Here is a 57671-nt window from a genome sequence, read left to right as displayed (position 1 = left end):
CCTTTACTTTGGCGCCTTTGGCGATGCGGCGCTGTAGGGCCGCTTCATCGAGACCCATCTCAGGCACGAGACGCTGGTAAATCACCCCGCCGGTCATACCGGCGCAGATCCATGGACCGGGATCGCCGAGGACGACGGCACGGCCGTTGGTCATATATTCGAAGGCAAAGCCCTTCAGATTGGCACGGGCCGCCAGGCCGCCCAGCTCATCCTGGAGCGGAGAAGCAATCTCACCGCCGAATACGACATCGGCGCCGGAGAACCGGATGCATGCGCGGGTGTCGGCATTGCCCTGGATCAGGAACAGCCCCTTCTGCGCTCCGTAGCCGAAAGATTTGCCGACGGAGCCGTTGATGAACTGCTTGTGCTTCCCAGGCGCCTTCAGAATCGCCACTTTACCGCCGAGCGACATTTTGCCTACTCCGTCCTCTGCGCCGCCGTGTACGGTGATGTCGACGCCGCGGGCGTTAAAGGCCGCAAGGCCGTTGCCCGGTACGGAGCCTTCCGTTATGTTGATGCTGATCTTCGGCAATTGATCGTAGCTGCCATCGAAGCGGTCCCTGACCCGGTGGCTGGAGTAGCGGCTGCCGAGAATACGAGATTCGGCATCGATCTTAGTCCAGTTGCGTTCCACGGGGGCGTCGAAGGAGACGGACGCAGGGAACAGGTCGAGCTCTTCCGCACCGGCTGCGATCCGGATGTCGGAGGAAACGGGCGTGGCTGCGGCCACCTGCTCGGCAGCTTCCCGTGCCATCTGCTGGGCGGCAGCGAAGGATAGCGGGGCTGGACGGAGCAGATCAGACAGATCGATGCGGTCCAGGTGGCTGACTTGCTTCAGCAGATCGGAACGGCCGACCAGCTCCTGCGCATCCTTGAAGCCGAGCTGGGCGACCACCTCCCGAATCTCCTGACCGATGCCGCCAAACAGGCGGACAAGGGATTCGACGGCCAGGTCGTAGACCCGCGGCACGAAGCGGCGCAAACCTTTCTCTTCGGCTTCCTCCAAGGAGTCGATCTGGGTGGCGATCCCGACATGGCAAGTATCCAGATGACAGCCGCGACAGGTCGTGCAGCCGATCGACTGCATGGCCAAGGACCCGAACCCGACGCGGTTGGCGCCGAGCATGAACATTTTGACAACGTCAGCGCCGGACTTCATCCCGCCGTCGGACCACAGTTCTACCTGATGCCGCAGACCGGATTCGAGCAGAGCCAGGTGAGCAAGCTTGGTGCCGATCTCGGTAGGCAAGCCTACGTGTGTAATCGAATGAATCCGGGCCGCGCCGGTACCGCCGTCGAAGCCGGACAGGGTGATGACATCCGCGCCTGCTTTGGCGACCCCGACTGCGATCGTGCCAACGCCCGGCACAACCGGAATTTTAACGATGATCTTCGCCTGGCGCCCGCTTGCTTCCTTCAGCTCGGAGATGATCTGAGCCAAATCTTCGATCGAATAAATATCGTGATTGTTCGAAGGGGAGATCAGGTCGGAGCCGACCGTGGCGTTACGGGCTAGCGCGATCTTAGCCGTCACCTTGGAACCGGGCAAATGCCCGCCTTCTCCCGGCTTTGCGCCCTGGCCGATCTTGATCTCCAGGAACGCGACGGCAGTGGCCAGCTCCACGTTGACGCCAAAGCGTCCGGAAGCAACCTGGGCGCCGCGCGTACGCTTGTAGCGGCCGAGCATATCCTTGATCTCGCCGCCCTCGCCGTTCATCGTAACCATGTTCAGACGCTCGCCGGCTTCGGCGTAAGCGCGGAAGGCCGTTTCGTTCTGCGAGCCGAATGACATGGAAGAGATCAGGACCGGCAAGTCATGCCCGCCGATGCCGATGTTGACCTGCGAAGGATCGAGCGGCTTGCGGCCTTCCGCATGTGCCTTCTCGATATCGAAGTCCGCGACATGCCGGATCGAGATGCCGTTCTTCTTCTCCTCCTCGCGCAGCTTATCGCGGTAATCCGTATAGGGGGCTACGCCGGAGGCCGCATCGCCGAGAGCCTTCCACATCCGTTGGAAGAAGCGGAAGTTTTTAGCCGCCTTCGCTTTAGGATTGGAGAAGTCGTTATAACGAGCTTCGGCTTGAGCTTCGAGCTCGGCAAAGCCGGTGCCCGCCTTCTCGCTGCCCAGATAGTTGACGATGTCGAGCACTTCGGCCACCTCAGGCTTCAAGCCGATGGAGGAGAAGAATCGGGTGTATCCGCGAAGCTCATGCGTTCCGATCGTGGAGATGACTTTCTCCAGTCCCTTCATCAGAGCGATGAACACTTTACGGGCGGCCGGCGCGCCATCTTTGGCGGCAGCCGTAGCGTACATCAGATACGGCGACAGGACGTCTGCGCCCAGCCCGCAAGCTACGGCGATGTCATGCAGGCTGCGGATAGCCGCGCTTCGCAGCACAAGGGTCGTCTGACGGCGCAAATTGTCGCCGTAGCCAAGCTTCTCGGCACGAAGAGCGATATCGACCTTGGACACGGCCAGATGCGGCTCGATCCAGAGGCGGTCGTTCTCATGAGCGCCGGCGTCATCCAGAATCAGCAGAGCTGCGCCTTGACGGACGGCATCGACGGCATCGGCGGCGAGCTGATCCAGCGCCGCCTGCAGCGAGGTGCCGCGGGCGAAGGTCATCGGCAGCGTAGCGACGGACTTGCCGAACATCGCCTTCAATTGCTCCAGGCTCGGTTGATTCAGCTCGGACAGGGAATCTGCGCCGTTGCTGCCCTCCAGTACAACCGGGTAAAGCAGCTCGATGCGCAGCCGGTGATCCGGCTGGCCGTACACCTTCGGACGAGGCCCTACGACGACGCGTGTGGAGAAATGCTCCATTTCGCGGTCGCGGTCGATGGCCGGGTTGGTCACGACGGCTACGCTCTCTTTAATATAATCGGGGATATTCACGCGCTCCCAGGACAGGGCGGCATGCGGGCTGTCATGACCGAGGGAACGGATCGGCTCGGCTCCGGTTTCAGCGGTCGATTCGATCATTTGAATGCCGTCGCGATCCCAGCCGAACGCGCTGTACATCGAATCGGAAGGAACGACGTCCGCAGAGGGCTCCGCTTCGACGGCAGGCACTTCATTATGAATATGCTTGCGCAAGCCTTCGAATCCGATGCGAGCTTGAGCACGGGCGAGCACGATGCTCTGCACCTCGGAGTAAGGAATGACTTGTACGTGCTCCCCCGGTGTCAGGACGACGCCGATTTTCTCGCCGGGTGCGATCGGCTTCGGCTCGGCAACCATTTCGCCTACCGTGATCACGCCTTGCTCCGAGGAGAAGTATAGGGAAGATTCGCTTTCGACCATCCATACGGGACGAAGGCCGAGCGCATCGACGCTAAAGACGCATTCGTTGCCGTAGCGGGAGACGATTCCTGCCGGACCTTGGGCATAGTGCCCCCAAGCTTGACGGTAGTACACATACAGGTCCTGCATGTCGGGACGGAACAACTTCATTTCATTAAGAATAGGAGGGAAGAGGATTTCCATGGCTTCAAACAGACTAAGGCCAGAGCGGTGAATGAATGTTTCGATTGTACGGTTCATATCCTGAGAGTCAGAGCCGCCGTCTACGAGTGGAACGCCAACCATGTCGGCTTCGATGCGCAGTTTTTTGACGGTGTTGATCTCTCCGTTGTGACCGAGCAGGGAAAAGGGCTGAACGCGGAAAAAGCTGGATTGGGTGTTGGTGGAATAACGGTTGTGGCCGATCGTAACTTGAGCCGCGAAGAGCGGATCGCGCGTATCGTTATAATAGTTGGGCAGTATGCTGGCCGCGCCCATCACTTTATAGGCGGCGGTCACATTGCTAAGCGTAGCTACATGAACGGCATAGCTCGCTTCGATGGCTACGTGAAGCTCGAACAGGTGATCGGCGACCGTCACGTCGGCTTTATCGCAAAGCCCTGCGATTTGCCAGAACGTCGGCTCATCGTTGAGACCGTTGGGGCCGAGTACGCTGCTGTCTACCTGGTTCTCCTGCTCAAGCAAGACACTGACCTCGAATTGCGCGAACAATTTGCGGATGCCCGTCTGCATGTCGGCGACGGTGAGGTCCAGCTTGCGCGGCACAAAGATATGGGCGACGGAGAACCTGGGGTCATAAGCTAATTGGCCGTCCAAGCCGGCTTCCGTCAGTTTTTTCTCCCACAGTGCCCGGGGAATATCGGTCAGGATTCCACACCCGTCGCCTTCGCCGTTAATAAACCCGGAGCGGTGCTCCATTTTGACGAGGGCATTGATTGTTTTTTGAATGTTTTCACGGGAGGGGAATCCATCTTTCTCTACGATGCAAATGATGCCGCAGCTGTCGTGCTCAGTGGCCAGTAGATTTTGAAACCGGCCTTCATCTCGCATTACTTGATTCATTATCTCGGTCAGCAGGCTGACCTTCACCTCCCAAGTAAAATTCGTTGTGTCACTACGTTCCGGATAAGGTCATGTCATGAATGGCAAGAAAGGGACGAACAGAATCCGCAACCGAATGAATAAATATACATTTATTCTGTATAATTGCTGTTGTTAGTTCTTCCTCATTCTTCCGGGGAATATGCGGTATGTGGCGTGAATATAATTAACATTCGCGCTGTTGTTTTCCTAAATAACGCAATTCATCTTAGCTTTTCATGGCTAAAACCTCACATGAACCGAGTTTCATTCGTTCAGAGTAGTAATAGAATACCATGAAATATAGCTATAGACAATAGAACATTACACCTTTTAATGGGATGTAAGCGCTATCTATTTTGCATAAGTGGTGAATAAAGGCAAAGTTAAGGCATAAATCTTGACATTGAGAAAATCCGAACGAAATATGAGGAGTTTCTGATAGATGTTCGTAATATGGGTGATAAATCATGGTGATAACGCTTCATATAAGTGGGCTGCGCTCTATTTACCCTTTGAGCGTGACGTGAGCTGCGGGAGCTGCAGAAGTCGGGTATAACGGACGGCGGACCAGATCCGGAAGAGGGAAACGGAGGAGGAATGACGGTACGGCGTATGTCCGAGCGGAGTTTCTTGGCATCTTAAACAAATAGCCCTATAATAAAATGGCCTGAGGAAAGGAGGGGTGCCACGTGTTTAAGGTGCTGCTTGTTGATGACGAAGTATTCGTTCGCAAAGGACTCCAGCATTTAATCGATTGGGAAGCGCTGGGCTACACGGTTGTGGATGAAGCGGAGAATGGCGAAGAGGCGCTCTCCATTATTGAGAGTACGAATCCCGACCTGGTCGTCACCGACATTCGGATGCCGGTGCTGGACGGGCTCGATTTAATACGCAGCGTTAAGGACAAGCAGGTACACGACCCTACTTTTATCATCATCAGCGGGTACCACGATTTTAAATACGCCCAGCAGGCGCTTCGCTATGGTGTGCATGACTATATCCTTAAGCCGATCGACGAAATGGAGCTTCAAACGACGTTATGCCAATTAAAGGACGGTCTCGGCAAGAAGAAGCTGGCCAGGCTGAACAAGGAGAAACATGTAAGCGGATCCATATTGGGGACGCTGCTGCAGACGCCGTTGACCGAGGAGGATGTCCACCAATTGGCCGCATCGCTGAACTTGACAGCTTCGGCTCCGCTGACGTATATCATCGTCGAGGTGCATGCCGGACAGGCTATCGCCGAGCTCGGCAATGCGGAGGCGCGAATCTCGGAGGCCCTGACCGCCGCCGGATTACCGGAGGGAAGCGTGCCGGTTTATGAGCAAAGGCCAGGGGTATACGGCATCCTTCTCAACAATGGATGGGCAGCCGCCGCCGAAGGCCGTTCGCAGGATGATCTGCGCCAGCTTCACGACAAGCTTGAGAAAGCGCTCGGAGGACCGGTCACCCTGTTTGCCGGCAAGTCCGTTGACCGGATTCGGGATGTCCGGGAATCGTATGCGACCGCGAACGAAGCGATGCGACATAAGTATGCGGAGTTCGGCGAAGTGGTCGTCGATTACGAGCAGGTTCGCGACAAAGCCCTGCATATGCTGGATATGGATTCGGATTTATACAGAAGATTGATGGATCAGCTGGAAGAAAACGACGCGGAAGCCTTTGCGCAGACGATCGACGATGTGTTTCAGCAGTTTTCGCATAGACGCTTTGCACCGAATGCGGTGTCCAATGCGATTTCCCGCTGCATTATCGGCGCACTTCATGTGATCCGGGAGATGGAAGGCAAGGACGGCGATCTTGATACCTTAAGCGACATGCTGGAGTGGCAGCAGAGGAGCTTGAGCGCAACGCAATTGAAAGCGCTTTTTGTTCGATTCATGACGGAAACGGCAGCTTATATGGAGCGGTTAAGGAAAGAGCAGACGAAGGGCGGCATCGAGAAAATCAAAAAATATATCGAAACGCATTACACTGAAAACATGAGTCTTAAAAGCATCGCCGCAAAGTTTTACATGAACCCGGTTTACTTGGGCCAGCTGTTTCGCAAGACGTATCACGTATATTTCAACGATTTTCTTCTGAACCTGCGCATTCAAGAAGCCAAGAGGCTGCTGCGCCAAACCGATCTGCGCATGTATGAAGTCGCCGGGAAGGTGGGGTTTCAGAATGCGGACTACTTCGTCACCCAATTCGAGAAGCTGGAGAAGCTGACCCCGACGGAATATCGGAACAAGCTTCTGGGCAAAAAATGAAAGGCGAGCGCTCCCTATGCGAACATTTCATCTGAATCACGTCAAGCTGCGCGATAAATGGCTGCTTATCTATGTACTCTCAGTCTTCATCCCGATCGTGCTGACCAATGTGATCTTTTATCACGTTACGACGACGAATATTAGGAATCAGAAGGTGCGGGACGCTACCCTAGCGCTGGAGAAGACGAAGAGCGAGCTGCAATCGGTCATCGACGAGGCGGCTGGTATTTCGTATTTATTGTATTCGGACCCCGTGCTTAACGAAGGGCTTAATCGTGATTATCCGACCCAGCTCGATTACGTTGAAGCGTATAACACGCAGCTGCGGGCGATTTTTGACAAGTACAATCAAGTCAATCAGACGATTAAGTGGATAGGCGTGTACACGAGCAATCCAACCATTCTGGCATCCGGCAACATCAGGCAAATTACGGAGAGTGTCCGCTACGAGGAATGGTATAAGACATATACGAGGATAAGCGCTCCTTATCCGACGCTCCTCCATACGGGCGACGAGTTCAGTTTGGTACTGCGGATGAACAATTTCTCAAGCGACAGCAATATCAAAATATTGAAGATCGAGCTGAATATGAATTCATGGTCTCAGAAGTTCAATAATTCCACGTTCGATGGGCAGCTCTACCTGGTTAACCCGGACGGGCTTATCGAGTATTCGGACGATAGCGCGTTGGATTGGAAGAGCGGCCGTACGCCCATCACTTCCCTGGTGGACGACCGGCAAACGTTAAAGTTCGAGATGCCTTACACGAACAGCAATTATTTGGGCGGCTGGAGCCTGCAGGGAAGTATGAACGAAAGCGTCGTGCTGGAGGAGGTCCGTAAATCCCGCGGGTTCGTCATTTACTTGGCCTGCCTCAATTTCTTTATCCCCACCTTTATCATCGCCTCTATGTCGCGCTCTATTCATGTGCGGCTCGTTCGCCTATTGCGGCATATGAAGAAGGTGAAAAATCAAAACTTCGAAGCGATTCCGAACGAGGAGTATCGCGACGAGATCGGCCAATTGACGGCGGAATTCAACCGGATGACGTTTCGGATTAAGACGCTGATCGACGACGTCTATGTGGCCGAGATTCAGAAGAAGGATCTTGAGCTGAAGCAGCGCCAAGCGCAACTGCATGCCCTTCACAGCCAGATCAATCCCCACTTTCTGTTTAATGCGCTGGAGACGATCCGTATGCGCAGCTTGATTAAAGGAGAAGGAGAAACGGCGAAAATTATTCAAAGCATGGCGAAAATATTCCGCAAATCGATCTCGTGGGGGAGAGATTGGGTGTCCGTACGTGAAGAGCTGGAGCTGATCGAGTGTTTTCTGGACATCCAGAAATACCGCTTCGGCGACAAGCTGGAATACCGGATTCACGTGGACCCGGCCGCTTATGAGCGAAATATTCCTAAGATGACGTTCTTGCCCTTCGTAGAGAATGCCAGCATCCACGGCATCGAATCGTCTCCGGGCAAGGGACTGATCGAGATCCGGATCGAGATAGAACAGGATGAACTCGTATTTACGCTGAAGGATAACGGCAGCGGGATGCCGGCGGACAAGCTGGAGGAAATCGACCGGTATCTGAAGCAGGATGACTCCATGGGCGACAGGGTAGGGATGAAGAACGCGTACTACCGTCTTCTCCTCTGCTATAAACATGCGTTTGGGTTCCATATCGAAAGCGAGGAAGGCGTCGGAACGCTCGTCCAGCTCCGGCTGCCATCGGATACGGGGAGCGGGTAAGCACGCTTTCTTGACACTAGCACGCCAGACACTAGGGCAAACGTGTTTGGCGTGCTTTTCGTGTGGAACCGGAGCTTAAAGACGATATATATATTTTTCAAAGTACGAGATAAAGTTTCATGGGTCATCACGAAAGCGATTGCTTGCTATACTGAAAGTGCTTACAAGGTGATGGGAATATAAACGATCTTCGAAAGGGGCAGTAAGGCATGGTCAAGAAACAAATGCTATCCGTCGGATTGGCGGTGGCGCTCGGGACAACAGCCGTCGGCTGCAGCAGCGACATGAAACCGGATCAACCCAATGTGCCGGCTGCATCGGAGAAGACCGATGACAAGACGCCAGTCACCTTCACTCGCTTCCAGTTCAATCAGGAAAAGGACGTTATGGCAACGAATACGGTCATTGGCAAGGAGCTGGAGAAGCAAACGGGCGTCAATTGGAAGATGGAGTACTTAGTCGGCGACGGCAAAACGAAATCCGGCGTCATGATCGCGAGCGGCGACTACCCGGATGTTATCGTGCCCGAGGGCGAGATTGACAAGCTGATGGATGCGGGCGCTTTCATCCCGCTGGACGACCTGATCGAGAAGCACGCTCCGAACATCAAGCGCGTATACGGTCCTTACTACGATAAATTCAGACAGAAGGACGGTAAAATCTATCATCTGCCGTTTTCCGCCGACATCGGGTATATTCCCGATCCGAATATTGGACAAGGCGCCTTCTGGATTCAGCGCTCCGTGCTGAAGGAATTCGGATATCCGGTCATCAAAACGCTCGACGAATATTTCGATCTCATCAAGAAGTACAAGGAGAAGTATCCGCAGGTGGATGGAAAGGCTACCATCGGCTTCGCGGCATTAGGCGGTGTGAAGGATAACTTCTTCGTCATTACGAATCCGACGATGCATCTGGCGGGATACCCGAACGACGGCGGCGTTACGGTCGATATGAAGACGCTGGAGGCTAAGGTCTACGCCGCAACGGACTGGGATAAGCGCTGGTTCAAGAAGCTGAACGAAATCAACGCCGAAGGCTTGTTCGATCAGGAATCGTTCACGGTCAACAAAGACCAATACTTGGCTAAGTTGACCTCCGGAAGGGTGCTCGGTTACTTCGGCTATAACTGGATGGTCGGGGATGCCACCAATAACCTGAAGAAGGCCGCCATCGACGAGAGGCGTTACGCGCCGCTGCCGATCGTTTTCGATAAGGACATCAAGGATCAATACATAGATCCGCCAGCCTTTGTCAACAATCGCGGGATCGGCATTTCGGTGAAAGCCAAAGATCCGGTGCGCATTATTAAATACTTCGACAACATGCTGACGGAAGAAAATCAAATCCTTTCCCAATGGGGAATCAAGGGCCAAACGTACAATGTCGATGAAAAAGGCCGCTATTATATGACGCCTGAACAAATCAAGCAGCGCAACGATCCGGAGTTCAAGCGTTCCTTCGGCTGGCAATATTTCGAATACAGCTGGCCGCGCTACGGCAGCAGCTCCGTGCTGAAGGACGGCAATGCGTTCGCCGTAGGCAACCAGCCGGAAGTGGCGTATATGGAATATACGGAAGGCGACAAAAAAATTCTCGCCGCTTATGGCGCAAAAACATTCTCCGGAATGTTTTCAAACCCGGACAAACGTCCTTGGTTCCCGGCTTGGAGCATCAACCTGGGCCAAGGTACGCCGGAGCAGCTTTTCGGCCAGAAGTCGCAAGATTTGCAGCTGAAATATTTGCCGAAATTGGTCATGGGCTCTCCGGCGCAATTCGATGCGACCTGGAACGAGTATGTGACCGAATACAATAAGCTTGACAAGAAAACGTATGAAGAGACGATCACGAAGGTGGTCAAGGAACGCGTCGCCCAAGCCAAATAAAGCCGAATAAAGATTAGAGGGGGAAGGTCGGAATGTTCAACATTCCGGCCCTCTACTCGATAGAACAGACGGAAAGGAGTGCACGAGGTGGGGAAAAATCATACAGAATCATTCGTTACGGCTTCTCGGAAAACGAGTTCCCCGGTTTCGGGTCTACCGTTATTTTTCAAAAAACTGGCTAAACAAAAGGCGCTCGTCCTCATGTCGGTTCCGTTCCTGCTCTGGCTCATTCTCTTCAAGTATGTGCCGCTGTGGGGATGGGTTACGGCGTTCCAGAAATATCGGCCCGCCAAAAAATTTGCCGATCAGGAGTGGGTCGGCTGGACGAATTTCCAAGCAATTTTCCAGGAAGATGCGTTCTATCAAGTTCTGCGCAATACGCTTGTGCAAAGCGGGATCAAACTGGTACTGGGCTTCGTCACGGCGATTGCACTGGCGATTTTACTCAACGAGCTTCGCAATTTGCTATTCAAACGCGTCGTGCAGACGATCAGTTATTTGCCGCACTTCGTTTCCTGGGTCGTAGCGGCCAGCATTATCTCAACAGCACTTGCTCCAGAAGGGATCGTCAATGTGCTTCTCATCAAGTTCGGCCTCCTGGACGGCCCTATTCTGTGGCTCGGTAAAGGGGAGTACTTCTGGGGGATACTGGGCGCATCCGAGGTATGGAAGGATGTAGGCTGGAATACGATTATCTACTTGGCGGCGATCACGACCATCGACCCTTCCCAATACGAAGCGGCCGAAATCGACGGCGCGAGCCGCTTTCAGCGCATTTTGCACATTACGCTGCCGGGATTGAAACCGGTTATCGTGATTCTTTTGATTCTTAACATTGGGAATATATTGGAGTCGGGCTTCGAGCCGCAGTATTTGCTCGGCAACGGAATGACCGTTGAGTATTCCGACAACCTTGACATATTCGTGTTGAAGTGGGGGTTGAACATGGGGAACTATTCCTTGGCAACCGCCGCGGGGATTTTCAAAACGGTCGTCAGCTTTATTCTCCTCATATCGGCCAATAGCATTGCCAAGAAGCTCGGAGAAAGTAGACTGTTCTAATATAATATGAATGAAGGAGGAGGTCGGCTGCGATGAGCGAGATGAACGCCAGCCCTTCAAAAATCAGATATTCCAGCTTATCCGATAAGCTGTTCGATTGGTTCAATATTGCGTTTATGATCGGATTAGCGATCGTCACTCTGTACCCTTTCGTCAATATGGCCGCCGTATCGTTCAATGACGCGAATGATTCGATTCGCGGGGGGATCTACTTGTTTCCCCGTATGTGGACCTTGGATAACTATAACTATATTTTCAAGGAAGCGGCTATTTATCAGGCTACGATCATCTCCGTGCTGCGTACCCTGCTCGGCACCGTCTTATCCGTGTTCTGCACCGCGATGCTGGCTTATACGCTGACACGTCCCGATTACGTGCTGCGCAAGTTCATGTCGATGGCCTTCATCTTCACGATGTATTTTAGCGGGGGCTTGATTCCCACTTACCTGCTGATTCGTAATTTGGGCTTGACGAACTCGTTCTGGGTATACATCTTACCGGCTGTCATCGGTGTCTTTAATATGATCGTCATCCGATCCTTTATCGAGGGACTGCCGGAGGGCCTCCTGGAGTCGGCCCGGATCGACGGGGCGAGCGAATTTGCTACCTTCTTCCAGATCGTGCTTCCGCTGACGGTTCCGGCCTTGGCCACCGTATCGTTGTTCGTCGCGGTAGGCCAATGGAACTCCTGGTTCGATGTCTTTCTGTACAACTCATCTAACGGCAAGCTGAGCACGCTTCAATACGAGCTTCAGAAAATATTGCAGACGACCAACACGTCGTCCACGTCGGCTGCGGATCAATTCGCATCCGCGCAAGGAAATATAACGTACGTAACTCCGACATCTATCCGTGCCACCATGACCATCATCGCAAGCGTTCCGATCGTCTTGGTCTACCCGTTCCTGCAGAAGTATTTCGTCAAAGGGCTTACGGTCGGCGGCGTGAAAGGTTAATACAACAAAGAGGCCCCCGCGTGATGGGGGCTAGAGAGGGAGATTAGGGCGTGAAGGAAAAAGGATATTCAAGCCGCAAAGCGATTCCTTCTTTGCGTTCGGTGTACAAGGATGCCTTCGACATCGGAGCGGCTGTGAACCTGACGACGATCGAGACGCAGAAGGGGCTGCTGACTGAGCATTTCGGCAGCATCACGCCGGAGAACGAGATGAAGTTCGAACGGCTGCATCCGCAGGAGGAGGTCTACACGTTCGAGGCGGCCGACCGGATTGTGGAGTTTGCGACCAATCACGGCTTGAAGGTGCGCGGGCATACGCTTGTTTGGCACAACCAAACTCCGGATTGGGTGTTCACGGGGAAAGACGGAAAACCGGCGGACGGGGAGACGCTGCTCGCGCGCATGAAGGCTCATATCGACACGGTGGTCGGCCGGTATAAAGGAGCCGTTTACGGCTGGGATGTGGTCAACGAGGCGATCGAGGACAAGAGCGATCTGTATTTGCGCGAGTCCCGCTGGCTGGAGCAAATCGGCGAATCCTTTATCGCCAAGGCCTTCGAATTCGCGCATGAGGCCGACCCGAAGGCGGTTCTGTTCTATAACGATTACAACGAATGCGATCCGATAAAACGAGATAAAATCATCCGTCTGCTGAAGACGCTGAAGGAGCGGGACGTACCGGTTCATGGCGTAGGTCTGCAAGGTCACTGGAATTTGCACCATCCTTCCTTGGACGATATCCGATCAGCCATCGAGAAGTATGCCGCCCTCGGCCTGCAGATTCAGGTGACGGAGCTGGATATTTCCGTATTTGAATATAACGACCGCCGGACGGATCTGGGCGCACCGACCGAGAGCATGCTGGAGCGTCAGGCGCAATTGTATGAGCAGGTGTTCCGGCTGTTCCGGGAATACAAGGATGTCATTACGTCCGTCACCTTCTGGGGCGCTGCCGACGATTACACGTGGCTGGATGACTTCCCCGTCCGTGGACGCAAAAACTGGCCGTTCGTCTTTGACGCTAGTCACAAGCCGAAAGACTCCTTCTGGAAAATAGCGGAATGGAAATTGCCTGAGGAAGCATGGATATAGATAGGAGAGAATCATGCATGAAAGAATCAACACAGGATAAGAGCTGCGCCTGTTGGCTCCGCTATGAAACCATACAGGATGAGCAGGTAAAGAAACAGTACAACTTCTGGTGCTCCGAAGTAGCTCTGACTGAACAATCTGCCTTGCTGCAAACAGCCGAGCAAGAGCTTGTCCAAGCCTTGGATGCCATGCTCGGGGGGCGTCCCCGTGATACTGGCGCCGCTGCCGGAGCGCAGGGCGGGCGGATCGTGATTGGTGTTATCGGCAGCTCTCCTGCGAGGGATCAAGCTCTTGCATGGAGCGGCCCTGTCCCCAAGGACAGCGACGGCTATGCGATCCGCTCGGGTACGGATGAAAAAGGACCTTATATTTCCCTGGCCGGACACTCGGAACGCGGAGCGCTCTATGCGGTATTTCACTTTCTGAAGCTGCTTCAGACCGGCAAGAAGCTGGATGCTCTGGAAATTCAAGAGGCCCCGGCGAATGGGTTGCGAATGATCAATCAATGGGACAATATGGACGGCTCGATTGAACGGGGTATGCGGGGAAGTCGATCTTTTATGAAAATAACCGCATCGTTGAAGATGTAAGCCGTGTCCGGGACTACGCAAGACTGCTTGCTTCGGTCGGGATCAATGCGATTGCCATAAACAATGTGAATGTCCATCAATGCGAGACTCGACTCATTACCGGGCAAGGATTGATCGATGTCAAGCGGTTGGCTGACGTATTCAGAGCTTATGGCATCCGCTTATTCCTGAGCATTAACTTCGCAAGCCCGATCGAGATTGGAGATCTGCGGACGGCAGATCCGCTTGATCGGGCGGTTGCCGCTTGGTGGAGGGCGAGAGCGGAGGAGATTTACCGGCTTATCCCGGATTTTGGCGGCTTCCTTGTGAAGGCCGACTCGGAATTCCGGCCAGGTCCGTTCACCTACGGCCGCAATCATGCGGATGGCGCCAACATGCTGGCGGAGGCTGTGGCTCCTTTTGGCGGAACGGTCATATGGCGCTGCTTCGTCTACAACTGCCTGCAGGACTGGCGCGACCGCAAGACCGACCGGGCCAAGGCAGCCTATGATCACTTCATGCCGCTTGACGGCGAATTCAGAGATAACGTCATCCTGCAGATCAAAAACGGGCCGATGGATTTCCAGGTCAGGGAGCCGGTATCTCCGTTGTTCGGCGGTCTGGCAAGGACCAATCAGCTGCTTGAGCTGCAAATTACTCAGGAATACACCGGGCAGCAGCGTCACTTATGCTATCTTGTACCCCAATGGAAGGCGGTCCTTGATTTTGACACGTTTGCCCAAGGAGAAGGGTCAACCGTGGCTCGTGCGGCTAGCGGCAGCTTGTTTAACAGACCTGTTGGAGGAATGGCGGCCGTATCCAACATCGGGAACGATATGAATTGGACCGGGCACGATCTGGCGCAAGCCAATCTATTCGGATTTGCCAGGTTGGCCTGGAACCCGACTCTTTCGGCGGAAGGAATCGCGCAGGAGTGGATACAGATGACGTTCGGCAGCGATCCGGTGGTGGAAGAAACCATCTTAGGCATGCTGATGGACTCCCTGGACATCTACGAACGCTACACGGCTCCTCTGGGCGTAGGCTGGATGGTGAATCCGAATCATCACTACGGCCCCAATGTGGACGGGTACGAATACTCCAAGTGGGGGACCTATCATTTTGCCGATTGCCGCGGGATAGGTGTGGACCGTACATCCGCTACGGGCACCGGCTATTCGGCCCAATACCATCCGCCTCAGTCGGATAGGTACGAATCCTTGGACAGCTGCCCGGATGAGCTGTTACTGTTTTTCCATCATGTTCCGTATACCCATCGGCTGAAATCCGGCAAGACGGTCATTCAGCATATTTATGACACCCATTTCGAGGGGGCGGAGCAGGCGGAAGGCCTTATCGGGAAATGGGATGCGCTGGAAGGCAAGGTTGACGCTACGCGCCATGAACGGGTGCGCAGCAGGCTTGTCGAACAGGCCGGGCATGCCAAAGAGTGGCGCGACATGATCAACACCTATTTCTTAAGAAAAAGCGGAATCCGGGATGAACGAGATCGTGTGATTTATTAGCCCGGACAAGTGGGGGGGCCTCGTGTCATAAACATGAACAAGAAAACTCTCTTTAACGACGGGTGGGAATTTGCAAAAAGCGGTTTGGAAGCGGCGGATTGCACCGGCCTGGCGTTCGAGCCCGTGGATATCCCCCATGATTGGCTTATTTATAATATGCTTAATCTTTATGAGAACAGCATAGGCTGGTATCGCAAGAGGTTTAGCTGCCATAAGGCGGATCGGCAGCTTCTGCTGGAATTTGACGGTGTGTATATGGACTCTACCGTCTATGTAAACGGGCAATGGGTAGGCGAATGGAAGTACGGATACTCCTCCTTCGAACATGACATCACCGCCGCCGTCGTCAAGGGGGAGAATGAGCTGGTTGTGAAGGTCGTGCATCAAAGCCCGAGCAGCAGATGGTATTCGGGGGCGGGCATCTACCGCAATGTATGGCTCAAAACAAGAGGCAGCTCATATATAGCCACGAACGGCATCTACATCGCTACAAAGAAGACGGATGAAGGCTGGCAGGTCGAGGTGGATACCGAGGTCCGTATAGAGGAAGATGTGCGGATCTCGCATACGCTTCTCTACCAGGATCAAAGGGTTGCCGCCGCTGAAGAGCGGATGTCCGGCCAGAGCGGTGGTGCACAAGTAAACCGGCAAACGCTGTCGGTTCCGAATCCTCTGTTATGGGACACGGATACCCCGAACCTTTACCGGCTGATCACCCGATTGGAGCTGGCCGCGTCGGGGCGTGAGATCGAATCCATTTCGCAGTACATCGGGTTTCGAACCATTGAGATGGATCCCCGGGAAGGACTCCGCCTTAATGGAAAAAGGATGAAATTGAACGGGGTTTGCGAGCATCATGATTTGGGCGCCCTGGGTGCCGCATTCCATAAGACGTCTATGCGAAGAAGGCTTGGCATCCTGAAGGACATGGGCGTCAACGCGATACGGACCGCCCATAATATGCCCGCCCGGGAGCTGATGGACTTAGCGGACGAGATGGGGATGCTTGTCGTCTCCGAAGCCTTTGATATGTGGGAGCGGCCCAAAACCAGGTATGACTACGCAAGGTTTTTCAAGGAATGGGCTTCTGCCGATGTGAAAAGCTGGGTCACGCGCGATCGGAATCATCCGAGCCTGCTCATGTGGAGTATCGGGAATGAGATTTACGATACCCATGCGGATGAGCGGGGGCAGGAAATCACCCGGTTCCTTATGGACGAAGTCGAAGCTCATGATCCGAAGGGAAATGCGAGAGTGACGATCGGCTCGAATTATATGCCTTGGGAGAATGCCCAGAAGTGTGCCGATATCGTGAAGGTTGCCGGATATAATTATGCGGAGAAATATTACCGCCAGCATCATGAACAGCATGAGGACTGGATTATTTATGGCAGCGAAACATCCTCTGTCGTGCAAAGCCGGGGCATCTATCATTTCCCGTTTGAAAAATGCATTCTTGCCGACGATGATGAGCAGTGCTCAGCCCTCGGGAACAGCCCGACGAGTTGGGGAGCCCGTTCAGCCGAGGCATGTATATTGGCCGAAAGAGACGCGCCGTTCTCCCTCGGTCAATTTATATGGACCGGATTTGACTATATCGGCGAACCGACTCCGTACCATACGAAAAATTCTTACTTCGGACAGATCGATACGGCAACGTTCAAGAAGGATTCGTATTATCTGTATCAAGCGGCATGGACGGATTACAAGACCCATCCGATGGTGCATATATTCCCTTATTGGGATTTCAACCCGGGCCAAATGATCGATGTGCGGGTCTGCTCGAATGCTCCAATAATCGAATTACAGCTTAACGGTGTGCAGGTGGGCATCTTTAGCGCGGATCGGCAGCAGGGAACACAGCTTGTCGGCTGGTGGAAGATTCCTTATCAAGCGGGTGAGCTGACGGCCATCGCCTATGATGAAGCAGGCCGCAGGATTGCGGTCGATAGCAGAAAATCGTTCGGAGATGCGAAGCGAATACGATTGAACGCTGACAAGCAGCGGCTGGCGGCTGACGGCACGGATCTCTTGTTTATAGAGATGACGATGGAAGATGAGAACGGCCATCCTGTAGAAAACGCTACTAATCGAGTGCACGTGCTTGTTACAGGCGCAGGTCGGCTGATTGGCCTTGATAATGGGGACAGCACGGATTATGATCCTTATAAAGGATGCAGCAGAAGGTTATTTAGCGGCAAGGCTATGGCCATCGTTGGAGCGACATTGGAGCCCGGCACGATCCGGGTCGAAGTCTCTTCCGCAGGATTAGAAAGCGAGATAGCGGAATTCGAGTCTTTTCCGGCCGGGGAGAAGACAGCGGTGGGAATTTCTTCGAAGATGAGAAACCAAGAGCTGCCCTGTGTCATGGGGAGCAGCGATGAAATTCCTGTTCGCAAAATTGAGATCACGAGCGATTCGGGACAAACGTTTGACGAATCGACCCGGGAGCTGAAGGTCCGGGCCAGGCTGTACCCTGCAGACGCCACCTATCAAGAAGTGGAGTGGAGCGTGGTGGACGATGGCGGGATTGAGTCCCCGATCGCCAAGGTGGAGGGGAACCATCATGAAGCCAGGATCGTCGCGCTCGGGGACGGGGAGTTCCGGGTTCGCTGCTCGAGCAGGAATGGCGGCGACAAGACCCGAATCATCTCTCAATTGGAGTTTAAAGCTGCCGGACTTGGAACTGCCTACCTGAATCCCTACAGCTTTATATCCGCAGGTCTTTATGATTACAGCAAGGGCGATGTCGGCAACGGGAATGAACGAGGAATAGCCACCAGCCGAGATGGCGAAACCCGTGTAGGTTTTCATCATATAGACTTCGGTCCCTATGGTTCCGATACGATTACCATCCCGATATTTGCTTTGGCGAGCGAGGAGTATTCTCTGCAAATATGGGAAGGGATGCCGGATGAAGAACAAAGCTCACTGCTGGCTGATGTGATCTATCAGAAACCAACGAAGTGGAATACGTATCAGGAAGAAACCTATCGTTTGTCCAAGAAACTTCGCGGCATTACTTCGATTTGCTTTGTCCTGCGTCAGAAGGTGCACATCAAGGGATTCACCTTCGCGCCAAGTCATAGAGCCTTCGAGCTTCATTTCGCGGCGGAATGCGACCGTATCTATGGGGATACATTTACCGTAAGCGAAACGAATGTGGAGGGAATAGGCAATAACGTTTCACTGGAGTTTGGACAGATGGATTTCGGGTGTGACGGCGCTACGAGACTTGTTGTCTATGGCCGATCGCCTCTTGATCAAAATACGATTCATATCCGGTTTGCGAGCCATGAAGGGGAAAGCAAGCAGCTTGTCGATTTCACGCTGTCCGATGGTTATGAGGAGCAAGTCTTCGAGCTGGAGAAGGTCACAGGCGTTCAACAAGTAACCTTCATTTTCCTCCCCGGCTCTGACTTCGATTTTGGCTGGTTCCGTTTTGAGAGGTAAGCTAGGCAGGATTCTAACCATATATTCACAAAGGAGACTCTACAATGAAGCAGAAAGTAACGGGACCCCATCAGCCGTTAGTTACCCATATTTATACGGCCGATCCTTCCGCACATGTGTTTGAAGGCAAGATTTATATTTATCCGTCGCATGATCTGGATCACGATGGTCCGAGCAATGATAATGGAGATCAATATAAGATGGAAGACTACCATGTTCTGTCCATGGACAATTTCGATTCGCCGGTCGTCGATCATGGACAGGTTCTTCATCTGAAGGATATTCCGTGGGCTTCCCAGCAGCTCTGGGCACCGGATGCGGCCTATAAGAACGACACCTATTATTTGTTTTTTCCGGCGCGGGATCATGACGGGATTTTCCGGATCGGCGTAGCGACGAGTGCATCCCCGGCTGGGCCATTTACACCTCAGGCCGATTACATCCAAGGCAGCTTCAGCATTGACCCGGCTGTGTTTGTGGATGACGATAACCGTGCTTATATGTTTTTTGGCGGCCTGTGGGGCGGGCAACTGGAGAAATGGCAGACAGGTACGTTCGAGCCCGATGCGTCAGGTCCCGCTCTAGACGAGCCTGCGTTAGGACCTCGCGCCGCGTTGTTAAGCGATGATATGCTTTCCTTCCAAGGTCCGGTGCAGGAAATTTCCATAGTCGATGAGGAGGGCAAGCCGATTCTGGCCGGCGATGAAGACCGACGGTATTTTGAAGGCCCTTGGGTACACAAGTACAACGGGTACTACTACCTGTCCTTCTCGACAGGCTCCACTCACAAGCTTGTATATGCCATGAGCCGGGATCTGCTTGGCCCCTATACCTACAAAGGGACGATCTTGACTCCGGTCATCGGGTGGACGACTCACCACTCCATCGTTCAATTTGAGGAAAAATGGTACCTGTTCTATCACGATAGTTCCCTGTCGGAGGGAGTCAACCACAAGCGCTGCGTGAAATATACGGAGCTGGAATATAACGAAGACGGGACGATCCGGACGATTGATCCTTATAAGTAAGGTAGGGTAGGCCGTCTGCTGATGGAACCGTTGATACTTGCGGAATCGTCCAAGCGTATCATGAGATCCGGAGGATAGGAAGCACTATGAAGATTACGGTACAAGATGTCATTGATCAGCTGACTGCCCCTGCGGGCACGCTGGAATCAGCGGTGGATACCCTTCGATCGGGCGATCCGAACCAGCAGGTGACGGGAATCGTCACCACCTTTGTAGCCTCGCAGCATGTGATTGAACAGGCGCTTTCCCTGGGGACCAACCTGATCATTACGCATGAAGGAACCTACTACAGTCATCAGGATCATACGGATTGGCTGGAGCACAGCTCGGTCTATCGCGCGAAGCGCCGTCTGATTGAGGAGTCGGGGCTGGCTATTTATCGGTTCCATGATTTCATCCATCACTATCAGCCGGATGGAATCATGCAGGGATTACTTGCCGAGCTGGGATGGGAGCCGTACGTTACCGAGCACCAAAGGGCCGCGTCTATCCTGACACTGCCGCCGACTACCGTCAGAGAAACCGCCGATTATGTGAAGAAGCAATTGAAGCTTCCGTACGTTCGTCTGGTGGGCGAGCTGTCGATGAGCTGCAGCAGGGTGGGCGTGGTGGCGGGGTACCGGGGCGGGGGCAGACTGGTTATTCCTCTCTTCGAGCACGAGGGGCTGGATCTGGTCATAGCGGGCGAAGGACCGGAGTGGGAGACGCCGGAATACGTCAGGGATGCCGTGCGCCAAGGAAGGCAGAAGGCTCTAATCCTGCTTGGGCATGCACAAAGCGAAGAGCCGGGGATGAAGCATCTCGCAGGGGTTCTAGCGAAGCTGTTTCCGGGAATACCGGTTCATTTTATTTCGGAGGAACCTTTGTTTAACGTGATAGGATAGGCAGAGTAAGTGAGCGGCCTTTCTAAACCATCCGGTAGATGGTTTAGAAAGGCCGTATTTGTGCATATAGGGCAGTTGGTTCTATTCAGACATCCGTTCAAAGGCGCGAGCAGCCGCTTCAAGGGTCACTTGCACGTCTTCCTCGGTATGAGCCGTCGTGAGGAACCAGGCCTCGTATTTGGAGGGGGCCAGACAGATGCCCTGGTCCAGCATCAGCCGGAAGAACGCGGCGAACTGCTCGCTGCTTGTATCCTGCGCCTCCTCGTAGTTGGTTACCGGGTGGCTGCAGAAATGAGTCGACAGCGCGCCGCAGATGCGGTTGACGGTCAGCTCGATGCCATGGGTCCGCGCTGCCTCGGCCAATCCGTCTGCGAGCAGGGCGCCGAGCCGGTCCAACTGCTCATAGGTGCCCGGCTGCTTCAGCGCTTCCAGGCAAGCGATGCCTGCCGAGATCGAAGCCGGATTGCCTGCCATCGTCCCGGCCTGGTAGGCGGGACCGAGCGGGGCGACCTGCGACATGATCTCGGCCTTGCCGCCGTAGGCGCCGATCGGCAGCCCTCCGCCGATGATTTTGCCGAGGGCGGTCAGGTCCGGTTCGATGGCTGCGAGGTCGGTGCCCGGCGGCAGCCCTCCGAACGTCTGCGTCGTGCCATAATGGAAGCGGAAAGCGGTAATGACCTCGTCATAGATGACGAGCGATCCGTTGCGCCGCGCCGCTGCGCATAAGGCCTCAAGATAGCCGGGCTTCGGCATCACCATACCGAAATTGCCGACGACGGGCTCGACCATGACGGCGGCAACCTCGCTTCCCCAGCGGTCAAGCGCCTGCTCCAATGCGGGAATATCGTTGTAAGGGACGGTGATGACCTCATGAGCGATGCTGGTCGGGATGCCGGCGCTATCGGGAATTCCAAGCGTCGAAGGGCCTGAGCCGGCGGCCACCAGCACGAGATCGGAGTGGCCGTGGTAGCACCCGGCGAACTTAATGATTTTAGTGCGCCCGGTATAAGCCCTGGCGACCCGGATCGTCGTCATGACCGCTTCGGTGCCGGAGTTGACGAAGCGGACCTTGTCTAGCGACGGGATGGCCTCCTTCAGCATCCGGGCGAAGTGGATCTCCAGCTCGGTAGGCGTCCCGTACAAGGTGCCGTTCTCGGCTGCACGGCATATAGCCGCGGTGACATGGGGATGGGCATGGCCGAGTATGACGGGGCCGTAAGCGGCGAGATAATCGATGTACCGGTTGTCGTCCGCATCCCAGAAGTAAGCGCCCTGCCCGCGTTTCATGAAGACGGGGGCTCCGCCGCCGACGGCCTTGAAGGAACGCGACGGACTGTTGACGCCGCCTACGATATGCTCTAGGGCTTGTCCATAAAGGAGCTCCGAGCGGCTTCTATTCGTATGGGTAGGTTGAAATTGAAATGCCATAACATGCACGATCCTTTCTAAGTGGCGCTACAACCTGCAGGCTGAAATCTTATGATTGCTGATGATTCAATATTAAGATAAATTCCTACCAATATACAGGTATTTCTAGGGGAAAACCTTCAATTTATACGAAAAGGGGTGAAATTCTTCGCAATTGCGGGCTTTTGCTCTTGAGAGAAAAGGGGAGTCAAAAAGCCTGCGCATCCGCAGGCTTATTCGTTTCCAGAGACCAAGAGGTAAAGCCATAAAGAGCTGCCTCCCCCCCGTACACAGTGGGGCCCCTAGCCGAATCTATCCAAATTCAGAGACTTTTCATTGGATTTCAGTTAGGCTGTCAGGGACCTACTAGGCCCAAGCCTCATGCCCGCAAAGAGCCGCGCCAGGCCGCTATTTCTTGCCGGCTGAGCCGCCAGCGGGCTTCGGGGATTCCGCGGCCGTCTTCTTCTCCGCAGGAGCGAAGGGATCGCGTCCGGCAAATAGATTCTCTACATACTTGTGCAGCTTATCCCGATTCACGCTGATCACCGCAGCGCCGCCGATTCTCTTCTCGACGAGCAGCTCGGCCGGCGGGATCTGGGAGCTGGCCATCCCTTCCGTCTTGGCTTCCAGAGCAAGGGTGCCCAGCTTCAGCATGTCTACCGTGGCGAGATTCGTCTCGATATATGGATCGATGCTGTTCAAAATCCTCGGCATCCGGATTAGGGAACTGGTAGTTTGCATTTTCTGGGCCACCGCTGTCATGAATTTACGCTGGCGTTCCGTACGGGAGAAGTCGCTGAGCGCATCGTGGCGGAATCTTACATATTGCAAAGCCGTCTTGCCGTTTAATTGCTGTACGCCTTTTTTGAGGTTAATATCGAATTCGGGCTCTTCCGAGTCACGGTACTTCATATCCTTCTCGACCTCCAGCTCGATGCCGCCAAGTGCGTCGACCAACGAGATGAACCCCTGGAAGTCGGTATACACGTAATATTGAATCGGGATGCCAAGCAGCTCGCTCGCCGTTTTCATCGCCAGGTTAGGTCCGCCCGAGGCAACGGCCGTGTTGATCCGATCATCGCCATGGCCGGGAATCTTAACGTAGGTATCGCGCAGAATAGACAAGAGGACGGCTTTTTTCGTCACGGGATCGATGGACGCGACCATCATGGAATCGGAACGCGGAATTTCATTTTTCTTCAAGCCCCGCGAATCGCCGCCCAGGATCAGGACATTGACGCGTTCCGTGCCTTCCCATTTGGGCGGAAGCAGCGATTGCGCGGCGCCCGCTCCTCCTGTATGCTTGGACAAGCCGGGGAACTTGGACGATTCAGGGGTGCTTTGGATGTTAGTGGCAAACTTCAGAATTCCATAAGTATAATAACCGATGCCTGCAAGTAACAGAATAAGGACGAAAATGAACAGACGTTTGAAGGTACGTGCCATTAAATCGATCCCTCCTTGGAATGCGGATGCTTTTCGTGCTGCCCGGCATCGTGTATCATAACAAAGTGACGGCTTAGGTTCCCGAAAATTTCTCCTCATTATACCGGGAATCGCCATTAAGCCGCAAGCTTCGGCAAAATTAGACAGGAGGCTACCATACCAATGTCGCTCGCCATCGATGTGCGCAACCTGCGCAAAGAGTTTCAGGTTCAAAAGAACCGCGAAGGGCTTAAGGGAGCTTTTCGCGATCTGTTTAGAAGAGAGTATAACCACGTGAGAGCCGTTAAAGACATCAGCTTTCAAATTCCCAAAGGCGAAATCTGCGGATATATCGGGGAAAATGGCGCCGGCAAGTCCACGACGATCAAGATGCTGACCGGTATCCTCGTCCCGACTTCCGGGGACATCCGGGTCAATGGATATATTCCTTACAAGGAACGCGAAGCGTTCGTCCGCGGGATCGGTGTAGTGTTCGGTCAGCGCAGCCAGCTCTGGTGGGATCTGGGCGTTGTCGAATCGTTCCGGCTGCTGCAGAAGGTATACCGGGTGCCCGAAGGGGACTACCGCCTGCGGATGGACGAGCTGGTCGATCGGCTTCAACTGGGCGAGCTGCTGAATCGCCCGGTGCGGAAGCTGAGTCTGGGGCAGCGGATGCGCTGCGAGCTGGCAGCCTCGCTCATACACAATCCGTCGATCCTGTTTCTGGATGAGCCGACCATCGGTCTGGACATTGTCGTCAAGACGGAGATCCGTGAGTTCCTCAAGTCTCTGAACAGCCGCTACGAAACAACCATCCTGTTGACGACGCATGACCTGCAGGATATCGAGGCGCTTTGTTCGCGGGTGATTATGCTGGATGACGGTCGTATTATCTATGACGGCGGACTGGACGAACTGAAGGATCGCTGGGGCAAGGGAAAAGAAATTATTTTGCGCTTTGCCGAAGCGGTGGAGCTGGACCAGCTTCGCGCCTTGACGGAAGGACTGGAGGTCCAATGGTCGCTAGATAATGAGCTGACGGCGAAGGTCTGGATACCTCAGAAGAGCGTTGGCGTATCGGAGGTACTCGCCCGGGTAGTCCATGTCGTCGGCATCGAGGACATTAAGATCGTGGAAACCAACACCGACGACATCGTCCGTGAAATCTACAAGTCCGGCTCGGCCGAATCCAAGACTGAGGCCAAGGACGGCGAACGGGAAGTGGTTCTGCATGTCTAGCGCTTATCTGGACATTATCCGCATCCGCTTCTTGATGATGCTGGCCTACCGGGTCAACTATTATAGCGGCATTATTATTTATGCGCTCAACATCGGCGCTTATTACTTCTTATGGAAGGCGATCTACGGCACCAAGGAAGTGCTCGGAGGCCTGACTCTGGAGCAGATGACGACCTATGTGGCCGTGGGCTGGATGGCGCGAGCCTTCTACTTCAATAATCTGGACCGGGAAATTGCTAACGAAATCAAGGACGGCAGCGTGGCGATTCAGCTTATCCGGCCTTATAACTACATCCTGGTGAAAATGATGCAAGGTCTGGGCGAAGGCTTGTTCCGGCTGCTGTTGTTCTCCACCCCGGGTATGGTGGTCGTATCGCTGTTATTCTCCGTCAAGCTGCCGACCGATCCGAAGCTGTGGGGCGTCTTTCTTGTGATGCTGTTCTTCAGCTTTCTGATCAATACGCAGCTCAACATCATTACGGGCCTGAGCGCCTTTTTCCTGGAAAATAACGAGGGTCTGATGCGGATGAAGCGGGTGGCCGTCGATCTGTTCTCCGGGCTGGTCGTCCCGATGTCGTTTTTCCCCGGCTGGGCCGAAGGCATTCTGAAGCTGCTGCCGTTCCAGGCCATTACGTACTTGCCCGGCAAGGTCTTTACCGGAGCGGTTACGGGCAGCGCGGTGTATGACGGACTGCTGATTCAACTGCTGTGGTTTGTTGTGCTGCTGGCGCCGCTGTATGTGCTGTGGCGAAGCGCCCGATCGCGTTTGTTTGTGCAAGGGGGGTAGAGATCATTGTTCTTCTATGCGGGACTCGTTATCGATTATTTGAAAAATTACATGAAAACGCGCTTGACCTACCGGTCCGACTTCTGGATCGAGTTGCTGTCGGATTTGTTGTTCAACGGACTCAACCTATTTTTTATTCTGGTGGTGTTCGGCCATACGGCCACCATCGACGAATGGAACGAGCAGCAGGTGTTGTTCATTTACGGTTATTTTATGGTCGCATACGGAATTTTCATCACTTTTTTTAATCTGTGGAATTTTAGTGAGAAGTACATCGTCAAGGGAGAAATGGACCGGATCTTGACGCGGCCGGCTCATAACCTTGTGCAGCTGATGCTGGAGAACATGGACCCGTCCTCGTTATTCAGCGCGCTCGTAGGCTTGGTGATTATGGGCTTTACCTGGCCTCAGCTGGGACTTGAGCTGACTTGGTCCGACCCGCTCGTATTCGTGCTGCTGCTTGCCGGCTCAATTATGATCTATGCGGGGGTGTATATCTTTTTTACAGCGTTGTCGTTTTTCTCCGACGCGCCTACCGGCATCACCGCATTGCTCTGGAATTTGCAGAACTACGGACGTTACCCGATGACGATCTACAATGCTGTCATGAAGTTCACCTTGACCTGGGTGCTGCCGTTCGGCTTCGTCGGCTTTTACCCGTCCGCTTATTTTCTGGACCGGGCCAACTGGGGCAGCTTTGCCTTGCTTACGCCCGTGGTCGGAGCCGTATTCTTTACGATCGGCTTAACCGCATGGAATATCGGGGTTAAACGCTACCGCGGCGCAGGCTCGTAGAGCGCAGCGCGCCCTACGGCCAGCTGCTTTAGATATGGAGAGGAGAAGAAGAACTATGCATGAATTGACCGTCGGACAGCCCGTTCCCGACTTCACGCTGACCGCTGCGAATGGGGAGAGCGTCACGCTCAGCGAGTTTCGGGGCCGCCATGTCGTTCTGTACTTTTATCCCAGGAACATGACGCCTACCTGTACGGAGCAGGCCTGCCAATTCCGCGATTACTCCGGAGAGCTCGGCAATATGAACACCGCCGTCATCGGCATCAGTCCGGACCCTGTCCGCTCCCACCACAAGTTTGCAGCCAAGTACGAGCTGCCGTTCCCGCTGTTGTCCGATCCCGACCATCAGGTCGCCGAGCAGTTCGGAGTCTGGGCGCTGAAGAAGCTGTACGGACGCGAGTATATGGGGATTGTCCGGTCCACGTTCCTGATCGATAAGCAGGGAAGACTGGTGAGGGAATGGCGCAAGGTGAGGATGAAGGGGCATCTGGAAGAGGTTGAGCAAGCGGTGAGAGCCATGGAAGGAAACTAAGCAGATCGATTACACAAGACCGTCCGAGGATTCTATCCATGGGCGGTCTTTTTGCCGGATCGAGCCACAGAATCGAACCGGACGTTTTTTTCATGCCGGCTATCCAACAGGATAGAGCCTGAGTACGCGTACAGCGCGGACTCAGGCTTTTTCGGCATGGCCGAGGGGACATATATTTCCTGTGCCGTCTTATCAAAAAATGTCCCTACAGCGCCTCCGCCCGGGATCCTACACTAAAGGCATACCGAATGGCTGGGGAGGTAGAGGACAAGTGAATTGGTGGTCAACAAACAAGCTTCGTCTCATTCAAAATAACTTGAGAGAAATCGACGCGGATCTGGATGTGGACCGATTGATCTCGGAACTGAAGCAGTACGAAGCCAACGTACTTATGATGAATGCAGGCGGAATGTTCGCCTTTTATCCAACGGAGCTGGACTTCCAGTATGTAACGCCGTACTTGAAAAAGGATCTGCTCGGGGAGGCCGTAGCGAAGGCTCATGAAAGCGGGATGAAGTTTATAGCCCGGTTCGACTTCAGCAAAGCGCATGAGAGCTTGTTCGAGCGGAGCCCGGAGTGGTTTTACCGGACACGGGCCGGGCAAGAGGTGAATTATGACGGGATCGTACACACTTGTCTGAATAGCGAGTATCAGCAGCAGCTTTCCCTGCGGATGATCGAAGAGGTCATTGCGAAGTATCCGGTCGACGGCATTTTCTTCAATATGTTCGGTTACCAGCATTGGGATTATAGCGGCAATCATTACGGACCGTGCTACTGCGACAATTGCAAGAGGCGGTTCGCGGAGATGTACGGAGCCGACTTGACGCGGTACGACGGACCCGGGCATGAGCTTCACGAAGCCTACAGGCAGTTCCAGGAGATCACGGTACGGGACATTCTGCGGCGCATTCAGGAGGCTGTGAAAACCGTAAGGCCGGACGTCGCGATCTGCACGTATTTTCCGGACTACGTGGATATCGTTCGCAAGGAGTCCAATACGGCACTTCACCGTGTGTTGCCGACCTGGCTGTACTCGGCCTCCGAGAACGTCGCTTCCGTCGAGAACAGCTGGGATGACAAGCTGGTCAGCAATTGCTGCATCAATGCCATTGATCTGACCTATCGGTTCACCGGCGTCTCCAAGCATGAGGTCGAGATCCGGCTTTACGAAAATATCGCGAACGGGTCCGGCCTTGATTTCTGCATCATCGGCGCATTTGACGGGTATCCGGACGAAGCGAACTTCGAGGCGGCCAAAGCGGTGTATCAATTTCACTCCCGGCATGAACGGTTCTACGGGAATCTGGAATCCATGGCCGACGTCGCCCTGATCAAGCCGAAGGATGCGCATGCGCTCAAAGAATACGAGGGACTGTTCAAGATGCTGAAGGAGTCCCATATCTTATTCGATGTCGTCGTACAGGACAGACTAGCCGGCAAACTGGAGGCTTTGAGACAGGTAAAGGCGGTTATGCTCCCGGCCGTTGCCAGGCTTGAAGCCGGGCAGCGCGAAGCGCTTGTCGAGCTGCAGAGGGAGGGCATTCACCTGATCGCAACAGGCGGAGCCCTCCAGCAGGACGCGTTATCGCTGGATAAGCTGTTCGGAGCGGCCTCCGACGGCAGATTAAACGAGAAGCCGGCTGCGTATCTGAACGTTTCGGATAAACGCCTGTTCCCAAGCCTCGAGAAGCGAAGCTGGATCATCGCCGATCAAGCCTTCTCTTATACGACCTTCGAGCAAGGCGCAGACCGGCATATGCCCTTTATTGCTCCCTCCTCGTTCGGTCCGCCCGAGCGGGCATACGGACATGCGGAGAGCGGCTGGTTCGGACTGGGCATCGTAAAGCGCGGCGGCCGCGGCGTCTACTATCCCTGGAATCCGGGCGCATTATACGCGCGGCATGGGTTCGAGGATCACAAGTATGCGGTGATCGATGTCTTGAAGCACCTGCTGGAGGAGGAGCTTCGCTTATCCACGGATGCCCCGGCCTGCACCGAGTGGTTTCTGCACCGGCAGCCTGACGGCAGTCTTATGCTGCATGCGCTGAATTTGTCGGGCTTCAACGGGCTGACTTACAGCCAGCCTCTTCCCTTAAGCGCCATTCGGGTCGAGCTTCGCGGCCTCAACCCGCCGGCGCGCGTGTACGCGTTGCGCACCGGGCAAGAGCTATCCTGGCAGCCTTCGGAGGACGGCATAGCCATAACAGTCGCCTTGCCTGACGTCTATGAGGCCGTCATCATCGAACAGGCGACATGAACATCAACATGAATCGAGGTGCTCCGATATGAAAGCTGACGCTGCTGTGCGGCCGCAAGATGCAGGCGCAGCCCGCTCCGGCGGGCTGCTGGCCCGGATCCTCCAGCACCGGTCTATTTATTTGCTGGTGCTGCCCGGCCTGCTCTATTTTATTGTGTTCAAGTTTGCCCCCCTGTGGGGCCTGCTGCTGGCTTTTAAGGATTACAATCCGTTTCTTGGCTTTGCCGGAAGTCCGTGGGTGGGGGTAAGCCACTTCTCCACGCTGTTTGCGGATCCCAATTTTTATTTGATGCTGCGAAATACGTTTGCCATTAACTTTATCGCACTCGTCTTTCACTTTCCGCTGCCGATCCTGCTCGCCCTGATGTTGAACGAAATTCGTCACGAATCGTTCAAGCGCTTTAATCAGTCGATCGTGTATATGCCCCATTTTCTTTCATGGGTTGTGGTAGCGAGCCTGACGTTTTTCATGTTGTCGGCGGATGTAGGCGTGATCAACAAGGTGATCTCCTCCGCCGGGGGGGAAACCGTCTCCTTCCTTTCCGACCCGAATTACTTCTGGGGGATCCTTACCGCGCAGAATATGTGGAAGGAAGCGGGCTGGGGGACGATTATCTTCCTGGCGGCGATGGCGGGCGTCGATCCGCAGCGCTACGAAGCGGCCGTGGTCGACGGAGCGAGCCGGATGCGCCAGATCTGGCACATTACGCTCCCGGCGATCCGCCCGACGGTCATCATCCTGCTTATTCTCCGCCTCGGCAGTATGGCCGATATCGGCTTCGAGCAGGTGCTGCTGATGATTAACCCGCTCATCCTGTCCGTCGGCGAGGTATTCGACACGTACGCGTATACCCACGGTATTCTGCGCGGTCAGATCAGCGTCGGGGTAACGGTAGGCATGTTCAAGGGCGTCGTCGGTCTCGTATTCATCGTGACGTCGAATTATATCGTCAAGAAGCTCGGCCACGAGGGAATCTACTAAGCGCCCGCAAGACGATAGACAAGGAGGTTTACCGGATGAGCTTTGTGCAGAAAAAAAGAATGACCCTGTTCGACTGGATCAATTATAGCGGGATTACCCTCATTTCCGCGGCCTGCTTGTTCCCATTCCTGTATGTATTCAGCGTTTCCTTTACCGATCCGCAGGTGTACGTGCCGTTAAAGTTTTATTTGTTCCCCGACCAATGGTCGCTGGAATCGTATCGGTACATCCTGTCGACGAATAGCTTTCTGAATGCGCTGAAGAGCACGACCTTCATCACCGTCGTGGGTACGATTCTGAACATTGTCGTATCCTTCACGATGGCGTACGGCTTGACGAAGAAGACGCTGCCGGGCCATAAATTAATTATGGGCGGCGTGGTGTTTACGCTGGTGTTCAGCGCGGGCATCGTGCCGAACTACTTGCTGGTGAAGGAGCTAGGGCTGCTCAACTCGTATTGGTCGTTGATCTGGCCGAGCTTGACGAACGCCTGGAGCCTCATCGTGATCAAGAGCTTCATGGATTCCCTTCCAGCGGAGCTGGAGGATGCCGCCCGAATTGACGGCAGCTCCGATATCGGCGTATTTCTACGAATCATATTGCCGCTTTCGCTTCCCGCTATCGCGGCGTTCACGCTATTTTTCGCTGTCGCTCACTGGAATACGTATTTTAATGCGCTGGTCTATATCGCCGATTCCAAGAAATGGACACTGCAAATTCTGGTCAAGACGCTGGTCATCGACTCCAACTCCGTAGCCGTAGCGCAGGCAGGAGCGAGCGACGAAGCGGTCGTGCCGCAGGAGACGATCCGGATGGCCTCGATCGTACTGGCTATGGCGCCGATTCTGATCGTGTACCCTTTCCTGCAAAAGCACTTTGCCAAGGGTGTTATGCTCGGTTCCGTTAAGGGCTAGTTCCTTAGCGGCCCGATGGGGGGACCGGACGAATTTTGCAAGGGGGGAAGCGGAAGGAGCCCAAGGGGCGTGCAGCGCAGCGGGTTCCGGACTTTTTTTGCCCGCCTGGCAGGAGGTCAAGTTTTGTCTGTAGGCTGCCTGCAGCAGGCCCGCTACTATGAGGGTACCGGTCCTCTCTGAGGCTCAATAGGGGGCCGGATGAGGCGACTCAAGAATTCGTGAAATCGTTTACTACACAAAGGGAGGATCAACATGAGAAACAGGAAAAAAGGATGGACGGCCGGCGTGTCCGCGCTGCTCGCCGTCACGATGCTCGCAGGCTGTAATTCGGGAACGGACGGAGGCTCGGGTGCCGCAGATGGAAATAAGAGCGCGGGCGAAGCGGAAAACAAGCCCCTCACGATCAAAATGTTTGCAGGTCTGTACAATGAAGTGCCCGATATGAACAACGTGTATTGGAAGGAATGGGAGAAGCGGACGAATGCGAAGCTGGATGTGGAGTGGGTCCCTTCGGGCGACCTGAACAACAAGCTGGACCTGCTGCTCGCATCCGGGGATTTGCCGGAGGTTGTCGCCTATCAGGACAATAACCGTCCTACGCTGGTGAATGCGATCAAGAACGGCGCATTTTGGGATTTGACGCCTTTCCTCGGAGACCTGAGCGAATATCCGAACTTGAAGAACAATCTGGCCAAGGATGCGCTGAAATACTTGACGGTCGACGGCAAAATCTACGCGGTTCCCCGCTCTCGCTCCCGTGTGGACGGCGGCATCAAGATCCGCAAGGACTGGCTCGACAAGCTGAACATCCCGGTCCCCAAAACGCTGGACGAGTACGAGGCGGCCTTGAAAAAAATCGTGGACAGCGATATGGACGGCAACGGGAAGAAGGATACGGTCGGCCTGCTGTATATTAATGATCCTGTCGCTTCGTTCCAGGCGGCATTCGGCGTGCTTGATCCAAAGTATAATGACGAAGGCGGCTTCATCAGCCCGCGTCTGACTCCGCAGTATACCGAAATGGTGGCATGGTTCCGCAAGCTGTATGCCGAAGGCCTGATGTCCAAGGAGTACGCGGTCATGAAGGAATCGCAGGCGGAGGAGCTGTTCAAGACCAATCGCGCCGCTTCTTACGGACGTCCGATTTGGTGGGATAACGATTGGGAGAACGCCATGAAGAAATCGGGCCAGCCGGATGCCAAAATCCTGAACCTGCATCTGAAAGGTCCGGGCGGCGATGCGGTTGCGCTCGAGACGGGCGTCGCCGGGGGCTACTACATCTCCAAGAAAGTACCGGAAGCCAAGGTGAAGCAGCTTCTCGCTTATTTCGAGAAAACCGCTTCGCAGGAAATGACGGACTTCGCTTATTACGGCTTGCCGGATATCCATCATACGGTCGTGAACGGCCAGATGGTATTGACCGAGCAAGGCGTCAAAGAGGTCAACACGACGAGCAAGGGCGCAGGGGTGCTTGCGTACGCGAAGTGGGGCAAGGTCATCAGCGCTTCCGGGGATAAGGCATACAACGACGATAAAATCAAGGAAGTGGAAATTTTCGATGAGATTGGCAAAATCGATCCGTATCGGATCATTTCCAGCGATGCGTGGATCAGCACTTGGCCGAAGTATGAAGCGGAGTTCAAGTCGATGATGACCAAGGCGATCGTCGGTCAAATCTCCATGGACGAGTACAAGGCGCATGTCGAGAAGCTGAACAATTTGCCGGATATGAAAAAGGCGTATCTGGATATGGCCGCAGCTTATAAGCAGTTCGCTCAGTAAAGAGCGGGCCTTTAACCGAAGGACTAGGAGGGAGCCGGCGTTACCGGGCGAGCTGGGGAGCTTGCCGGTAGCGCCGGTTGTCCCGAAGCGGAGGTACGAACATGAATCAGGCACAGAAATCATGGTGGCAAAAGCCGCTGCGGGTCATCCAGCCCAATCTGCAGGTAAGGGATACAGCCAGGATCGAGCCTCGGAGGCTGGCTGCTCAGATGAAAGAGATGGGCGCGAATGCCATCGTATTTAACGTAGGAGGCATCTACGCGTGGTATCCGTCCAAGGTGCCGTTCCATACCGTCAATGAATATTTGCCGGACGATATGGATCTGCTGGAAGAGGTTATCCGGGCTTGTCATGAAGAGGACATCCGGTTCATTGCACGGTTTGATTTCAGCAAGGCAGAGGATTCCGTGTATCTGCGGCGTCCGAGCTGGTTTGTCCGCAAGGACGGCGGCGAGCCCGAGATTGTCGGCGCCGGACGGCCGGGGCCATGGCCGCTGCTGATGAATACCTGCATCAATGGAGATTACCGCAATGAAGCCGTGGCCGCTCCCGTGCTCCGGGAGGTGCTGAGCCGCTACGAGATCGACGGAGTCTTCTTCAATGCGCCCGGTTATATGTTCTGCCGCTGCGAGCGGTGCGAGCGCAAGTACAGGGAGCTGTACGGCAAGGAGCTGCCGCTGCTCGCCAAGGAGCTGGAGCCGGGCTTTTCCTCCCGCTGCATGCGCGACAATATGGAGTCGATGCACCGGCTGATCAAGCAAGCCCGCAGCGAAGTGCCGATGATCCTGTACTACAACTTGTATCGCGACAATTTATTCGAACGGGCGGAGACGACGGACCTGCTTTGTACGGAGCCCCAGGATATTTTATCGCTCGGACATGCGCATATTCCCGAGTTCTGGAAGCCGGCGCTGAGCATCAAGCTGGGCCGGTCGCTGCCGGGTCGTCCCGCTCCGTTCGGGATCGTTCATTCCTGCCCGGGGATGGACTGGCGGCATACGGGCCTGCCGACGGCGGAATACCGATTCTGGCTGGCGCAAATTCCGGCGAACGGCGGTCAAATCTGGCACTCGCTCACCGGCGTGCCGGATACGATCGCCGACAAGCGCATCTTAAGCACCGTCGCCGAGCTGAATGCCCATGCGGCCAAGGTCGACGCCTATATGGAGGATGCGGAGCCGCTGTCCCAGGTTGCTCTGATGTGGAATGCCGACCGGTCGGCGGAAGGCTGGGCCGATGCGCTGATCAACAAACAAATCCCGTTCGATGTGCTGCTGCCCGAGCAGGCGATACCGGAGAGACTGGCCCGATACAAGGCGCTTATTGTCCCGGAGGGCTTTGCCTATACGGAAGGCTTCGTCGGCGAGCTGCAGCTCTACGCCGAGCGAGGGGGTTATGTGATAGCGGAGGGTCTGCCGCCGCAAGAGGTGGGGGGATGGACGGAGCTGCTCGGCATCAAAGGCGAGACCTGCGTCAGTGAGTCGCTGACGGCCTCCTACTTGAGATTCGAGGGCGAGGAAAACCCGCTGCAGGCGGGTCTTGAGCAGACGGAGCTGATCGCCCACCGGGGCCGGGTCGCCTACTGCCGGCCTGCGGGAGATTCCTGCCGGGTGCTGGCGACGCTGGTGCCCCCATTCTCGCCGCTGGAGAGCGTAGGAGCCCCTCCGGAGCGGGCTTCTCTGCCCGTCAGCCATACCGATCTGCCGCTGGCGCTGCTGAACCGCATCGGCGACGGAGGGGTGCTGTACTTCCCGTTCTCGATCAGTCATCTGATCCATGAATATAAGCTGGAGGAGCATTACAAGCTTGTGGAGAACAGCGTTAACCTGGCGCTCGGCGAGGAACGGCTGTTCAAGATCACCTCGTACCCAGGACTTCAGGTGACGCTGTTCCGCAAGGAGAACGAGCTGCTGCTGCACCTGGTCAACGGCGCAGGCCGCAGGCCGCTCGCCACTTCGCTGCCGCTGCATAATCTGGAGGTCGAGCTTCGCATGGAGCAGCCGTCCGCAGGGGCATGCCGGGTTCAGCGATTGATCGAGGAACAGGAGCTGCCCGGCCGGATCGAAGGCGGGAGGCTGCGCTTCGCCGTACCGCTGCTCGACGTGTGGGAATGCATTCGCATTACTACGGAGACCTGACATCGGCTATAATGAGGGAGAACCTTCCGATCCATAGGGGTGAACCTGATGAAATCCATGCTTCATGCCATTCAAGCCCTCTTTCGTTGGCTGCTGCCGACCCATAATTATTTGAAGCGTCTGATCTGGCTTGGCTGTATTTCCGTCTCCATCCCCGTGGTGCTGGCGGGCAGCGCTTATTATCATGTTTCTATGAAAACGCTCACCGTACAATTTCAGGAGGACAACAAGGCCTCGCTGCGACAGCTGAAGGATCGGGTGGAGAGCGCGCTTACGGGCATCGAGCACGAATCGCTGCAGCTCGCGAGCAATCCGCTGATACGCGGCTCGCTGGGACGGTCCGGCTACGAGTCCGATATTATGAGTCAGGTCGAACTGCTTGAGTTTTTTCAGCTGCACAAAAATACGAACAGCTTAATCCAGGAAATTATATTTTACGATAATCGCTCGGCGATGGCCTTATCCAGCTATTACGGGTTGGCCAGGCTGGATGATTTTCCGCAAGGAGACGATATTCGGAGCGTGATGAGCGGGGAAGAGCAAGCTGGCTGGCTTTACCTGCCCCAGTCCAGCCGCCAGGGCTACATCTCTTATACCCGGCGTCTGCCGATTATGAGCACCGGCGCCCCCCAGGGCGTTCTCGTCATCCAAGTGCTGGAGGAATCCTTGCGGGACTTGCTGAGAAGCTACTCCATCAGCTTAATGAACCAGAAGGTGACCGTGATCGATTCTCAGCATCGCGTGATACTGGATACTTCGGGGAGAGACTCGCTCGGCAAGGATGCGTCCCTCGATCAGGCCTTGCGTACCGCGCTAACCGGAGAGCAGCGCGCCGATCAATATGTGCTGGATCTGGAAGAGGCCAGTCACCTTCTGGCCTATGACAAGAATGCCTACGGGCGTACGTATGTCTCGCTGCTGCCGGAGGAGGAGATGATCGGGCAGCTCGATTGGATTCGGGCGCTCATCGTGTTCTCGGTTACGATATTTGTGCTGATCGGCATGCTGCTTACGTTTTTTTCTTCCAAGCTGGCTTATAATCCGATCCAGAAGCTATTGCAATATGGCGAGCATTTACGGAGAAACGGGACCGGCGATACGCCGAAGGGCAATGAAATCGAAACGATCCGCTCTTGTCTCAGTTACCTCAATGAGCAGGCAGAGTCCCTGAATCGGTACGTGAAAAATATTCAGCCTGACCTGCGGGACCGTTTTCTGAAAAAGCAGCTGCAGGACGGAGGCTCGGCGAACCGATTCGAGCTTGCCGAAGCTTGCCGGGAGCTTCATATTCCGGCGGACGGGCAGTTTGTCGTCCTGATCACGAAGGTGGAAAACCTCCTGAAGGAGAAGCGGTTCCTTCCTCATGAAGGAGCTGTCATCGTCTTCGCCGTGAAGAACGTGATGTCCGAGCTGCTCGCCCGGTTTCCGGACATGACCGGGTACGTCGTGGACAAGGACGAGCGGGAGGCCGTGGCGATCATCCGCTTGTCGGATGACGTCTCGCCCTCTGCGATGCGTCACATGCTGCTGACCTACAGCGAGCAAGTGCGGGATGCGATGGCGAACTACTTATCGTTCACGGTCTCGACCGGTATCGGCCGGGCCGTCAAGCTGGAGGAACTGGCGGCGTCCTATAAGGCGGCAAGGCATGCGCTGCAGTTCCGGTTGTTCCACGATGCGGACACAATCCTGTTCTACGAGGATATGATACGCATCGAACGGCATCCGATCTTCATGTATCCCCGCGAGATCGAAGAAAGCATGATTGAATTTTTATGGAGCGGCGACTTGCCGCAGGCGGAGATGGAGCTTCACCAGTTTGCCCACCGGATGCGGACGGCCGAGTCGACCAATATCGTGTTCCAATGCTATCAGGTGCTGCTTTCTTCGATCATTCAATCCTTGGAGGAGAAGGGACCGGGCATATTGGAGCTGCTGGGCGACAACCTCTTCGATCAGTTGAAGGACAATCATTCGTCCAAGGAAGTGCATGACTGGTTCATTGAGGTGCTGTTTCCGCTGTATCAGCAGGTCAGTCACGAAATTCGCACGAAATCGACCCGGCTGCTCATCCAGCGGGTATGCAATCATATTACGACTCACCCGGACGGAACGCATTCCTTATCCGAGTGCGCGGAGCTGGTCGGGGTCAGTCCGTCGTACCTTAGCCGCTTGTTTAAGAAGGAGACAGGAAGCTCCTTTATCGAATATGTGATGGAGTTCAAGGTCGAGAAGGCGAAGCAGTTGCTTCGGGAAACCGATCACAACATCATGGAGATCGCCGAGATTGTCGGTTATTCCGAACGTAACTTGAACCGGGCCTTCCAGCGGTTCGTCAAGATGTCGCCGAAGCAGTACCGGATGTCGAACCGGTGAGCGTCATTCGCTGGGTAAAGAGACTACGAATTGGAGGAGGAGTAGGGAATGTCATTGAAACCAGGTGTAAGCACCGTCGGATTTATCGGGATCGGCGTAATGGGGAAAAGCATGGCCGGTCATTTGCTGAAGGCAGGCTACAAACTGCACGTGTATACCCGTACGCAAGAGAAGGCGGAGGAGCTCGTCGCGGAGGGAGCGGTCTGGCAGGATACGCCCGCCGGACTCGCGGCAGCCAGCGACGTCATCATCACGATGGTCGGGTATCCGAAGGACGTGGAACAGATTTATCTCGGGGAGCAGGGGCTGATCGCTCAGGCGAAGCCCGGGGCTTATCTGATCGATATGACCACCTCCAGTCCGCTGCTTGCCCGGCGTATCTATGAGGCGGCGGCTGCGCGCGGACTGCATGCGCTCGATGCGCCGGTATCCGGCGGCGATGTGGGAGCGAGAGAGGGGAGGCTGTCCATCATGGCCGGCGGCGATGAGGAAGCCTTCGAGGCGGTCCGTCCGCTGCTCGAGCTGATGGGGACGAACATCGTCCTTCAAGGGAAGGCAGGATCAGGCCAGCATACGAAAATGTGCAACCAGATCGCCATCGCGTCGAACATGATGGGCGTGTGCGAAGCGCTCGCTTATGCGAAGGCATCCGGACTCGATCCGCAGACGGTGCTGAAGAGCATCGAGACGGGCGCTGCCGGGAGCTGGTCGTTAAGCAATCTGGCTCCGCGCATCATCGACGGCAACTTTGAGCCGGGTTTTTATGTGAAGCATTTTATTAAGGATATGGGGATCGCTCTGGAGGCGGCCAAGGACATGGGGCTCGACCTGCCGGGACTGGCGCTGGCGGAATCGCTCTATCAGCGTCTGGCGGACATGGGGTATGCGGAGAAGGGGACGCAGGCTCTGTATAAGGCCTACCGGCCGTAGGCTCCGGGACAAGGCCATAACATAAACAAGCAAGCGGGCAGGAAACTCTGCGCACCCGCTTGCTTGTTTGCCGTTCCGTTCCTGTCACAATCGCCCCGCCGCCCGCAGCAAGCGCAGCAGCTGACTGGCCGTCGCCTGCAGGCGGTAACGGGTTCCGGCCGGGTCCATCGCATCTTCCAGGGACATGGGGCCGTTGACAATAGGGAAATAGGCGGTGATTCCGTGGTCATTCAAAGCTTCCGCGCCATGGTCGACGGACCCGGCTAGCGCTATGACCGGGATGTCCCGCTTCCTCGCCAGCTGAGCGACGCCGTAAGGCACCTTTCCTCTGGAGGTCTGGCCGTCCAGCTTGCCCTCGCCCGTAATGACGAGCTGAGCCCCCTCCAAGTGGCGGTCCAGCTCGATCATCTCCAGCGCCACCCCGATGCCGGACTCCAAAGTCCCGCCGAGCAAGCCGACGAATGCCGCGCCCAGCCCACCGGCAGCCCCGGCTCCAGGCACGGAAGCGATATCGCTTCCCGTTAAGTCGGCAGCCGCTGTGGCCCACTGCCTCAAGCCCCGATCCAGCAACCGGACGGCTTCCTCGTCCGCGCCTTTTTGCGGGGCGAAGATAGAGGCCGCGCCCTCGGGCCCGTATAACGGGTTGTCAACGTCGCAGGCGATACGAAAGCGGCAGGCCTGCAGTCCGGTCAGCGCTCCGGCTGCGTCGATCGAGTGGATGTCCAGCAGGGCGGCTCCTCCGCGGCCTACGTCCTGGCCGTCCTTATCCAGAAAGCGGTAGCCGAGCGCCTGCAGCATCCCGGTACCGGCGTCGTTCGTGGAGCTGCCGCCGAGCCCGATAATAAAATCCCGTACGCCCTGGCGCATAGCGCCGGCGATCATCTCTCCGACCCCGAAGGTCGTGGTGTGCAGCGGATTGCGGGCCGCCTCCGGAACAAGAGGCAGGCCGCAGACAGCCGCAACCTCGATGACCGCGGTACGGCCGTCTCCCAGCAAGCCGTAAGCGGCGGCAACAGGCTGTCCGAGAGGACCGGTTACCTCGAGGCTGACGAAACGCCCGCCGCTGGCGGTTACGAGCGCCTCTACAGTGCCCTCGCCGCCGTCGGCTACCGGCAGGGAGATGATCTCGGCATCCGGGTACACGCTGCGGATGCCAGCTGCGATAGCTGCGCTGCCCTCCAGGGAAGTCACGCTGCCTTTGAAGGAATCGATGGCAATGACGACTTTCATGAGCGGTCTCCTCCTATACCAAAAACGTTGGATATTCCGCATTATACCGCTCCAGCATATCCGTGGGCCATGTGCCGGATAACGGAAATGTCCCTATTTTTTTGTCCGGCGTACCAAAAGAGAATAGGCGGATCGGAGGAGGAAATCGGCCCTCATCCGTTACGGTCCGACTCCTCCAGGCGCTCGTCCAGAAGCAGCCCGATGTACAGCTCCACGGATGACTGGTAGTGCCGCGGGTCCAGACCGGTTTTGGCCATAATTTTGTCGAGTCGGTATTGCAGCGTATTTTTATGCAGAAACAGCGCCTCCGCCGTGTCCTTCAACGATACATTATGCCGGAAGTAGGCGCGCAGCAGCATACGCTCCTCTTCAGACAGTACGCCCAGCCGCTGGAGGGCAAAATCACGCTTCACGGCAACCGGAAGCTGGTCCAGCAGCATATCCACGTGCAGCGCTCCGTATTCATGATAGCGAAGTCCATGAGCGGCCGCATAACGCATAGCGGTCTTGGCATTGCGGTACGAGACCTCGGCTTCGCTCCAGCTTCGACAGTCGCCGAGGCCTACCCGGATGGACGGCCGGTCCGTCCGGTTCGCACTCAGCAGTTGGAGGACTCGCCCGTAGCGATTTTGTTCGGCAATGACGGCATAGCGGTTCGGAAACAGATAAGCATGCAGCTTCGCGCCCGTTGCCTCAAGCAGCCAAGTCAGCAGCGGGTCAAAGGCTTGGCCGCTTCCCGCCGCCTCGCTTTCCAGCAGAATGACGAAGACAGGCTCATCGAGTCGAACCTGGAGCGACTCAAGCGCTTCTTGGAGGGAGGCTCCAGACTGCGCGGGTCCTTCGCCGAAGATCAGCATGCGGGTAGCGGAGGAACGGACTTCATCCGCCGACTGTCTGATACTTGTCTGCATCTGCTCCCGCACAAGCACCTCCGTAATTTTGGTCAGCAGGAAGCCCGATGACCGGCAAGCCTCAGGATCGCCTGTGATGCCGATCGCGCCCAGCCGCAAGCCATCCACCACGATGGGGTAATTAATGCCGGGCCGCGAGCCTTGGAAGGGCTCCGCCGCTAGGACTTCAACCGGTTGTTCCGAGTCGAAGGCTTGCCTTCCCGCCTCATGAAAGGTGCCTATACGCTCCGGGGCGGTGCTGGCGATGACGATCCCGTCGGCCCCGATAAAGTTAATGTCGTAGCGGATCACTTCCTTGGCCGCATCTACGATCGTCTGGGCGAGAGCCGCGCCGATCTGATAGTTGATCATGAAGACGAATCATCTCCTTCCGCAGAGCTCAGTCCTTCCTCGGCGACGGTGAGGACGAGCGCTTCCTGCCGCTCCCCGCGTTTGCGGTAAGCGGCGGGGGTACAGCCGAAATGCTGCTTGAACATGACGTTGAAGTAACTGAGGCTATTGAAGCCGGTATCCAGTGCGATGTCCATGACCTTCTGATCGGAGCGCTTCAGCATCAGCGACGCTTGCCGGACCCGGTACAGATTCATAAATTCGACTGGGGTCATGGTCGTCATCTTCTTGAAAAACCGGCAGAAATAAGCTTCGCTCATAGAGGCCGTCTCGGCCAGCGTCTTGAGGGGGATCGGCTCCGAGTAATGCCGCTCGATGTAGGTAATGGCGCATTTCAGACGCTCATGACTGTCGCTGGCGCTTCGGGAGACGCTCTCGTCTCCCGAGGAGTCCTTCATGCCGAGCAGCCGGGACATGATCAGGCATAACAGGCCCTTGGTCGTTAATTCGAGCAGGGGCTCCCGGGAACTGCTGGCCCTGAACAACTGCCGCAGCAGCTCAAGCAGGCCTTGCTCGGCTTCCGTTTGCATCGTGATATGGACGGGGACGCGGTAAGCCTTGCGGATCAGAGGAAGGATGTACCGATCGTGTACGGCATCGAGCGGCCCGCTGCCGAGCAGATTGGCATGGAAGACGACGGCCATAAACGAGCACGGCTTCGAGCCGGCCACTTGCCCGGAATGAAGCTCGCCGGCATTGACGAATACAGCCTCCCCCGCTTGCAGGCGATAGTCGCGCGAGTCGATCCGAAGCTCGGCTTCTCCTTCGGTTACCATCAAAAATTCAAGCTCGTCATGCCAATGCAGATCAAGCAGAAGCTCTTCGGGCGGACAGCTGATCGCATAGACGCTCACGGGATGATTGGGGTCGCCGTGGATACGGTTTTCCTTCAGGGCCGATTTGTTCATAGCGGAAGCTCCTTTTCGGAGAAATAGAAGGGAAAGGTCAAAATCGTAATAATATTAGTCAATATTCAGTTGGAAAACGATTTCAAAGGTCAATATCATTATAATCAAAGAAATGGAGGGATGGCAAATGAAGTTTACGGACGGCTATTGGGGTTTTCGGGAAGGCGTGGATGTGCAAACCCCGGTGGATGTAAGGGATGTCCAGGTAACCGACGACAAGGTGACGGTCTATGCGGCGACAAGAATGATTGAGCGGAAGGGCCACACGCTGAACGGCGCCCTGCTTACGGCGGAGCTAAGCTCGCCGATGCCGGATGTCATCCGGGTCCGCTGGACGCACCATGCCGGCAAGCTGCAGAACGGCCCGGAGTTTGAGATTCGTCAGGACGCCTCGGCTTCGCTGACCGTCCGCCGAACGGAGGATAGGGTCGCTTTGCAGGCGGGAGAGCTGCAGGCGACGATTCGCACGTCCCCGTCGTGGGGGCTTGATTTCACCTACGCGGGCAAGAGGCTGACGGGAACGGCTCATAAAGGCGTCGCGTACATCAAGGATGCGGATGGCAGCCCGTATTTCCGCGAGATGCTGGATCTTGGCGTCGGCGAACAGATCTACGGTCTCGGGGAGCGCTTTACCCCGTTCGTGAAAAACGGTCAGACCGTCGATATCTGGAATGAGGACGGGGGGACAAGCAGCGAGCAGGCTTACAAGAATGTGCCCTTTTATTTATCCAGCGGCGGGTACGGCGTGTTCGTGAACCATCCGGAGCGGGTATCCTACGAGATCGCCTCGGAGGCCGTGTCCAAGGTCGGCTTCAGCGTAGCGGGCGAGACGCTGGAATATTTCATCATCGGCGGGCAAACGCTGAAGGATGTGCTGGACAACTATACGAAGCTGACCGGCAGACCCGCGCTTCCCCCGGCCTGGTCATTCGGCTTATGGCTGACGACCTCCTTCACGACCGATTACGACGAGGCGACGGTTACGGGATTTATCGAGGGAATGGCTTCCCGCCGTATCCCGCTGCACGTCTTTCACTTCGACTGCTTCTGGATGAAGGAGTACCAATGGTGCGACTTCGAGTGGGATGCGGATATGTTCCCCGACCCGGAGGGGATGCTGCGCCGGCTGAAGGAACGCGGTTTGAGGATTTGTGTCTGGATCAACTCGTACATCGCCCAGAAGTCGCCGCTCTTTGAGGAGGGGGCCAAGAACGGGTATCTGGTGAAAACGAAGGATGGCGGCGTGTGGCAGTGGGATCGCTGGCAGGCCGGGATGGGACTGGTCGACTTCACGAACCCGGATGCCGTCAAGTGGTACCAAGGCAAGCTGAAGCGCTTGATGGATATGGGCGTCGATTGCTTCAAGACGGATTTCGGCGAGCGCATACCGACCGATGTCGTATACTTCGATGGCTCGGACCCGGTGAAAATGCACAACTACTACACGCAGCTGTACAATAAAGCGGTATTCGACGTCCTGGAGGAGCATCGGGGCAAGCATGAAGCGATGCTGTTCGCCCGCTCCGCTACCGCTGGCGGCCAGCAATATCCCGTGCATTGGGGCGGCGACTGCTCGGCCAATTACGATTCGATGGCCGAAACGCTGCGCGGAGGCTTGTCGCTCGGACTTTCGGGCTTCGGCTTCTGGAGTCACGATATAAGCGGCTTCGAGAGGACGGCGCCTCCGGATATTTACAAGCGCTGGGTCGCCTTCGGCATGCTGTCGTCTCACAGCCGGCTGCATGGCAACGAATCGTACCGGGTGCCGTGGCTGTTCGACGAGGAAGCGGTTGACGTGCTGCGCTATTTTACCGAGCTGAAATGCCGGATGATGCCTTACCTGTTCAGCTATGCGGTCGAAGCCACGCAGAGGGGGCTGCCGGTGATGAGGGCGATGGTGCTGGAGTTCCCGGAGGACCCGACCTGCCACTATCTGGACCGCCAGTATATGCTGGGCGAGCGTCTGCTGGTTGCGCCGATCTTCAACGACGAGGGAACGGTTACCTATTATGTCCCGGAGGGCCGCTGGACGAATCTGCTGACCGGGAAAACGGTAACGGGCGGCAAATGGCAGCGGGAGAAGCATGGCTATATGACGCTGCCGCTGCTCGTCAGGCCAAACTCGCTGATTGCGCTGGGCGGAAATGATCAGCGTCCCGATTACGACTATGCCGACGGGGTTACGCTGCATCTGTTCGAGCTGGAGGACGGAGCGACGGCGACCGCCAGCGTGCCTGATCTGAGCGGCGAGCGCAAGCTTCTGGTTGAAGCGTCGCGTGTGGGGGAGACGATCCGCATCACGGCGTCCGGCGAGTCGGATAAGACGTGGCATGTCGTACTGCGCGGCTCGGAGCGCGTCGAATCCGTCGAGGGCGGAGAAGCCTCCGTTCAGGCCGAAGGCGTGAGGTTAACGCCTGTCCAGGGAAGCAAAGGGATGACGATCAAGCTGAAAGAGTGGAAGGGCGCAGTATAGCTTAGTCCAATAAGGACCGTACCGATGGAGGTTTCCCTTGTGGCTCGAGGGAACCTCTTTTTTTTTTGCTGAGATCCCGTACGCCTGCTTTCAGGGACAATTCCTAGCTATCCCGCTTCCGGTGTGCGTAAGATTTTCATAGATTCGGAGTCTAAAGGCGCGAGAAAACGTCAACACTTAATCTGTAAGCATGAAAAGCCAATATCCGGGAGAGTGAGCGTATGCTGCCTTTTCATTATCGAATGGCCGAGCTATGGACGCACCATCAAACGAGAGAGCTGAGCGCGGAGGAACAAAACGAGCTGTCGATCTGCCTGAAGGCGAATATGAATTATGCCCGCAAGCTGGGCGAGCTGCACAATTATGTGGATGCGGCGGCTGTGGTTCAGGATAAGCCATGGCTGGAGGACCTGGAACAGAAGATTACGGCGATCGAGCAGGAGTTCCAGCTTCAGCTCGCCTCCCTGAAAAAAAGCAAGTTCAGCCAGGGTTAGCCCTAAAGCGAGGGCCGGCTGCAGAGTGGGATTCTGCGGGCGGTCTTTTTGGCATGGCAAGGCGGCGCGAATCTATCGGGTATGTCCGGCATCCCATGGTCTAAATGATAGCCCCGCTCCATATGATCTAGTAAAACGTTGGTTTTAGTCGAGTTCATAGAAGCGGGCGGAGGGATAACGGCATGCGGGAATTAAGAGCGCAATACCGGAAGTTTTGGAAAGTATTCATGCTGGTTGTGCTGGCGGGTGCGCTAGTCGGTTCCGTCGTGGCCCCGCAGGGCGCTTACGCGGCGGGGGCCGAGGCAGCCTCTCCAAGCGACGAGACGCTCTTCAGCCAATTGAGCTCGGGAAAGCGGATGGATCAGGAACGCCCTTACGTGACCCCGGAGGAGCCGACTGTCTATCTAACCTTTGACGACGGACCTAGCGGGCTGACGCCGCAGGTGCTGGATATATTGAAGCAAGAGGACGTCAAGGCGACGTTCTTCGTGCTGGGCGAACAGGCGGAAGCGCAGCCGGATACGGTGAAAAGAATCGTCCGGGAAGGCCACGCCATCGGCAATCATACCTTTGACCATGTGTACAAGGAGCTGTATGCAGGGTTCGATTCCTTCTGGGAGCAGGTTCAGCGGACGGAGGATGTGGTGTACGGGCTGACGGGAGTAAGCATGCGTCTTGTCCGCGCTCCAGGGGGCTCGTACGGAAATTTTGACCCGTTCTATTATTATTACTTGAGCGAAGCGGGGTATTCCGTGCATGACTGGTCCATCGACAGCGAGGATTCCCGGGCTCCCCGACGTACGGCGGCTCAGCTGCTCGGCACCGTTGCCGGAGGCCCGCTGGGACATGAGGTAACGGTGCTGCTGCATGACGGCGCAGGGCATCAAGCGACGGTTCAGGCGCTGCCCGGGGTGATCGCTTACTTCAAGGAAAAGGGCTACAGCTTTGCTCCCTTGACGGAAGAGGTCAAGCCGGTACAGCAGTCGGTGGGCCGATCGAAGTGGGGCCGCAGCGTGTCGCTGAAGAGCTTCCTGGTCCAGCGCCAGGCGATGAGGGAGCATCGGCTTGCCTGGGGGGAGGAGTCCGAAGCTGCGCCGTCGCAGCCTGTACTGCAGCCGCAGCTGGCGCTTGTGGCGTCCAGGGTGACGCCCGAGATGCCTCAAAGGCTGGCGGTACAGGTCGACGGAATCCGGGTGGACTATGCCTCGGACGGGTTCCGGTTCAGCGAGAGTCGCTTCGAGGTTCCGCTGCGGCGGCTTGCCGAAGCGATCGGGGCCGAGGTGCGGTGGTCCGAGGAAGCCCGTACCGCCACGGTCCGGTATGGTGCGCAGGTGGTTGAATACGATCTGGCCCAGCTGCAAGTGCGGAGGCACCGGCCCGGTGCGTTCTGGCTGGAGCCCGGGCAGGCGATGTGGACCCGTACTTTGCCGGACATGGAGCTTAAGGAAGGCTCGCTCTATGTGCCGCTAAGGGGTTTGCTTGAACTGCTGGGCATCCATATCCAGTCCTACGAGGCAGAGTCCGGGGAGCAACCGGCCCGCGTAATGGCGGCGTCCCGGGGGCGCTTCTCTATCGAAACGATATTCACGGCATGGAAGCCGATCGCGCAGCGGGCGAAAGTCTAAAATCTCTCAATTGCGGCGATACTGAAATCATAGGATGGAAGACTATGATGGCGGAGCGCCATAGGATTGGGAGGTAATCGAGCATGTCGTACTCATCCGGATCGGAATCATCGCAGGATGTGCTGAATCGTATTGTTTTTCAGATGGAAAAGGTGATGGTCGGCAAGCGGAGCGTCATCGACAGCCTGCTAGTCGCCCTGCTCGCAGGCGGGCATGTGCTGCTGGAGGACGTGCCGGGTGTCGGCAAGACGATGCTGGTGCGCGCACTGGCCCGGACGGTCGATTGCAGCTTCAAGCGCATTCAGTGCACGCCCGACTTGCTGCCGTCGGACCTGACGGGGGTATCGGTCTATAATCAGCGGACAACGGAATTCGAGTTCCGTCCCGGCCCCTTGCTCGCTTCCGTCGTCCTCGTCGACGAGCTGAACCGGACGTCTCCGCGCACTCAGTCCGCCTTGCTGGAGGCGATGGAGGAGAAGCGGATGACGGTCGATGGGATCCCGTATCCGCTGCCGGAGCCGTTTTTTCTGCTCGCGACACAGAATCCGATCGATTTTGAGGGGACCTTTCCGTTACCGGAGGCGCAGCTTGACCGGTTTCTGCTGAAGCTGACCCTCGGCTATCCGGAGGCCGGGGATGAGGTGGAGATGCTGAACCGGCTGGACGAAGCGGCTCCGCTGAGCCGTATACGGACGGCGCTTCTGCTGGAAGACCTTCTTCAGCTGCAAAAGGAAGCGCGGGCTGTACACGTGGACGATACGATGAAGCAGTATATCGTGAAATTGACCGCTGCCACGCGGCAGCACCCGGATATCAGGCTGGGCGCGAGCCCCCGGGCGTCTATCGCGCTTATGCGCGCCGCTCAAGCGGAAGCGTATCGCAACGGCCGCGGTTACGTGATCCCGGATGATGTGAAGGCCCTCGCCGTCCCGGTGCTCGCCCACCGGCTGATGCTGCAGGGCGGAGCTCTGCTTGCAGGTCGCTGTGCGGAAGGGATCGTCGCAGGGCTGCTCGGGACGACAACGGTACCGGTCCGCCGGTCCGCGGTCGGTTAAGAGAGGGATGGGTATGAGAGGAATTGCCGTGCTTGGACTTGCAGGATTGGCTGCCGGCTGGTGGGCGGCTGACTGGGGCGGACGTACCGCCTGGTTTTTGTCGGGGACCTTGGCCGCGCTGCTCGCCTATGCGCTCTTCGTGGCTGCGTCGGTTCGTTTTCGGGGATTTCAAGTCGAGCGAAGCTGGGGGAACCGGTCGGCGCTGCAAGCGGGGGAGGCGCTGAAGGCCAGCTTCCGCGTCAAGCTCGCCCTGCCGGTACCGGGGGTGTGGCTGCTCATCGAAGAGAGCTGGCGGCATGAAGGGACGGGCGAGACCGTGACGGTGACCGCCTGCGGCCCCGCGGGACTTCTCGGCTCGGCGATGCTGGCCGGACAGTCGGAGCCTCTTCCCCGCGGGCCGTATCAGGCGGTAGGGCGGCTGATTACCGCCGGCGATGCATTCGGTCTGCTGCGCGTCAAGCGGCGGCAGACTCCCGAGGGGCGCCTGCTTGCGCTGCCCCGGTGCTCTTCGCCGCCGGCTGCGCCCGGCGCCGCGGACGAAACGGCGCGCCGAAGCAAGCGCTCGGCGCAGGCTCTGGCCGCCGCCGAGCCGCTGCAGCTCGGCACGCGGCCTTATGCGCCGGGGGATCCGCTGAGCCGGATCCACTGGCGCTCAAGCGCGCGCACGGGCGAGCTGCGCGCGAAGGAGCTGGAGCTGCCCGCCGCAGGGCGGCAGCTCATCTGCTTGGACGCAGCCGGAGCCGGCAGCGGCGCGGCAGGTGCCGGCGGCAGCGGCGGCCCCGCGCTCGCCGCGCTGTGGGCGGAGCCTGCGCTGGCGGCGGCGGTGGAGGCCGCGGCAGGCCTCGCCCGGCGCGCGCTTGAGCGCGGGCACGGCGTGCGCCTGGCCGTCGCCGATGGCCGGGCTGGAGCCCTAGAGGCGCCGCCGCACGGGCGCCTCGCGCACTTGCTCGCGGCGCTGGCCGCCGTGCCGCAAGCGCTGCCGCGCCCCGAGGCGTTCGCCGAGCTCGTGGCGCGGGAAGCCTTCGCCGCCGGAGGCGCGGGGGTCACGGCCGTCACGGCTCGGCCGGACCCGGGCCTCGTGACCGCGCTGCGGCGGCTCAAGAGAGGCGCCGTGCACGTTATCTGCGTGCACGGACCTTGGCAGCGCGGCGGAGAGGCCGCGCTGAAGGCGTGGCAGCGCGAGCTGGAAGCGCTCGGCTGCGCCGTCACCGTCGTGCCCGTGGCGAAGCACGGCCAGCCGCAAGGGGGGGACGCCCATGCGGCCATATAACCGGGCAGGACTCATGGCTTCGCCAAGCCCGCAGGTCGCGGGGAAGTCTTCTGCTTTGCTTGCTTCTGGCTCGAAGGAGGAGCGTGCGGCCTCCCGGGCGGTCCATCGATCCTCATGGGCGATGGATGCTCTGCTCAGCCTGCTGCTGCTGCTGCTGGTGCTGGAGTGGCTGTACCCGTTGGTACGGCTCGCCGACATCACCGAGCTGTATTCGATCCGTCCCTTTGTCGGGACGTTCGCTTTCTTTGTCGGTCTCGATACGCTTCGCAGGTCCCCTTGGGGGACGTGGCTGTTGAAGGCGTGCTGGATGATCCTGTTCTCGGTATGGCTGCACTACGGTCAAAGCTTCCCCACTATGGAAGTGTGGGCCGAATGGGCCCGGGAGCTGTCGAGGGATGCAGCCGAGGGCATCCGGGGAGAGCTGGGTGCCTGGGAGCCGTCGACCCGAACGCTGCTGTTTATTGCGGGCTGGTCGTTTTTTATTTCCGTCCTGCAGTCTCTGGTGCTGGAGCGAAGGCAGGTTCACGGGTTCGTGCTGCTGACGCTCGCCCTCCCGGTCGTGCTTCAGACGGCCTTTGGGCTCGACGCTTTTGCAGCAATGGGCCGCTGCCTCGTGTTCGGGCTGCTGCTCCAGCTGCTGCTTCAGCCAGGCCGTTACCGGCGCAGGCTGCGGGACAACGGTTCCGAAGCAGAGCTGCCGCCGGATAGAACCGCCCGAAGCGGCAAGCTTGCGTGGCTTTATTCCGGCATGCTTGTAGCAAGTCTCGTTGTCGCTCTGGGGATGTTTGGCTCTCTGCTGCATCCGCAGCAGGCGAAGACGCCGGAGTGGACCCGGTATTGGGAGGCCTGGCAGGCTCGCTTTCACGATATTTTCGGTCTGGCCGGGGAAGAGGCGGCTGCACGCAGCGGGTACGGAACGGATGATAGCTCGCTCGGTCGGCCGCTTAAGCAGGATGACCGGCTTGCGTTCACGGCTGCAACCGACCGTCTCACCTATTGGAGGGGAGAGACGAAGTCGGTCTATACGGGGCAGGGCTGGACCGAGCCGGATGCGAAGGGGGAGGCTCTCGCCGAGACGGAGACTCTCGCTCCGCACGTGCAGACGGAGGGCTTCGCGACGGTCAGGCAAAGCATTGCGCTTGCGGACAGCAGCTTGAATCGGCTGTTGTTTGCCGGGGGGGCGCTTACCCGGATCGTTGCCCTGCAAAGCGCAGAAGGCCGCCCGATCCCTGTGGAATGGGTACGGAAGCATAACGACACCGACCGGTTCTCTCTTCCGGCGATGACGGAGCCGCTGTCCTCGTATACGGTAGAGTCCCGGCTTTTAACCTACCGAGCTTTATTGAAGCTTCCTTCGCAGACCGAGATACCGGAGGACGTGCGTGAGCGGTATACGAAGCTGCCTGACAGCGTGCCGGCTCGTGTCGGGGAGCTGGCTCGGCGGATCACGCAGGGAGCCGCTAGCGATCATGCGAAGGCCGAAGCCGTCGAGCGATATTTGCGCGAGCATTATGCCTACGATACGGTCCACACGCGGCCGGCGGAAGCCGGGGAGGATGTCGTGGACCGGTTCTTATTCGAGCAAGGGGCCGGGTACTGCGACCATTTCTCAACGGCCATGGTGGTGCTGCTCCGGGAGGTGGGCGTGCCGGCTCGCTGGGTCAAAGGGTTCGCGCCTGGAGAAGTCGTCGACCAATGGACGGAGGGCTCAGACACCCGGTATACCGTCCAGGTGAAGCAGAAGGATGCCCATGCCTGGGTCGAGGTGTATTCGGCCGACTACGGCTGGGTGTCTTACGAGCCGACCCCGGGGTATGACGGAGCCGCCGGCCGGTCGGCAGAAGCCCTGCCCATGACCGATCCGGCGGCACCCGACACCAGACTGACTCCGCAGGAAGGAGGCTCCTGGCGGCGGATGGGCGCGACAGGAGGCTGGAGCCTTGCCTGGCAGCAGCTGCGGCTGCAGGCCGAACGGACTGCCGAAGGACTGGCGCGTCTGGGAGAGGAGATCCAAGCGATCGGAGCGCAGCTGCTTCCGCTGCTGCGCGACCGTCCATGGTGGCTCACTGCCGGGGCGGTATCGGTCTCAGGGCTTGGGGCGGTTACTGCCGCTCTGCGTCTTGGCCAGCTTCGGAGAGGCTGGTCGAAGCCTGCGGGCTGGCAGGGTGGGGCCGAGGCCGAGGTTGAGGGGCGTGCCGGTAGTCTGCGGGATGGGAGAGGGCTGTTCCACGGCCTGCGCCTGCTCGCTTCCCATCGGCATGGGGAACGGGTGTGGCGACGCGTACAGCGCCGCTACGGCCGCGCGAAGCCGTTCCAGACGCTGCGGGAGTATGCGGCAACCCGGATGCTGCCTGGCGCGGGACAACGGGAGGCGTTTCACGAGCTCATGCGATTGCTCGAAAAACAGCGCTACGCCGACCCGTACGGCGATCAGGGCGGAATGTCCGGCGACATGCTGCGCGAAGCGTGGAGAAAGCTGCGCCGTATAAGGTGATTTGCCTCAGGGGCTGCTGCCGTTCGACTCGGCACAGTCCCTTGTGGGCTTGGAAGCGGACATGCGTAGATGCCCTAATCCGTCGCGGCATCCTCCCGTACAATTTCCATCGAACCATTTATAGACAAAGCATTGCCCTTTAACCGGCATAGCCTTATAATAAGTGTCATTGAAAAAACGAACGCCTATAAGCAGGAGGAACATAAAACCCATGGACAAGCCGAATGAAATTATTGTGGTGCTCGATTTTGGCGGGCAGTACAACCAGTTGATCGCACGCCGTATCCGCGACTTGGGCGTATACAGCGAGCTGCTGCCGTTCAATACCCCAGCCGACAAAATCAAAGCGCTGCAGCCGCGAGGCATCGTCTTCTCGGGCGGTCCCGCCAGCGTGTACGGGGAAGCTTCGCCGCTGGTCGATCCGGCCATTTACGACCTCGGGGTGCCGATTCTCGGCATTTGCTACGGGATGCAAATGATGGCCCATCAGCTCAAGGGCAAGGTGGAAGGCGCATCGAAGCGCGAATACGGTAAGGCCGAGGTTGACTTTGCCGATGCGTGTGGACTCGTGCACGGTCTGGAGAAGCGGCAAACCGTATGGATGAGCCACAGCGATCTCGTCGTGCAGACGCCGGAGGGCTTTGTCGTGGACGCCAGTACGGAGCATGCGCCGATCGCGGCCATGAGCCATCCGGAGAAGCGTTTCTATGCCGTGCAGTTCCACCCGGAAGTGCGTCATTCCGTTTACGGCAATGAGATGATCCGTAACTTTCTGTATCAGGTTTGCGGCTGCGAAGGCACCTGGAGCATGACGACCTTCATCGAGGATACCGTTCGCGAGATCCGCGAGAAAGTGGGCGACCAGAAGGTGCTGTGCGCGCTGTCCGGGGGCGTAGACTCCTCGGTTGTGGCCATGCTGGTGCATAGGGCTATCGGCGATCAGCTGACGTGTATGTTTATCGATCATGGTCTGCTGCGCAAAGACGAGGCCGAAGGCGTCATGGAAACCTTCGTCGGCAAATTCGACATGAAGGTCGTGAAGATCGACGCCCGCGAACGTTTCTTGGGCAAGCTGGCCGGAGTTGATGATCCGGAGCAAAAGCGCAAGATTATCGGCAACGAGTTTATCCGCGTGTTCGAAGAAGAATCGGCAAGATTCGATGACTTTGCCTTCTTGGCTCAAGGCACCTTGTACACGGATATTGTCGAAAGCGGCACGGCTACGGCCCAGACGATCAAGTCTCACCACAACGTCGGCGGCTTGCCGGAGGACATGAAGTTCAAGCTGGTAGAACCGCTGTCGGCGCTGTTCAAGGACGAAGTCCGCAAGGTCGGCGAGGAATGCGGCTTGCCGTCGGCTATCGTATGGCGCCAGCCGTTCCCGGGTCCGGGACTCGCGATCCGCGTGCTGGGCGAAGTGACGGAGGAGAAGCTGAAGATCGTTCGCGAATCCGATGCGATCCTGCGTGACGAGATTGCCAAAGCGGGACTCGACCGCGAAATTTGGCAGTATTTCACCGCTCTGCCGAACATGAAGAGCGTCGGCGTCATGGGCGACGCCCGCACGTACTCGTATACGGTCGGCATCCGCGCCGTAACGTCCATCGACGGCATGACCGCGGACTGGGCGCGTATCCCTTGGGATATTCTGGAGAAAATCTCAGTGCGTATCGTCAATGAGGTGGATAACGTTAATCGTATCGTCTACGATATTACGTCGAAGCCGCCGGCGACGATTGAGTGGGAGTGAATTGGATTGAAATGATGCATTTAGATGCCGGAAATCCTTGATACATAAGGGTTTTCGGTGTCGGCTGCATGATGATTTCCAGTTGACGTGCAACTATTGAGTGTTAAAAATTACTCTCTTTTATTTGTGTTGTTCAGCAAATAGAGGGGAGTATTTTTTATGACCAAAATCAAGGAACTGATTCAGGATTTCAAGCTCAACCAAGAAATATTGGGCCGTGTGAAAAAGTATGTTGATGTATGTATGTTCCGCTTATACCGGTGGGAGAGGTTTACGGAAAAGGAATTAGGGATTGTTGAAGTGGAAGATGTAACCCAGCTTCACATAAAAAAATATATCCAAGAGCGGCAACGTATAGGGAATGAGGTAAACCGAACATTAAATAACAACCTTGCGACCCTGAAAGTTTTCTTTCAGTATCTTGTTGATGAGGAATTTATAGATGAGCAAAGCAACCCGATGCGGCGTATCAAGAATCTCAAGGAAGAAAAGACCGTTATTGTTACGTTCAACGATGAGGAAGTATCACGAATTATTAATGATCTGAAAGAAGAAACTTACTCCAACGTCAGGGATAAGTTGATTCTCATTATGCTTTTCGACACAGGGGTTCGGGTTTCTGAATTGTGTAATATTAAAAATGATGACGTGGCGAGAAGGCATATTCTTATTCACGGCAAAGGTTCCAAGCAGAGACTGGTTTATATCAGCAATATCATGCGTAAGTACATGAGAAAGTACGAAGAATTAAGACAGGAGCGCTTCAAGAAAAGAGAACGGGACGAGGTTGAGGACTACTATTTTCTCGATCAGTCGGCAATCAAACTTTCACGTTCACGCATTAATAAGATTCTTAAAGAACATTGCAGAAATGCTGGAGTCAGAAAAGAGGTTAGGTGTTCTCCGCATGATTGCCGCCATTACTTCGCGCAGAAGCAATTAAGAAATGGGATTGATGTCTATAGCCTTAGTCGCCTGATGGGGCATTTCGACACTCAGATCACTTCAAAATATTTAAGGGGACTTGAGCAGGAGGACATCCTGAATATCGGACGGCTAAATAGTCCACTTAACGGGTTGAAGATCAAGCAAGGTTCAATGGAGGGAAGAAAATGAGAAGACTCCTGAATATTGAACTGGACGATACGACCACCCTTAGGCTTCTGGAGATCGCCAGAAGGCATTGTAAGCTTGTGCTTGAGTGCGGGAATAAATACCTCTCCAGGATGGGGAAGACGAGAATCCGTTCAATATCTAACAATTATAAGCCGAAGGAGTGGAACTGTAAGGGATTCATTCCTTCAAAAATACGGAGGGTATGAATATGAACAATAACACATTTCAAAGCAATGTTATCGAGTTCAAGGCAAGACCGGCTAAAGCTAAATTGCGCCGTGTTCGCACAAGATTACCCAGGAACAACTAGATGAAAATCGTGATCGATTGGCTCTCGTAATTTTTGAAGAACCAATCGTTCCATGTAACAAATAAAGCGAGTGCGAAACGAGGTGAGGCCATTTACTGGCTTCGCTTTTTCTTTACTAGAAGCCGGGCCGTCATGGGATTTTACACCGTTCTATTATCAAAGGAGGCAACTGAAACATCTAAAAGAGTAAATAATGGGTATAAAATAAATTAATTTGTTGTCGTTGTTCCTCTGATGAAAAAACTTTTATTTGTACAAGGTCGTTTTCATAAATTATACACTTCACATGCTTCGATATCTAACAAGTCATATGTTTAAGATATTGTTTGTTCTGTAAGCTTTCTATGACGTGATTTATACGATGATTTTGATCGTTAACTGTAGTAATATAGAGAGAGAAAATATGGAAATTTGTCGGAATTTAGCAGAGATATACCTCAAAAATGGCTCAGTAGCCTTTAAAGTGGTGATAGCATGTTCAAATTTTTTTCAAAGTGGTTTGTGAAAAAACAAGGAATAACCGAGTCTTCAAAGTTAAGTAAAAAACAAAAAATTGAACTGTATAACAATATGATGTCTTATGCCATCTCAGTAATTGAACTATCAGATGATGACTATCTCGATGGGGTAATACCCAAGCGGCATCCAATATTCGATGTAATCAAGTTAATTGGGTTGCGGCTACAGTCTAATTATCTCTCAAATCTGTTATATACAGATAAAAGATTACCAGATATCGATCCGTGGCGCGTGTTTTTTAAGTTTAGTGAAAAAGTAAATGACGGAAAAGAAGTATATGATTTTTTAGAAAAGATTGAGCAAGATTTTATTGTGGATTTAGCTAAAGACTTAGTGTTACCGTGGCCTTGGAGCTTTAAACGTCAAATCATGTCTATTGCAAGAATCGGGACGGGAAGAAGCTGGGGAGAATGGGATGAGGATAATTTGAATCATAACTTGGAGTTATGGCTTCCGATGAGGATAGGATTTGTCCGCGGAGGCAACCATTCAATATCTTCTGGCGTACTACAAGGCGAAGGAAAACTTAGTGCAAAGAGTGTATACGATGTAAGCAAATTGTATGATTATATTTATACCGATGGCGCTTACTTTTATAGAAAAATAGATAACTCGATAATATCGGAGACTCTAAGTGTTGAGTTCGCAGTGATATTTGAAGTAGGAAGAATCATTTCTGAAAAAGGTATTAAATGAGAAGTGTTAAGAATGAGCTACTATTATAAGAATACCATGGGACATGGAAATGTGGCTATCTTAATGTCTTTTAAATGCTACAGATGCCAATATCACGCAAAGACTTGAGGTGGAACTATGAAGTTTGATATTTTTTCAAAGAGACAGAAGCAGCCAGTAGAAATTTTTACATATGATACTATGCCAGATGAGTTTCGGGTACAGGTTATTCATATTTGGGTAGATGCGATTGGCCCTTATATTGTAAATTCTATATATTCTCGTCGAACTCAAAGTAGTGCATCTAATGGAGTCTGGGATTTTATCAACAAAACTTTATGTAAAGAGTATGGCGTTTTTGAACTTAGTTCTAGTGGCAAGACTATAGCTGATAACTGTGCCAATTTCCTATTGGAAACAACGGTTGAAAGAGCGCTTGATGTTATAGAGTTGAGTATCCAGTGTGTGGATAGACATATACGACAATGGTCGTATGATACAAAACGTGAGGCTCAGATAAAACAATCTCCGGATGATGCAATTAATGAGTTAAACATGAGGTTCCGTGAACATGGTCTCGGGTATCAGTATATTAATGGGCATATTGTTAGAGTTGACTCTGATTATATTTTTAAAGAAGCAGTTGAGCCGGCGGTAAATATATTGCGCGAAGAAGAGTTTACGGGAGCTTCTGAGGAGTTTCTTTCTGCACATGAGCATTTTCGTAAAGGAAGATATAAAGAAGCAATCACAGATGCTTTAAAGGCATTTGAAAGTGTGATGAAGACAATCTGTAAGCGGAAAGGCTGGGAAGTTGCTGAAAATGCGACTGCAAAGCCGTTGATTAATACACTATTGAAAAACGAGCTTATTCCAACAAGTTTTCAAACACAATTTAGTTCATTACGTGACACCCTAGAAAGCGGATTACCGACAGTGAGAAATAAAAACAGTGGTCATGGCCAAGGAGAAAAACCGGTTGATCTTCCTCCTCACTTGGTTGCTTACGCCTTACACTTAGCGGCAACAAATATTTTGTTTCTGATTGAATCTTATAAAGAATTAAAGTGAAACAAATACGTGGTAAGAAAAGTCCTATAATCAAGTAAATCGCTATTGCTGAACTCAGGTTGAACTATACCTTGCTAAATCAAACTACAATCCTGATTCTTTGAAGGCACGTTTAAAACGGCAAGATTCTTCAAAGTAACATTAAAACAAGAGGCGAACCGCGTGTGATTAGCGGTTGCCTCTTTTATATTTTTATCCAAATACCCGACTTACTGCCTGTCAAGCTCAAGTATCGGGGCATGAGTAGTGGTTCATTGTAAACATGCAGGCCATTATTCCATATGCTCCCCTTCCCATTGTTTTAAAGTGTATGTTACCTCTGATGAGAAGGGAAGTTGTTTTTTATCCATTTTCTTCTACAAGTTCTCCTGATTTTCAACAATCTACGGAGTTTCTCTCTCATAATCTATGGTATAATTTTACTATTCGGACAAATATGAAGACAACGGCTACCGACTTGCGCAATTAGTGAAGATGATTATTTAACCACAGGTATACATTACTATTATGAAGCGAGAAGTTGCCCTAGGTGAAACTGTTAGTAGAGCCTTTAATCAAAAAGTGAGAGTTGAAAGGATGTTAATAACTCAACTTTCGCACCCAAAAAACCAGTTTAAGTCCGCGCGCCTTCTATGGTAGCGGCTCGTGAGATACCCTGCTTGAAAAATAGAAAAACACCACTTCGTTTGGTAAAGTGAAAGTGCGACCAATCACTACCACACAGAAGAGGTGTCTTCTCTATGATAGAGCAAAATCAGCCATTCGATCAACTACCAAACGAGATAAAACCAGCTTTTCAGGAACTGAAAGTGATCAAACACCTAAATAGCGCGGGATTTAAGAAGAAATTCGGCTTCACCTGTGCAACATTGTTCCGAATCATATTTGTGCTCCTGTTCCAACAAAAGAATTGGTTTCGTCTGCTCGAAAGCCAACGGGCCACGAATTACCCGGGGAAAGATG

At 55.3% G+C, this 57671-nt stretch carries 37 protein-coding genes and 2 pseudogenes (1 of these 39 running past the window's edge); 33 read left to right on the top strand and 6 right to left on the bottom strand.

Translation table 11 applies throughout. The features are described from left to right. Positions 1 to 4366: the 5' portion of a glutamate synthase-related protein gene (locus GSF01_RS22870; protein WP_235941689.1), read on the bottom strand. The gene continues 191 nt to the left of window position 1, outside the view; only the first 4366 of its 4557 coding nucleotides appear in the window; the start codon lies at positions 4364 to 4366; the stop codon falls past the left edge of the window. Between the two features lie 710 nt (positions 4367 to 5076). Between GSF01_RS22870 and GSF01_RS22865 the strand changes: the two genes are divergently transcribed. The 11 genes and pseudogenes from GSF01_RS22865 to GSF01_RS22820 all read left to right on the top strand — a co-directional run bounded on the left by GSF01_RS22865 (position 5077) and on the right by GSF01_RS22820 (position 20850). Then, positions 5077 to 6642, top strand: coding sequence for a response regulator (locus GSF01_RS22865; protein WP_159887616.1), 1566 nt, complete (start codon positions 5077 to 5079; stop codon positions 6640 to 6642). Between the two features lie 16 nt (positions 6643 to 6658). Next, positions 6659 to 8395, top strand: coding sequence for a cache domain-containing sensor histidine kinase (locus GSF01_RS22860; protein ID WP_159887615.1), 1737 nt, complete (start codon positions 6659 to 6661; stop codon positions 8393 to 8395). Positions 8396 to 8604: 209 nt separating this feature from the next. Then, positions 8605 to 10281 carry an ABC transporter substrate-binding protein gene (locus tag GSF01_RS22855; protein WP_159887614.1) on the top strand — a complete coding sequence of 559 codons (1677 nt, stop codon included), beginning with the start codon at positions 8605 to 8607 and terminating at the stop codon, positions 10279 to 10281. Positions 10282 to 10368: 87 nt separating this feature from the next. Continuing rightward, positions 10369 to 11343: an ABC transporter permease gene (locus GSF01_RS22850; RefSeq protein WP_159887613.1), complete on the top strand. Its 975-nt coding sequence runs from the start codon at positions 10369 to 10371 to the stop codon at positions 11341 to 11343. Positions 11344 to 11375: 32 nt separating this feature from the next. Beyond that, a complete protein-coding gene (locus GSF01_RS22845; protein ID WP_159887612.1) occupies positions 11376 to 12299 on the top strand; it encodes a carbohydrate ABC transporter permease in 924 nt (307 codons plus the stop codon). A gap of 50 nt (positions 12300 to 12349) precedes the next feature. Further along, complete coding sequence (locus GSF01_RS22840; protein ID WP_159887611.1) at positions 12350 to 13390, top strand: endo-1,4-beta-xylanase; 1041 nt, start codon at positions 12350 to 12352, stop codon at positions 13388 to 13390. Then, positions 13381 to 14744, top strand: a pseudogene (locus GSF01_RS30465) (alpha-glucuronidase family glycosyl hydrolase); the annotation flags it as partial. The gene GSF01_RS22840 and the pseudogene GSF01_RS30465, both read left to right, overlap by 10 nt. 21 nt (positions 14745 to 14765) lie before the next feature. Further along, positions 14766 to 15485, top strand: a complete 720-nt coding sequence (locus tag GSF01_RS30460) for a hypothetical protein (protein ID WP_407945793.1) — start codon at positions 14766 to 14768, stop codon at positions 15483 to 15485. Positions 15486 to 15518: 33 nt separating this feature from the next. After that, the gene (locus GSF01_RS22830; protein ID WP_159887610.1) at positions 15519 to 18938 is read left to right on the top strand and encodes a glycoside hydrolase family 2 TIM barrel-domain containing protein; all 3420 of its coding nucleotides are present in this window, start codon (positions 15519 to 15521) and stop codon (positions 18936 to 18938) included. Positions 18939 to 18982: 44 nt separating this feature from the next. Next, a complete protein-coding gene (locus GSF01_RS22825) occupies positions 18983 to 19966 on the top strand; it encodes a glycoside hydrolase family 43 protein (protein ID WP_159887609.1) in 984 nt (327 codons plus the stop codon). Between the two features lie 86 nt (positions 19967 to 20052). Further along, complete coding sequence (locus GSF01_RS22820; protein WP_159887608.1) at positions 20053 to 20850, top strand: Nif3-like dinuclear metal center hexameric protein; 798 nt, start codon at positions 20053 to 20055, stop codon at positions 20848 to 20850. A gap of 81 nt (positions 20851 to 20931) precedes the next feature. On the opposite strand, the gene GSF01_RS22815 is transcribed toward GSF01_RS22820, so the two are convergent. Both GSF01_RS22815 and GSF01_RS22810 read right to left on the bottom strand, forming a co-directional pair. After that, entirely contained in the window at positions 20932 to 22278 is a 1347-nt protein-coding gene (locus GSF01_RS22815) for a glutamate-1-semialdehyde 2,1-aminomutase (protein WP_159887607.1), read from the bottom strand. Between the two features lie 387 nt (positions 22279 to 22665). Then, positions 22666 to 23703 carry an LCP family protein gene (locus GSF01_RS22810; protein WP_159887606.1) on the bottom strand — a complete coding sequence of 346 codons (1038 nt, stop codon included), beginning with the start codon at positions 23701 to 23703 and terminating at the stop codon, positions 22666 to 22668. Between the two features lie 162 nt (positions 23704 to 23865). Between GSF01_RS22810 and GSF01_RS22805 the strand changes: the two genes are divergently transcribed. From GSF01_RS22805 to GSF01_RS22755, 11 genes are all read left to right on the top strand, one after another. Beyond that, complete coding sequence (locus GSF01_RS22805) at positions 23866 to 24921, top strand: ABC transporter ATP-binding protein (protein WP_159887605.1); 1056 nt, start codon at positions 23866 to 23868, stop codon at positions 24919 to 24921. Beyond that, entirely contained in the window at positions 24914 to 25708 is a 795-nt protein-coding gene (locus GSF01_RS22800) for an ABC transporter permease (protein ID WP_159887604.1), read from the top strand. Before GSF01_RS22805 ends, GSF01_RS22800 begins: the two co-directional genes overlap by 8 nt. A gap of 6 nt (positions 25709 to 25714) precedes the next feature. After that, positions 25715 to 26503: an ABC transporter permease gene (locus GSF01_RS22795; protein WP_159887603.1), complete on the top strand. Its 789-nt coding sequence runs from the start codon at positions 25715 to 25717 to the stop codon at positions 26501 to 26503. A 55-nt stretch (positions 26504 to 26558) separates the two neighbouring features. Continuing rightward, complete coding sequence (bcp, locus tag GSF01_RS22790) at positions 26559 to 27035, top strand: thioredoxin-dependent thiol peroxidase (protein ID WP_159887602.1); 477 nt, start codon at positions 26559 to 26561, stop codon at positions 27033 to 27035. 271 nt (positions 27036 to 27306) lie between these two features. Next, on the top strand, positions 27307 to 29295 hold the full coding sequence (locus GSF01_RS22785) for a family 10 glycosylhydrolase (RefSeq protein WP_159887601.1): 1989 nt from the start codon (positions 27307 to 27309) through the stop codon (positions 29293 to 29295). A 28-nt stretch (positions 29296 to 29323) separates the two neighbouring features. Further along, a complete protein-coding gene (locus GSF01_RS22780) occupies positions 29324 to 30277 on the top strand; it encodes an ABC transporter permease (protein ID WP_159887600.1) in 954 nt (317 codons plus the stop codon). 35 nt (positions 30278 to 30312) lie between these two features. Further along, positions 30313 to 31191: a carbohydrate ABC transporter permease gene (locus GSF01_RS22775; RefSeq protein ID WP_159887599.1), complete on the top strand. Its 879-nt coding sequence runs from the start codon at positions 30313 to 30315 to the stop codon at positions 31189 to 31191. A gap of 252 nt (positions 31192 to 31443) precedes the next feature. After that, positions 31444 to 32973, top strand: coding sequence for an extracellular solute-binding protein (locus tag GSF01_RS22770; RefSeq protein ID WP_159887598.1), 1530 nt, complete (start codon positions 31444 to 31446; stop codon positions 32971 to 32973). Between the two features lie 101 nt (positions 32974 to 33074). Next, the gene (locus GSF01_RS22765) at positions 33075 to 35111 is read left to right on the top strand and encodes a beta-galactosidase (RefSeq protein ID WP_159887597.1); all 2037 of its coding nucleotides are present in this window, start codon (positions 33075 to 33077) and stop codon (positions 35109 to 35111) included. A gap of 48 nt (positions 35112 to 35159) precedes the next feature. Beyond that, complete coding sequence (locus GSF01_RS22760) at positions 35160 to 37487, top strand: helix-turn-helix domain-containing protein (RefSeq protein ID WP_159887596.1); 2328 nt, start codon at positions 35160 to 35162, stop codon at positions 37485 to 37487. Between the two features lie 48 nt (positions 37488 to 37535). Further along, on the top strand, positions 37536 to 38417 hold the full coding sequence (locus tag GSF01_RS22755; RefSeq protein WP_159887595.1) for an NAD(P)-dependent oxidoreductase: 882 nt from the start codon (positions 37536 to 37538) through the stop codon (positions 38415 to 38417). 84 nt (positions 38418 to 38501) lie between these two features. Here the strand turns inward: GSF01_RS22755 and GSF01_RS22750 are convergent, their stop codons facing one another. The 3 genes from GSF01_RS22750 to GSF01_RS22740 form a co-directional block, all read right to left on the bottom strand. After that, the gene (locus GSF01_RS22750; protein WP_159887594.1) at positions 38502 to 39647 is read right to left on the bottom strand and encodes a glycerate kinase; all 1146 of its coding nucleotides are present in this window, start codon (positions 39645 to 39647) and stop codon (positions 38502 to 38504) included. A gap of 152 nt (positions 39648 to 39799) precedes the next feature. Then, on the bottom strand, positions 39800 to 40909 hold the full coding sequence (locus GSF01_RS22745) for a CdaR family transcriptional regulator (RefSeq protein WP_159887593.1): 1110 nt from the start codon (positions 40907 to 40909) through the stop codon (positions 39800 to 39802). After that, the gene (locus tag GSF01_RS22740; protein ID WP_159887592.1) at positions 40906 to 41856 is read right to left on the bottom strand and encodes an AraC family transcriptional regulator; all 951 of its coding nucleotides are present in this window, start codon (positions 41854 to 41856) and stop codon (positions 40906 to 40908) included. The genes GSF01_RS22745 and GSF01_RS22740 overlap by 4 nt, the downstream gene beginning before the upstream one ends. A gap of 127 nt (positions 41857 to 41983) precedes the next feature. On the opposite strand from GSF01_RS22740, the gene yicI reads away from it, so the two are divergent. From yicI to GSF01_RS29870, 11 genes and pseudogenes are all read left to right on the top strand, one after another. Next, complete coding sequence (yicI, locus tag GSF01_RS22735) at positions 41984 to 44329, top strand: alpha-xylosidase (RefSeq protein WP_159887591.1); 2346 nt, start codon at positions 41984 to 41986, stop codon at positions 44327 to 44329. Positions 44330 to 44550: 221 nt separating this feature from the next. After that, positions 44551 to 44823, top strand: a complete 273-nt coding sequence (locus GSF01_RS22730) for a DUF7667 family protein (protein WP_159887590.1) — start codon at positions 44551 to 44553, stop codon at positions 44821 to 44823. A gap of 182 nt (positions 44824 to 45005) precedes the next feature. Continuing rightward, a complete protein-coding gene (locus GSF01_RS22725; RefSeq protein ID WP_159887589.1) occupies positions 45006 to 46448 on the top strand; it encodes a polysaccharide deacetylase in 1443 nt (480 codons plus the stop codon). An 83-nt stretch (positions 46449 to 46531) separates the two neighbouring features. Beyond that, positions 46532 to 47503, top strand: a complete 972-nt coding sequence (locus GSF01_RS22720) for an AAA family ATPase (protein WP_159887588.1) — start codon at positions 46532 to 46534, stop codon at positions 47501 to 47503. A gap of 13 nt (positions 47504 to 47516) precedes the next feature. Continuing rightward, positions 47517 to 48773, top strand: a complete 1257-nt coding sequence (locus GSF01_RS22715; protein ID WP_159887587.1) for a DUF58 domain-containing protein — start codon at positions 47517 to 47519, stop codon at positions 48771 to 48773. Continuing rightward, positions 48760 to 51267, top strand: coding sequence for a transglutaminase family protein (locus tag GSF01_RS22710; protein WP_159887586.1), 2508 nt, complete (start codon positions 48760 to 48762; stop codon positions 51265 to 51267). Before GSF01_RS22715 ends, GSF01_RS22710 begins: the two co-directional genes overlap by 14 nt. Positions 51268 to 51478: 211 nt before the next feature. Beyond that, entirely contained in the window at positions 51479 to 53017 is a 1539-nt protein-coding gene (gene guaA, locus GSF01_RS22705; RefSeq protein WP_159887585.1) for a glutamine-hydrolyzing GMP synthase, read from the top strand. Positions 53018 to 53176: 159 nt separating this feature from the next. Next, positions 53177 to 54133 carry a tyrosine-type recombinase/integrase gene (locus tag GSF01_RS22700; RefSeq protein WP_159887584.1) on the top strand — a complete coding sequence of 319 codons (957 nt, stop codon included), beginning with the start codon at positions 53177 to 53179 and terminating at the stop codon, positions 54131 to 54133. Between the two features lie 784 nt (positions 54134 to 54917). Beyond that, positions 54918 to 55658: a DUF6710 family protein gene (locus GSF01_RS22695; protein WP_159887583.1), complete on the top strand. Its 741-nt coding sequence runs from the start codon at positions 54918 to 54920 to the stop codon at positions 55656 to 55658. 117 nt (positions 55659 to 55775) lie between these two features. After that, positions 55776 to 56708 carry an STM4504/CBY_0614 family protein gene (locus tag GSF01_RS22690; RefSeq protein ID WP_159887582.1) on the top strand — a complete coding sequence of 311 codons (933 nt, stop codon included), beginning with the start codon at positions 55776 to 55778 and terminating at the stop codon, positions 56706 to 56708. Positions 56709 to 57448: 740 nt separating this feature from the next. Next, positions 57449 to 57671: pseudogene (locus GSF01_RS29870) on the top strand (IS4 family transposase); the annotation flags it as partial.

The sequence above is a fragment of the Paenibacillus puerhi genome, assembly GCF_009846885.1.
Lineage (GTDB): Bacteria > Bacillota > Bacilli > Paenibacillales > NBRC-103111 > Paenibacillus_G > Paenibacillus_G puerhi.
Note: the sequence above shows the minus strand (reverse complement) of the source record. Positions and strands in the feature narration are given on the sequence as shown.

What these genes read in the sequence shown, in the direction of transcription:
- GSF01_RS22860 (WP_159887615.1), top strand. Translation starts at nt 6,659, where the DNA reads ATGCGAACATTTCATCTGAATCACGTCAAGCTGCGCGATAAATGGCTG.
- GSF01_RS22855 (WP_159887614.1), top strand. Translation starts at nt 8,605, where the DNA reads ATGGTCAAGAAACAAATGCTATCCGTCGGATTGGCGGTGGCGCTCGGG.
- GSF01_RS22845 (WP_159887612.1), top strand. Translation starts at nt 11,376, where the DNA reads ATGAGCGAGATGAACGCCAGCCCTTCAAAAATCAGATATTCCAGCTTA.
- GSF01_RS30460 (WP_407945793.1), top strand. Translation starts at nt 14,766, where the DNA reads ATGGCGGCCGTATCCAACATCGGGAACGATATGAATTGGACCGGGCAC.
- GSF01_RS22830 (WP_159887610.1), top strand. Translation starts at nt 15,519, where the DNA reads ATGAACAAGAAAACTCTCTTTAACGACGGGTGGGAATTTGCAAAAAGC.
- GSF01_RS22825 (WP_159887609.1), top strand. Translation starts at nt 18,983, where the DNA reads ATGAAGCAGAAAGTAACGGGACCCCATCAGCCGTTAGTTACCCATATT.
- GSF01_RS22820 (WP_159887608.1), top strand. Translation starts at nt 20,053, where the DNA reads ATGAAGATTACGGTACAAGATGTCATTGATCAGCTGACTGCCCCTGCG.
- GSF01_RS22815 (WP_159887607.1), bottom strand. Translation starts at nt 22,278, where the DNA reads ATGGCATTTCAATTTCAACCTACCCATACGAATAGAAGCCGCTCGGAG.
- GSF01_RS22810 (WP_159887606.1), bottom strand. Translation starts at nt 23,703, where the DNA reads ATGGCACGTACCTTCAAACGTCTGTTCATTTTCGTCCTTATTCTGTTA.
- GSF01_RS22805 (WP_159887605.1), top strand. Translation starts at nt 23,866, where the DNA reads ATGTCGCTCGCCATCGATGTGCGCAACCTGCGCAAAGAGTTTCAGGTT.
- GSF01_RS22800 (WP_159887604.1), top strand. Translation starts at nt 24,914, where the DNA reads ATGTCTAGCGCTTATCTGGACATTATCCGCATCCGCTTCTTGATGATG.
- bcp (WP_159887602.1), top strand. Translation starts at nt 26,559, where the DNA reads ATGCATGAATTGACCGTCGGACAGCCCGTTCCCGACTTCACGCTGACC.
- GSF01_RS22780 (WP_159887600.1), top strand. Translation starts at nt 29,324, where the DNA reads ATGAAAGCTGACGCTGCTGTGCGGCCGCAAGATGCAGGCGCAGCCCGC.
- GSF01_RS22775 (WP_159887599.1), top strand. Translation starts at nt 30,313, where the DNA reads ATGAGCTTTGTGCAGAAAAAAAGAATGACCCTGTTCGACTGGATCAAT.
- GSF01_RS22770 (WP_159887598.1), top strand. Translation starts at nt 31,444, where the DNA reads ATGAGAAACAGGAAAAAAGGATGGACGGCCGGCGTGTCCGCGCTGCTC.
- GSF01_RS22765 (WP_159887597.1), top strand. Translation starts at nt 33,075, where the DNA reads ATGAATCAGGCACAGAAATCATGGTGGCAAAAGCCGCTGCGGGTCATC.
- GSF01_RS22760 (WP_159887596.1), top strand. Translation starts at nt 35,160, where the DNA reads ATGAAATCCATGCTTCATGCCATTCAAGCCCTCTTTCGTTGGCTGCTG.
- GSF01_RS22755 (WP_159887595.1), top strand. Translation starts at nt 37,536, where the DNA reads ATGTCATTGAAACCAGGTGTAAGCACCGTCGGATTTATCGGGATCGGC.
- GSF01_RS22750 (WP_159887594.1), bottom strand. Translation starts at nt 39,647, where the DNA reads ATGAAAGTCGTCATTGCCATCGATTCCTTCAAAGGCAGCGTGACTTCC.
- GSF01_RS22745 (WP_159887593.1), bottom strand. Translation starts at nt 40,909, where the DNA reads ATGATCAACTATCAGATCGGCGCGGCTCTCGCCCAGACGATCGTAGAT.
- GSF01_RS22740 (WP_159887592.1), bottom strand. Translation starts at nt 41,856, where the DNA reads ATGAACAAATCGGCCCTGAAGGAAAACCGTATCCACGGCGACCCCAAT.
- yicI (WP_159887591.1), top strand. Translation starts at nt 41,984, where the DNA reads ATGAAGTTTACGGACGGCTATTGGGGTTTTCGGGAAGGCGTGGATGTG.
- GSF01_RS22730 (WP_159887590.1), top strand. Translation starts at nt 44,551, where the DNA reads ATGCTGCCTTTTCATTATCGAATGGCCGAGCTATGGACGCACCATCAA.
- GSF01_RS22725 (WP_159887589.1), top strand. Translation starts at nt 45,006, where the DNA reads ATGCGGGAATTAAGAGCGCAATACCGGAAGTTTTGGAAAGTATTCATG.
- GSF01_RS22720 (WP_159887588.1), top strand. Translation starts at nt 46,532, where the DNA reads ATGTCGTACTCATCCGGATCGGAATCATCGCAGGATGTGCTGAATCGT.
- GSF01_RS22715 (WP_159887587.1), top strand. Translation starts at nt 47,517, where the DNA reads ATGAGAGGAATTGCCGTGCTTGGACTTGCAGGATTGGCTGCCGGCTGG.
- GSF01_RS22710 (WP_159887586.1), top strand. Translation starts at nt 48,760, where the DNA reads ATGCGGCCATATAACCGGGCAGGACTCATGGCTTCGCCAAGCCCGCAG.
- guaA (WP_159887585.1), top strand. Translation starts at nt 51,479, where the DNA reads ATGGACAAGCCGAATGAAATTATTGTGGTGCTCGATTTTGGCGGGCAG.
- GSF01_RS22700 (WP_159887584.1), top strand. Translation starts at nt 53,177, where the DNA reads ATGACCAAAATCAAGGAACTGATTCAGGATTTCAAGCTCAACCAAGAA.
- GSF01_RS22695 (WP_159887583.1), top strand. Translation starts at nt 54,918, where the DNA reads ATGTTCAAATTTTTTTCAAAGTGGTTTGTGAAAAAACAAGGAATAACC.
- GSF01_RS22690 (WP_159887582.1), top strand. Translation starts at nt 55,776, where the DNA reads ATGAAGTTTGATATTTTTTCAAAGAGACAGAAGCAGCCAGTAGAAATT.